Source organism: Egibacter rhizosphaerae (genome assembly GCF_004322855.1).
GTDB classification, from domain to species: Bacteria; Actinomycetota; Nitriliruptoria; order Euzebyales; family Egibacteraceae; genus Egibacter; species Egibacter rhizosphaerae.
This window is the reverse complement of record NZ_CP036402.1, coordinates 3,245,461-3,302,659: the sequence shown is the minus strand read 5'-3', so window position 1 is coordinate 3,302,659 and position 57,199 is coordinate 3,245,461. Positions and strand designations below refer to the sequence as shown.

Sequence of the window (57,199 nt, the reverse complement as noted above, 5' to 3'; positions counted from 1 at the left end):
TCTTCCAGCTCACCGGCTCGGCGTTCGCCGTCGGGCTCGTGAGCGTGGCGCAGTTCGTGCCGCAGATCGCGCTCGCGCCGCTCGCCGGCGCGCAGGCCGATCGCGGGAACCGTCTCCACCAGCTGGCGGCGGCGCGCCTGCTCGTCGCGGTCGGCGCCGGCGCCCTCGCGGTGTGGGCCGCGTTCGTCGGGTTCCGCGGCACCCTCGACGCGGCCCTGGTGATCGCGATGGCCTTCGTCGTTGGCGTCGGGTTCGCGGTGGGCGGGCCCGCCGGCCACGCGATCATTCCGGCGCTCGTCCGGCGGGGGGAGCTCGGCAGCGCCGTCGCGCTCAACCAGACCCCGTTCACGCTCGGCCGCGCCGTGGGCCCGGCCGCGGGCGCGGGGCTGCTCGCGGTCGCCGGGCCGGCGCCGGCGTTCGCCGCGGCCTCGGTCGCGAACCTCGCGTTCGCCGCCGTCGTCCTGCGGCTGCGGATCCAGCCCCGCCCGGCCCGCGGCGACGGCGACGGCTCCGTCCGCGCCGGCTTCCGCTACCTGCGCACCGATCCGGTGGCCGCGGTGCTGCTCGGCGGCGTCGTGGCGATCGGGCTCGGCCTCGATCCGGTGATCACGCTCTCGCCGGCGATCGCGGACGGGCTCGGCGGCGGCGAGCAGCTCGTCGGCGGGCTCGTGTCCGCGTTCGGCGTCGGGGCGGCCGCCCTCGTGCTCCTCGTGCCGGCGCTCCAAGCCATCGTCGCGCTACGGCGCTTGCCCTCGGTGGGGCTCGCGCTCTTTGCGGTCGCGTACGTAGGGCTCGCGTTCGCGCCGTCGGCGGCCCTCGCCGTCGGCGCGATGGCCCTCGCTGGCGCCGGCATGATGATCGCCACGACGGCGCTCACCACCCTGCTCCAGTCCCGCCTGCCGGACGAGTTCCGCGGCCGGATCATGGCGCTCTGGGCGGTGGCGTTCGTCGGTACCCGCCCACTCGCGGCGGCGGTGAACGGCGCGGTCGCTGACACCGTGGGCGTGGAGGTCGCGGTGCTGCTGATGACCGGCGTGCTCGCCGCCGGCGCAGTCCTCACCCGCGGTCGGCGTACGGCCAGCCCACCGCCGCCGCACCCGTAGACGCCCGTGTCCCCTGCCGAAGGACTCGAGGCTCTGTCTCAGCCGTTTGGGGATCGCTGTCGTCCAGCAACCTCGACCGGGTGGAAGCCATCGAGGTGGGTGCGTGGGCCGGGTTGCTAGGGCGGGTCAGCGTCGAGCACTTCCTGTATGTCGTCGCGGGAGACTTGGATGTCGACGTTGGCCCGCTCGACCTGGAGCAACATGGGCACGCGGCTGTCACGCTCGCCCCAGCCGCGGTTGAGCGCCTCGGTCATCTCCTCGAGGACGAGACTGGACAGGCGCATCGGCACGTCGAGCTCGCGCCCCAATTCGGCGGCCAACGACATGTCCTTGTGCGCAAGGTCCAAGGCGAACGAGGGCGGGTCGTATTGCCCGGTTAGAAACTGGTCAGCGAGTCGGTCGAACGTCCGGGCCCTTCCGTTCGCACCTTGACGCAGCGCCGACCAGAGCGTCAACGGATCGACCCCCGCCTTGACGCCCATCGTGAATGCCTCCGCCAGAACCGTCCGAACGGTGTTGCTGCAGCAGTTGTGGACGAGCTTCGCGACGGTCGCCTGACCGACCTCACCGATGTGGCGGACCTCGTCGCCGAGGCTGCGCAGCACCGCCTCGTGCTTCGCCAGCACCTCCCCGTCGCCGCCGACCCAGATCGCGAGCCGTCCCGATGCCGCGCCCCGGGGTCCACCGCTGACCGGGGCGTCGAAGAAGTGCGCGCCGACCCGTGCGAGGCCATCGGCGACCTCAAGCACGACGCGCCGCGAGTTCGTTGACAAGTCGAACACCGCGCTGCCCGGAGAGAGCCCCTCGGCGAGGCCACTTTCGCCGAGGGCGACTGCCGCGACCTGCGGCGGGCCGGGCAGCGAGGTGAGCACCACCTCGCAGCTCGCCGCGACCTCGCGGGGGCTGTCCGCCCAGGCTGCCCCCGCGACGGCCCCAGCAGCATCCTCCCGTACGTCGTGGACGACGAGTTCGAACCCGTCGTCCTGCAGTCGTGAAGCCATCCGTTGCCCCATAACGCCGAGGCCGACGAACCCAACCTTCATCAATCCCTCCTTGGTCGCTGCCCGCCGCGCCCCTGCGCAGCGCTCACGAGTCCCGCTGGTCGCAGGCCTCCTTCGCGATGCGCGCTGCGGTCATCGCGGTCGGCCACCCGGAATAGAACGCGAGGTGGGTGATGACCTCCACGAGCTCGGTCTGCGTGACTCCGTTGTCGAGGGCCCGCTGGATGTGGCGGCGCAATTGATCCTCGCGGTTGAGCGCAACGAGCGCCGCGACGGTGATCAGGCTACGGTCGCGCTGGCCGAGTTCGGCGCGCTCCCAGACGTCACCGAAAACGACGTCGTCGGTGAGCTCCATCAGCTTGGGCGCGAACTCGCGTAGCGCCTGACGGTGGGGGGCCTGCGCCCCGTAGGCGGGTGCCTGCTCGTTCTCCATTTCGGACCCTTCGTTCGCGTCGCGGGTGTGGAATTAGCTGCGCGGGACGACGAGCGCATCAGCCACGACGACGCCTTCGCCGGCCGGCCGGACGAATAGCGGGTTCACCTCCACGGCGTCGATGTCGTCCCGCCCCTCGAGGAGCTTTGTCAGGGTCGCCGCCTCACGCGCCAGCGCGGCGAGGTCGGCGGCGGCGGCCCCACGGAACCCGGTGAGCAGCGAGCCGACACGGGTGCCGCCCACGAGACGGGTGATCGCCCCCTCGCCCAGCGGGCACGGCTCGACGACGACGTCGCGGAGCAACTCCGTCATCGTTCCGCCCCATCCCCAGAGCAGGGTGACGCCGAAGTCGGGGTCCCGGCGGGCGGCAACGACGAGCTCTACAGCGTCGCGGACCATCGGGGCGAGCACGATGCCGTCAAGCGTCCCACCGCGCAGCCGCGCCGCCCGGGCGGAGACCGTCGAGAGCGCCTGCCGGACCTCGTCCGCGTCGTCGAGCCCCTTGACGACGAGTCCGTGATCGCTCTTGTGCGCCACCCCCGGCATCGAGCCCTTCAGCACCAGCGGGTAGCCGACCCGGTCCGCCTCCCCGGCCACGAGGTCTGCGTCGGGTGGGACGACGCGGGCAGTGACACTGCAACCGGCCGCCTTCAGTGTTGCGAGGCTCTCCGCCTCCGACCACGCCACGGGGGGACTCGCGATCGCGACCTCAGTCTCGTGTTCGCTCGGCTCGCCACTCGACGCACCGACCGCGCCGACGGAGGACTCGCCTGGGGCGGGGACGCTCCATCGGGCCACCGCTGCGACGTTGACATCGCAGCCCACCGGCAGGCCACGTAGCCGGTGGATGGCGCTGCGCGCCGCGAGGACCACATCGGCGGTCGTGCCGACCGGGACCGCGGCGGCGCGTAACGCCTCCTCCTCGTCGGGTTCCATGTCACCCCCGCCGACCACGAGAACCGGCAGGTCGGGCTCGGCACGCGCCGCGCTCGCCACGGCGTCGACGACGAACGCCCGCCGATCGACGCTCTGCAGTCTGGTCAGCACGACGAGGAGCAGCCCCGTCTCCTCCGCCGCCGCGAGGGTACGCAGATAGGCCTCCGACTCCTGCACCCGACCGGCCCCGAGGTCGAAAGGGTTCATCGCTTGCGCCCGTGAGCCGGGCCGCCGCATCGCCTCGGCCGTCGCGGGAGAGAGCGACGCGAGCCCGACGCCGAGCTCGTCACACCAATCGGCTACCGAGACCGCGCCCGCACCGGATGTGCTGGCGGCCGTCACACTCGGGCGCCGGGGGGCGCGCCCCTCGGCCACCATGGTTGCGAGGAGCGTGAACGACTCCGGGGTCTGGGCCTGCCACACGCCCTCGTCGGCGAAGAGGCTCTCGTAGGCCGCGTGGGCACCGCCCATCCGTGAGGCGTGCGCAGTCGCCGCCGCCTCGCCACGGTCGGAGGCTCCGAGCTTCAGCGCGACGACTTCCTTGCCGGCGGCTTGAGCCGCGCGGACGAGCTCGCGGAAGCGGCCCGGCTCGGCGACGCTGTCGAGGAGCACACCGATCACCCCCGTGTCGGCGTCGTCGACCAGGAAGGCGACCGCGTCGAGCAGGTCGAGGTCAGCCTCGTTGCCGCACGACACGAAGTGGCTTATACCGCTGCCCTGCTTGGCGACCATCGGCGCGATCGTGCTGACCAGCGCCCCGCTGTGCGAGACGAGCCCGACGCTGCCGGGGGCTTGAGGTCGCGCGTGGACGTAGTTGTAGCCGAGGGGGATGCCGTCGACGTAGTTGTACACGCCGTTGGTGTTCGGGCCGAGCAGGTGCGCTCCGGCCGCACGGACCCGTTCGACGAGGCGGGCCTGGCGATCGCGGTCGTCCTCAGAGCCGGTCTCGGCGAAGCCGTTCGCCGCGATCACGATGATCCCCACGCCGACCTCGAGGAGTTCTGCGACAGCCTCCTCGCTCGCCGCCGCCGGAAGCGTCACGAAGGCCACGTCGATGGGGTGCGGCAGCTCGGCAGGGGAGGCAAGCACGGGAGCGCCGTGCAGTCGCCCGCCCCCGCGCCCCACCGCGTACACGTCACCGTTGAACCCGGCCTGGACGAGGTTCCGCAAGGGCCACCCGCTCAGCTTCTCCTCGTCACGGCTCGCACCGATGAACGCGACGCTGCGCGGACGGAGTAGTGTCCCGACCGCCGCGGTCCTAGCTGACAACGCGTTGCCTCTGCTGCGACACGATCGGTTCCGGCCACGGGCGACGACCCGCCCCGTCGCCGACCACCGACCGATCGCGGAAGTGGGTGGCCTCCTCGAGTGTCTCCACGAGCGGCAGGTCCATCGGGTAGAGCTCGTCGACGGAGGTCGGGCGCGGCCCGGCCTTGGAGACGTGGCCGTACAGTGCGCGACCCACCACTTCCTCGGCCACCTCGACCGCGTCGAGCAGGCGGTCCATGTCGACGCCAGTCGAGATGTCCATGGCCCCGAGGAGGTGGACGAGATCCTCAGTGGGGATCATGCCCGCCGCTCGGCCGTTGCCGCAGTAGGGGCAGCCACCGAAGCCACCGACCGAGGCATCGATCGTGACCTCGTAACGGTCGTCGAGCGCCTCGATCGCTGCGTACGCCGAGGCCAACGCGAGGCCCCGAGTATTGTGCAGATGCAGGTGCAGCCGGCGCACCTCGGGCCAGCGCGCCGCGATCCGCTCCACCGTCTCACGGACCTCGTGTGGCGCGTTCCACCCCATCGGGTCGCCAAGGAAGACGCTGGCCACGTCGATGCCTGCCTCGCGCCAGGCCGCGTCCTGCCGCTCGAGCAGGGCGATGACGTCCCCCGCGCTGAACCCGCCGACCCAGTTCGACCCCCAAGCCGCGTTCGCGCCGATGCCCGCCTCGGTCGCACCCGACTCCCGCGCGCCCTCGATGGTCCGCGACCAGCCGTCGATCTCGTCCTGCTGTGAGCGGTTCGCGTTGCGCCGCGGGAAGACGTCACAGAGGTGGGCCACCGTCTGTGGCCGCTCACTGCGCGCCACCAGCGGCGGCATATGGGCCTGCATCCGCTCCCAGCCCCGCCGGTTCAGCGTGAGCGCGGTGTACTCGACTCCGGGGGCCGGGGTGAAGCCAGCGATCACGTCCTCGATGTCGGCCATCTGCGGCACCCACTTCGGACTCACGAACGATCCGACGATGATGCGACGTAGTCCCGTTGCCGACAGGGCGTCGAGCAAGCGGATCTTGGCCTCGGTGGTGATTTCGACGCTCTCGATCTGCATGCCCTCACGCATGCTTTCCTCGACAAGGTGGACCTGCGGATTGCTCATGCCTCACTCCAGGTCGACGGGGTCAGTAGGCGGGCGAGGTGCTCGGCGGCCGGTCAGCGGCCCGCCCACTGGGGTTCGCGGCCCGCGTTGAAGGCCGCGACGCCCTCCTCGCGGTCGGCGCTCACGTATGGGTTGGGGCCCGCGTCGAGGCGGAGCGCCGCGGAGACCGGGAGCTCCCAGCCCTTCGTGGCCATGTGCTTGTAGCGCCGGAGGCTGAGTGGCGCGTTCGCGGTGAGCCGCTCGGCGAGAGCGAGCGCCGCATCGAGCGCGGCGCCGTCCTCGACGAGGCTGTTCACGAGGCCCCACCGCTCGGCCTCCTCCGCGGATGCGAACCGCCCGGTGTACAGCAGCTCGAGGGCAATTCCGCGAGGAACGAGGCGGGGGAGGACAACGCTGGCGAAGTTGGCCCCGAGTCCCCGCTGCGCCTCGGGCATCCCGAACTGCGAGCCGCGGCCCGCCACCCGCAGGTCGCACGCCATCGCGAGTTCGAACCCACCCGCGATCGCGTAGCCGTCGACCGCGGCGATCGTGGGTTTGTAGACCTCCAGCAGCGACTCGTAGAGGTTGCGCTGCGTGCCTCCCATCGGCACCGGGAACGACGTGCGCTCTCGGCCGTAATCGCTCATCTCCTTGAGGTCGCCGCCGACCGAGAACGCCCGGGTGCCGGCACCGGTTACCACCGCCGCCCAGATCTCCTCGTCGTCGTTGACCCGAGCGAAGTGCGCGATCAGCTCCTCGCGCGCTTGCTGTCCGATTGCGTTCAGCCGCGCCGGGCGGTTCAGGGTCACTGTCGCGATGCGGTTGCGAACCTCGAACGTCGTTGCGTCGTCTTCCACTGGGATGGCCCCCATCGAGTTCGGCCGGTCACGGTGCGTTGGTGCAGGAGGCGGCGGCCCGACAGGACGGGCGGGCGGGGACGGACCCGGGGCGGCCGACCAGTCCCCACCCGCCCGCGCGTCTACTCCCGGGGATCGGGGTGGTCGTGCTCCTCGACGATGAAGTCGAGAACGAAATCCTGGACCTCCGGGTCCCAGTCGATGAGGTTGCTGGCCGCAGCCTCGACCTCGTCGCCGATGAGGATGTCGTAGGCGTGCGTGTCGAGGAACTCCTCAGCCTCCTCCTGGAACTCCTCGTCTTCAACGATGCGTTCGAAGCCCTCGTGGAGCTCGTCCTTGGCCTCCTGTGGCGCGTCCTCGTGTAGCCACATCACCTTGGAGACGGTGAATCCAGCGTTGACCGCCTCGATATAGGCCTCGAACTCCGGGCCGCCGGGAGCCTCGCCATGGATCTCCTCGTACATCTCGTCAAAGGTTGGGACGTCGTACTCCTCGGCGAGCGCTACGTCCTCGACGAGCTCGCCGTCTTCGACCTGGCCCGCGGTGAATACCGGGACCGCCGAGCCATCCTCGATGAGGGGATCGACCTGCTCCGGCAGCGACGCAGTCGTGTCCCAGTTGATGTTGAGCTCGCCCTGCTCGAAGGCTGGGCGAGCGGGCCCACGACCCTCGTAACCCATGATCACGTCGTGGTTGAGGTCGAGCATGTCGTAGGCGAGCATGAAGACGATTCCGAGGCTGTCGGGCGTCTGCTCCCCTGCGATGAACTCGACTTCGCCGCTCTGCGCCTCCTCGATGAAGTCCTCGACGTTCTCGATGCCGGTCTCGTCAGGGTTCACGTAGGCCAGGCCCCCAGTCTGGATCCCCATGAGCCCTTCCATTTGGGCATAGTCCAGTTCGAGGGCCTCCTCCTGGAACACCCACGGGAAGAGTCCCGACGCGAAGCTGAAGTAGATGGAGTCGGCCTCCTCGTGGTCTCGATCCATCCACCACTCGTTGCTGCCGACGATGCCGCCCGCGCCAGGAACGTTCACCGGCTGCACCGACGGATTCCCCGGGATGTGCTCCGCGAAGTACGGCGCGAGGAAACGGCCCTGCGTGTCGGTGCCACCACCAGTGTCGGTCGCGATGAACATCTCCAGCACGGTGTCGTGGTAGAAGGCGCCTTCGTCGACTTCGCCCTCGTCGGCGTCGGGCTCCACCACCTCGTCCTCGTCGTCCTCAGCGGAGTCGTCCTCGTCAGCATCGTCAGCGTCAGCGTCGGCGTCATCGAGCTGCTCGGCTTCCGCGTCCCCGCCATCGTCGCCCCCGTCATCGTCGGCCGCGCAGGCCGCCGTCGCGAAGACCAGCGCCAGGAGTCCGGCCAGCAGAACGAGGCGCCCTCGCGCCGGGGGGTGCGCCCGTCGCAGACCGCCGACGGGCGCTCCAAGGGGCGAGCCGGTGCGGGACGACCGGCCGTGCAGGGGCGCCGAGTCATTCGGCGTCGCCGCCCCGACCACCTGGCTAACGGCCCCCTTGCGACCTCGCGCCGCGTGTCCGTGCGACCGCCCCGGATGGGTGAACTGCGGCCCTGGCTTCTGCTCGCGCATCCTCGACCCTTTCTCCCGTGCGGGGCGCGCGGTCACGCGCCCCGCCACCCGGTCACCCTTCGTCCGGACGCGGTGTACCGAGCGTCGCCTCGTGACGGCGAACTCGAGCATGCGCGACACACACGATCGCGTCAACCATATTGTCAACGATTTCTTAGACTATTGTGACGCCGTGAAGGCGAACAAGTTCATGGGCCAGTACAGTCGCCCCACGGCGGCGGTCCGGGTATCCGCGACCGCCGGGCGGGGGCCCGCAGATGACGAGGTGGCAGGCCATGAGCACGAGTCGCGACCAACGCGCCGACGACCTCGGCACGCAGCTACGAACGGCGATCCTCGAAGGTGAGTTCGCCCCGGGCGAGCGCCTCGTCGAGGCCGAACTCTCCAGGCGCTTCGACGAAACCCGAGCAGCCGTTCGCCAGGCCCTCATCCAGCTCGACGGAGAGGGCCTCGTGGAGCGCGAGCGCAACCGGGGCGCCAAGGTCCGCGCCATCAGCCTGGACGAAGCGATCGAGATCACCGAGGCCCGTGCCGTCCTGGAGGGCCTTGCCGCCGCCAAAGCCGCCCGCAGCGCAACCGACGATGAGCGCGAACGGCTGCGGGAGCTCATCGCCGGGATGCGCGAGGCCGTCGAGGACAGCGACATCGTCCGCTATAGCACCCTGACCCACGCCGTTCATGACGCTGTCCGCGAGATGGCTCGACAGGACACGGTCGCAAAGCTCCTCGAGCGGCTGCGTTACGAGAGCGTCCGATACCACTTCGGCGTGGCGCTGCTGCCCGGGCGTCCCCAAGTCGGACTCCGCGAGCACGACGAGCTCGTTGAGGCGATCGTTGCCGGGGAAGCCGAGCAAGCGGAGAAGATCATGCGCGAGCACCTCATGAGCGTCATCGATGCGTTGCGGCAGTTGTCAAATGAGGATTCCCGGCGGCTCCTGCCAGGCGGTAGGTACTCGTAGCAGACAGACGGCCGCGCCCGTCGTCGCGGCCGCCCGCAGACGCCCATCGGCGACCTCCCCGTGAACCGGCTCGGTTATCCGGCGACGTGCACGGGGGCGGCCGGCTCGTCGGACAGCGGAGGGGTCACGTCTCCCTGGCCGCGGCGCTTCTCGGCACGACGGCGGCGACGAGCGAGCAGCAACATCAACAGGCCAAGGCCCGCGAGCAGACCGGCAAGGGAGAGTTGCCACGGGAACACGAGCACGCTCGTGGTGGCCACGACCTCGCCGCCTTGTCCGTCGTCGGCGGTCACCTCGACGGTGCATCCCAGACACAGGATGGGTGGGTCGCGCCAGACACCCTCGACGAGGCGCGTGCCGTCGCCGAGCACGGTGAAGTTCTCGAACGCGAAGTCGCCCTCGCCCGTGGTGGCGGTCAGGCGCCCCTCCTCCTGGAAGGTGCGGTGGATGTTGCCGCGGTTGTGCACCGCGAGCTCGAACTCCGCGGGTCCGCGATCGATCACGGCCGGACCGCTGAGCTCGCCGAGCTCGAGCTGCTCGATCTGGTCGCCGGGCACCTCGATGTACAGCTTGGCGGCGACCCGGTGGGTCAGCGAGATGTTGCCCTCCCCATCGGCGGAGGGCACCGCGAGGATGACGCTGACGTAGCGTTCGCCGGGCTCCGCGTCCTCGGGCACGTCGACGGTCACGTCGAGGTCGTGTCGCTCGTCGGGCTCGAGGGCGAACTCGGTCTCCTCGAGCGTGACCCAGTCGGCCGCCGACAGCTCGTCGGGGCCGGCGAACTCGGTCGTGCCGTGCTCGGTGACGGTGAACTCGGTGACCTCGGCCACGACCTCCACGGGCTCGCTGCCGGTGTTGTCCACCCGCAGCGGCTCAACGGTGCCGCCCGGTGCGTGGTCCACCTCCATCACCGCGGGACTGACCCGCAACGACATCGCGGGCCGGTCCTCGACATCCTCGGGTTCGGTGTCGGCCGAGGCCGGCGTCGGGATCGCGAAGAGGACGAGCACCAGCCCGAGAACGAGCGCCGACGTGCGACGCTGGGTCCCCAGGCTGGTGTGTGTGGTGGTCAACGTTAGTTCGCCGTGGCCGTGAATGTCAGGTCACCCGAGTAGGTGTCGGCGTTCACGAACGGCATCTCCATCTGGTAGCTGGCGGTGACGGTGTCGCCTCCCTCGGCGGACCTCTCGGTCTGGCCGTGAACCGTGACCGACTCCGTGTCACTCATCGACGCGTACGTCTCCTCACCGTCTTGGACTTCGAGGGTGCCGATCGGAATGTCGTCGGTGTTCTCGGCACTTTCGCCCTCCAACGCGGGGACGTCGGCTTCAACCGCGACGTTGTAGCCACCCTCATTGTTGGTTTGGACCGTCAGACCCGACGTGTTTGACGCCGTCTCGCCAGGAACGTCAGCGAGGGTGAAGGCTGCCTCGTCCGCCGCGATGGAGATGGTGCTCGCCACCTCGGCATTGGCCGTAACGCCGGTGTCCTCGGCGAACGCGGTGGGGCCGGCAACCATCAGCCCGGCCAGACCGGCCGTGACCAACAGGGACCCGCCGACAGCGAGCATGCGTGTGGGAAGAGCAATGGTGCTCATAGAAGTACTCCAGACATAGGCTTCGGTAACCCGGCCGACCCGCGGAGATCTCAGCGGGCCCCGTGGCTTTGCGTCCCCGCCTTGCGACGGGTTTGCCCTTCTCGGAAACGAGGGGCAGCGCCCGCCGGTCGGTGTACCTCCCCCGGTCGACCGGCCACTGCGCCTCATTGGTGTTATCGACCGGTACGGGCTCGAACTTGAGGGGCGACTGGGTTCGCGGGGTTCGATCACGGTCGCGAGATGGGATCGTCGCAATCAGGATGGGATCCGATGCTTGCGACGTGGACCATCGCCGTCGTGCTGCTCGGCTTCGGACTGCTGCAGTGGTCGGGACGGATCCGCCGCCTCGGCCCACTCGACCGGCTCTACGTGCTCGGGCTGGTCGGCGGCAGCGGCACCGCGGTGCTGGCGCTGACCCTCACGCTCGGCGATCCGGGCGGGACCGACGCGGGCAGGTACGCCGGGTTGTTGCTCAGCGTGACGCTGCTCGGCCTTGCGCCGATTCTGATGCTGATCGAGCCGCGCTGGCTGCAACCGGCCTGGCGACGCGAATCGGCGCGGCCTCCCCGCGGGCACGAAGGAAGAGGCCACTCGGCGGGCTGACGCGGCAAAGATCATCCGCGTACCGCAGGTCGACGAGACGCTCACCCCGCTCCACGGCGTCGATCGCCTGCGACTCACCGCGGTGATGAAGAAGGCCAGCCACCCGTCGATGTCGCCGCGCTCCCTCACCCCTTGGAGCAGGTCGTAGTACTGGCACGAAGACCGCGGTTTCCGGCCGGTTGTCGGGCGATCCGATCCAATTCGGCGAGCTGCGGACCTCGCCAGGCTGGCGTTCTTGCCCTCGCACTCCCGACATGAGCTCGCCGTGGAGCTCCTCCATGAACCGCACACTGATCGGTAGCGTGGCGAGTCGCTCGAGGCCGTACTCCATCGCATGGACGTAGTTGCGAACCTCGTCGGTGTCCGCGCCTGCCTCCGCGCCGCCGATCGCAGCGCTGAAGACGTCGGAGAGCGAGGCCTGTGTCCCCTCGATGCGGGAGCTGGCGAGCGCCTCCCGGGTCACATAGGGCGTGACCAAGAGGTGGGGGTTGGGCAGGAGCCGGCCCACTCCCGCCAAGCGGCCCAGCGCTCGGTCGGCACTCGAGAGCATGTTCACGAGGCTGCTGTCGAGGTCGAGCGTACGAGGCAGGGGCTCCGGGTGAAAGCTCAGGAGGTCGTAGGGGCCCAAGCCCTGCTCTAGCCGTCCGAAGCGATTGGACACGAACCGAGTACGGTCCATGACGCCAGCCTACAAGTTTTCGGCCGAAAGTTTGAACCTCAGGGCTCCGTGGTCAAGTGGGTTTGAGGAGGCGACCGCGAGGGGTCCATCGTCCGGTGCCTGGGCCGCTTCATGCTCCAAGCCGTGCCGTAGGACGACACCAGGACGCGATGGAAGGGGTGGTGTGTTGCCGAACCCACCGCTCCGGCCATCAACCCAACACACCTTGCGACCCGCGACAGCCACGAGCAGGTCACGAGGGCTTGACGGCCTCGAGCGTGAACATGAGGGGCAGGCGCTCGCGACCGTCGGGCAGCGCGAACCTCCCCTCGCGGTCGGCCCGCATCCACGGCAGCTGCGGCCACTCCATGTCGCGGTGCTCAGCCAGGCGGGTGAGGCGCAGCCCCGTCGAGCACGGCCTGCACCGTCTCGCCGAGCCCGTGGTGCCACTCGAACGTCACCGGAGCGGCGAGCGGCGCGCTGCCGACATAGCTCGCCTCATCCTCCCACCAGGTCACGCGCCACCGCGAGGGCCGACGGCGAGAAGTCCACGCCGGTCACCTCCCCACCGAGACGGGCGAGCGACAGCGAGTCGGTGCCCAGATGACACTGCAGGTGCACGATGCGCAACCCGATGAGATCGCCGAGGTGGGGCCCGTCGGCGCGCACCGTCGACGACAGCGCGCGGGATCGTCGAGGTAGCGGTCGAGGTCGTAGCCGCCCTCGCCGGTGTGCGCCGCACGCGCGACTCTCAGTTCGCCAGGTTCACGCGGCTGTACTGGTCCATTGCCGACCTTCCTCGGTTGTCGCTGTGCAGCTGGCCCAACTCGGTTTCGCCGGAGACCAGCACTGACCTTACCGAGTGTGCCGGGGGCGAGGGTCAGCGGCGACGCTCGCGATCGTGACGGCCGGAGATGTCCTCGATACGCCCGAGCACCTCGGTGGTTGGTGCCGTGCGCCCTCGCTCGTACTCGCTCATGCGGGAGGACGAGGTCCCGACCAGCCGCGCGAACGCCCGCAGCGACAGCCCGGTTCGGGCCCGCGCGTCGCGGACCACGGCCGCGTAGCGAGCACGGGCCGCGGCGTCGACGTCGCGGCGCGCGCTCGCGATCACCCGCTGCATCAACGCGTCCACGCCGTACAGCTCCCCCCAGCCCGCGATCTCCTCCACGACCCGCGCGACCCTGCCCCACGGGTCGGCTCGGATCGCCGCGGCCAGGCGCCGCCAATCGGACAGTCCGCCACGCTCAAGCGCGGCCTGGATCGCCTCGCCCGGCCACGTCTCGACGGGATCCTCGGGTGAGGCGTCAACATGGCGGAACTCAAGATCCGAGCCGGTCATGCGTCACCCTCGATGGCCAGCATCGCCTCGGCGACGTCGCCCAGCACCCGCGTCACCTCGGACCACTCGCGCCAGCGGCCCGCCAACCCCTTGTAGCGGTCGAGCTCGTCGAGCACGCTCCGGTCACGAGGTCGGGGATCGGCGAGCTGCCGGGCGACCTGGGTTGCCACGGCCTCGGGACGCTCGTTCACATCCGCGTAGTACACGTCGATCCCCGCGAGGACGGTCGCCGCGCGCTCAACGCCGAGCAAATCGGCCAGGGCGGCGACGTCGAGGTAATCACGGACCTGGTTGCGTGAGACCACCAGCCAGGCCTTGATTCGCAGCGTCTCCTCACGGGTCGGCACGACGAGCCGGTGACCCTCGTCCAGGTCGACCCGTAGCGCCTCGAGGCGCCGCGACCGGATCAGCTGGCGAACGCCGGTCTCGATGTCCCCGAGGCGGCCGAGAATGAGCTTGCCCGGGCGCGCGCGCACGAGGGAGAAATCGCCGAGCGCCTCGAGGTGCTCCAGCACCGCATCGAACCGCTCCTCGAGATCCTCGACCACATGTTCATGGTCGACCGAGACGCTATGACCCGCGTGGGACGCCACCGCCCCGCCCCCCACCAGCACGGCGCCGGGCACGACCTCCTGCAACTCCGCCCCCTTGCCCAGCACGCGCACCAGCCGCGGATCACGCGGGGCTTCACTGCGTTCCATACCACGATGTTATCGGTTCCGATAGCACCCCGCGGGGTAGCCGTGTTCGCCGTCTCGAGCCAGTACCAGATCGCCCACCCGTCGGGTCCGCCCTCGACCAACCGCTGCACCAGCGCCGCTGCGTCATCGTCGAGGCCGAACGCGTCGTCGAGTTGCGCGCTCGGCAGCGGCGTGGTCGAGCACCGGCTTGACGACCCGCGGCTGCGCTTGGCCACGAAGGCCCGAAGGTGTGTTGCCGAGAGCACCGATTCGGCCATTAAGTCAACACACCTTGCGGCCGTCCCCGGCGGCCGCAACGGCTCACGCACCGGTCATCGCGAATGAGCGGGTCCTTGGTGATCCGCTTGCTCACACTCCCACTGCTCACGGTGCCGAAGCGCTGGAGTTCGCCCTCGGCAACTGAAAGCGCGAAGCCCCCGTCGCCGGCCGAATCGAGCTACGGCCCGAGCGCGGTGAGCGGTACGACGTTGACGCCGTCAACGCGCTGATAGGCGTAGCCGCCGGGGCAAATGACGGTGAGCCCAGCCGGCGATCCGCTTCGGTCGGTGTCGACGGATTCGCAGAAGCGTCGCAGCGTCGTCGCGCCCTGCTCGATCTGGCCCTGACCGAGCTTGACTTCGAACGCGGCCCATCTGCCGTCGGCCAGCTCGATGATCGCGTCGACTTCGATGCCGGCGTCATCGCGGTAGTGGCGCACTCCGCCGTCGATCGCCTGGGAGAGTACGCGCAGATCGCGCACCACGAGCGACTCGAAGAGGCGCCCGAGCAGCCCCAGGTCCTCGAGGAGCCGCGCCGGCTCCGCCCGCAAGGCGGCAGCCGCGAGCGAGGGATCGACGAAGTGGCGCTTGGCCGATCGGCGCACGCGCCGGCGTGACCGAAGATGCGGCGCCCAAGCCGGCTGGTCCTCCACGAGCATGAGCCGTTCCAGCGCATCGAGGTAGTCCCTGACGGTGTGCCGATTCAACGGCTGGTTCCCGTCACCCGCGTCGTCGGCCAGGCGAGCATCAGGAGCTTCGGTGGCAACGTTTCGAGCGAGAGCGGCCAACAGCCGCTGGACCCGCTGAGGATCCCTTCGCGGGCCAGCGACGTGTCGCACGTCGACGCGACTGACCTGCTCGAGGTAGTCGTGATTCGCCCGAGCCGCACGACCGACGTCGAGATCGAGCGTTGCCGGCCAGCCGCCTACCACGATGCGTTCGGCGATCTGTGCGATCCCGCACTCGGCTTCAGCCGCGCGCGGCATCTCGCCGCGCATCAGTGCGGCAAGCGACACGTCACCGGTGGAATCACCGCTCTCGTACAGACTCATGGGCCGCATGCGCAGGAACGAGAACCGGCCTGCGCCGGTGTGTCGGTCGCCGGAGTCTGCGGGCGTCGCCGAGCCGGTCAGGATGAACTGGCCCGGAGAAGGACGGTCGTCGACCGCTCGCCGAACGTGGTTCCACAGGCGTGGATACTCCTGCCACTCGTCGAGCAGGCGCGGCGTTTGACCGTCGATCACCAAGCTCGGGTCGATCTCGGCTGCCTGGCGGGCGGAATCGTCGATGTCGAGTCGGACCTCGCTGGCGGCGACCCTACGGGCGGTCTCGGTCTTCCCACACGCCTTGGGTCCCTCGATGACCACTGCACCGGCCGAAGTCAGCCGCTTTTGGAGGTCGGCCGACGACCCGTGGGCGGTATGCCATGCCGGCCCTCCGAGATGTCGTCGCCACCAGCCGACGGCCAGCCTATACAGAATGCGGGAACTAGTATAGACAGATTGCGCCCCTTAGCGTAGACGTTCTGCGCCATCGTCCATCGACGCGTTTGCGAATAGCTCCTGCCTGGAAGGCGTGGTGGGGCCGGATCCTGAGGTGTGTTGCCGCAGCCACGGCCCCATCAACGAGTACAAGAACGCGGCATGAAGCCCCACGACCGGGTTTCTGGCACCTACAAGTCTTGACAGGACTCACCCGGGTGACCATTCTGGTCACATGATCTCCGTGTCGGTGTCTGAGTTCAAGGCACGCCTGTCGCGCTACCTCCGCGAGGTCCGCCGCGGCGGTGAGGTGCAGGTGCTCGATCGGGGTCGCCCGGTGGCGCGCCTCACCGCAATGCCCGGAGGCGAGGCGCCCGACTCGGACGCGCACCGCGAGCACCTCATCCGCAGCGGGACCCTCCGCGCAGGGACGGGCGAGCCGTGGTCAGCGGTGGCAGCGCCGCCGATCCAGACGAGCGCGGAGGTCTCTGACGCACTGGCCGAGGATCGCGCCGACCGCTTGTGAGGTACTGGGACGCCTCGGGCCTCGTGCCGCTCCTCGTCGCAGAGCCGGCGTCGAGCCGAATGCGAGCACTGCTCGAGGACGACACGTCGATGGTCACGTGGGCGTGGTCGTCGGTCGAGGTCGCGAGCGCGATCGAGCGCCGCGCCCGCGAGGGTGCCCTCGACCGGGAGCAGCGCCGGGATCTGCTCCACCGACTCGCCCGGCTCGCGGAGAGCTGGCACGAGGTCACCGACACGCTGGCGGTCCGGCGCAGAGCGATTCGATTGCTCGCGCGGCACCCGCTCCGGGCGGCCGACGCCGGCCAGCTCGCCGCGGCGCTCCTCATCGCGCCCGAGAGCGGTCCCCCACTGGCCTTCGTATGCTGCGACCACCGCCTCGCGGACGCGGCCGAGCGCGAGGGTCTGCACCCCCTGCCGCCGCCCGGCCAGGACTGAGGCACGGAAGCTCGGCGAACGTGACCCGCCGCCCACCCTCAAAGAACAGTCGCGCTTGAGCATCCGGTCGACGGCAGTCCGCCCACCGGGTTCTTGACACCCACACCGTTTCGGATATTGCGTCTGAGGGTAGAGCTCGGTAACCCTCACGGACAAGAGCGAGGGGGTGAAGTGCGATGTCAGCGACGTTGAGCGGCCCCGTGGAGGAACCCCTCCGCGAGGACCAGACCGAGCACGCGCAGCAAGCGCTGGCAGGTCTGGAAGACCTGCTCGCGCGGATCGGGGATCGAGACCTGGTCGAGCTGCACTCCAGCGAAGACCCGGCCGAAAGCTTGCAGGTGCCCGCGCCAGCTTTGCGGTTGTTCCGCGATGTGCTCGCGCAGCTCTCCGCCGGGCATGCCGTGCAGATCCTGCCGATCCACGCCGAACTCACGACTCAGCAAGCCGCCGAGCTGCTCAACGTCTCGCGGCCCCACGTCGTCAAGCTCGTCGAGGACGGGACGTTGCCCGCGCGCCGCGTGGGCACTCATCGGCGCATCAGAGTGCAGGATGTGATGGACTACCGGCGGCGGGACGACCAACGCCGACGGGGCGTGCTGGACGACCTCGCCGAGGAAGCCGAGGAGCTGGGGCTGGAGTAGGGGAACGCATGGCCTTCGTCGTGGTGTACCACGCCAGCGTCCTCTACCCCATCCGCTGGTGTGATCTGCAGGTGCGCACCCCGGCGCCCGTCCAGCAGGCGGTTGCGGGGCGCGCAGCCACTGCCGCTGAACCCGTGCCAACCGGCCTCGAGGTTCGAGCCGTCCTTGACGACCCCGAGGCCCTGGCCGCGCAGCATCTCGCCGACCACCAGGACGCCCAGCAGCCGGTGCACGCGTCCGAAGGGCAACTGGGCGTCCTCGCTGGTCTCGTTGGTCTCGGCCTCGGTCGGGGTGCCGTCAAACACCTGGAAGCAACGTCGACGTGGTTACCGGCGTGTGATTCAAGTGCCGGGCGGCGGGCTGGATGTGTGCCGGCGTAGGCGGGCGCAACTCAGTCGAGGAGCTCGACGCGGACGAGGTCGGCGACGAACTCGAAGGGTGCGGGTGGGCTGGGCTCGCGGCGACCGTCGGGGACGTAAACGTGCGTCTCGACCTCGTCGGCGGTGAGGCCGGGCCCCCCGCCGGTGCGCCCAACCCGTTCACGGAACCGACGCCGCAAGACAGACGCCAAGTCCGCTACCGTGGAGCGCATGACGACCCCGCCGCCGCACCGTCGCCGCGAGATCTCCCGCGAGGAACTGCGTGGGGAGCTCGACGCGTTCGAGCGCCGCTACGGCGTGCCCAGTGAGCGGATGGTTGAGGTATTTCGCACCACCGGCGGCGACCTCGACGAGACCGAGGACTTTCACCGCTGGCAACAGCTGCACGCCGCCTGGCAGGCCGAGACCGCCCCGCAGGCGTAGCGGGTGTTCCCGGCCAGCGTGACCGGCCTGGACCAGGCCGACGCCTACGTGTGGGCGTGGCTCGAATCGATGGGCGGGCAGATCGTCCCGCCGGACGCGGTGGTGCTCACACGCCGACGCGACGGCGCGCTGCTGGTCGGCCCGTTCGAACTGGCCTTCCACACCGGACTGCGAGTGGCCGTGCAGATGGTCGTGACGCCGGACTTGTCGGTCCCGCAGTACCGCTTCCACGCGCGCACCGAGGCCGAGCCGCTCATCTGGCGGCACGACCGCCACACCGGCCACGAAGCAAGCGACGGCGGCCCCACCCACCTGCACGTCGGTGACCGTCGCGTCCCGCATGCGCCGGTGACCCTGGAGACCGTACGCGACCTCATCGTCGTCGAGAACCTCCGATGCAGCTGACAGCCACTGGCGGTGCACGACCCCACCGACATCGCCGCCGAGCTCGACCCCGGGGAGATGATCGGTTGCGAGGGACTCAGCGGGTCAGGGCTCGCTGTCGATGGGTGGGTGGGAATGTCAACTCGATTTGGCCCCACTGTGATGGGGCGGGTTCCACCTGTCGAACAAGAGAGCGTGATGTCCTGGGTCCTCTACCGGCTCGCCTTCGGCCTGCTCACACTTGCGACCCGATCCGGTCGCGCGAAGGATCTCGAGATCATCGTCCTCCGTCACCAAATGGCGGTCCTGCGCCGCCAGATCGGCAGGCCAGAGCTCACCGAGCGCGACCGCGGCCTGATGGGCGCGATCGCGGCCGCGCTCCCGCGCCCCCGCCGGCAGGGCTGGCTGGTCACCCCCGACACGCTGCTGCGCTGGCAGCGCCGACGGATCGCACGGCACGGGACGCATCCGCGTCGTCGGCCGGGCCGTCCCAGCATCGCGGCCCAGGCCCGCAGCCTCGCGGTGCGCATGGCGCGTGAGAACCCGACTTGGGGCTATCGCCGCATCCACGGCGAGCTCAGCCGGCTCGGCCACACCGTCGGTGCGTCGACCGTGTGGAAGATCCTCAACGACGCCGGCATCGATCCCGCCCCGACACGGACGTCGACGACGTGGTCGCAGTTGCTTCGCTCCCAAGCAGCCGTGGCCTGCGACTTCGCCACCGTCGACACGGTGCTGATGCGCCGCTTCTACGTGCTGTTCTTCATCGACACGGCCAGCCGCGAGGTCATCTTCGGAGGCATCACGGCCAACCCCACCTCCGCCTGGACTGTGCAGGCAGCCCGCAACCTCTTCCTCACCCACGGCGACAGGCTCGCCAGCGCCAAAGCGCTGGTCCGCGACCGCGGAAGCCAGTTCACCACATCCTTCGACGCCGTATTCCGCAGCGCGGGTATGAAGGTCCTCGCCACTCCGGTGCGCACGCCGGTGGCCAACAGCTTCGCCGAGCGCTGGATCCAGAGCCTGCGCCGCGAGCTCCTCGACCGCACGCTCGTCTGGAACCAGCGCCAGCTTCAGAGGCTGGTCTCCGACTACATCGACCACTACAACGGCCACCGACCCCACCGGTCACTGCAGCAGCGCCCGCCGAATCCACCAGAACCGTCCGAGACATCATCTCCCGCGCCCGCGGCCCCGCGCGTCAGCGAACGTCATCATGCTCCCGCGCTGCGACGGCCTCATCAACGAGTACAAGAACACGGCATGAAGCCCACGACCGGGTTTCTGGCACCCACACGTCTCGGTTATGCCCGGGCGATGCGTGCGACAAGGTCGTTGGCCCAGGCAACGGCGTCTTCAACGTCGGCGCAGACGTCCAGGCCGGCGGACTCCTCAGCGTAGCGCTGTGACCAGCCGTCGCGGACGGTCACCTTCGGGGGCCAGGGGTGGCGCCGGCGCGCGGCGAACAGCCGCTCGCAGGTCGCTCGGATCTCCGCGAGCGTGCCGTCGTAGCTGCGGTGCGCGAGCTGCAGATCCACGAGGTCGTGGGCGCGGTCGTTGACCCATCCGCCCTCGTCGGGGGCGGTGCAAGCGTGCAGTTTCTGGGCGATCTGCTGGTGCTGTGCCAGCGCGGGGAGAGGTCCCGGCAGGGGCAGTCCGACGGCGTCGAAGATGGCCTGGCCGTCCTCGCTAGTCACGGCGTCGACGTGTTCGAGCGCGTCGATCTCCTCGACGGCGACTTCGAGCGTGATCGTCCCGGCTCCCCGCTGGCCTCGGTACTCAAGCTTCACCTCCAAGCGGTGCGGCTGGTAGGCGTCGGGCACGGGCGCGCCGATCGGGCCGCGGTCGACGATGCGGCCGCTGAACCCGTGCCAACCGGCCTCGAGGGCCTCAGCCATCGAGTCGCGGAGCCGTTCGATCGATTGGACCCGCACGATGTCGAGGTCGCTGGAGGCGCGGGTGGCCGCGATGCCCAGCCGCGCCTCCAGGTTCGAGCCGCCCTTGACCACCCCGAGGTCGAGGTCCTGGCCGCGCAGCATCTCACCGACCACCAGGACGCCCAGCAACCGCTGCACGCGTCCGAACGGCAGCTGGGTCTCCCGGGTGTGGTTGCGCAGGCGGTCCTGCAGGGATCGCAGGTTGTGGGGCGGGCCGTCAGCCATCGTGGTGCGCCGGTTCGTGGAGGCCCAGTGCATCGAAGACGGCGTCGAGCTCAGCGTCGCGGAGCAAGCCCTCGCCTCGCGCCTGCTCTGCGCCCTCGACCAGCCGTGAGCGCATGATCAGATCACGGCAGTCCATCAGCGCGCGGGCGACCGTGGTCGAGGGGATCGCAAAGTAGTGAGTGAGCTGGTCCGCCGGAATCGTCCGCTTGATGACCCGCAGCGGGACTGGTGGGCGTTGGCGCCTCCGGACGCGCCGCGGCGTCACGACCCGGATGACCGATGGGTTGGCGGACGCCAGGCCGTGCAGGGCCAGGACGGCGTCGTGCGACAAGGCCGCGTCAGGCCCGGTCCACAGCACCGCCTCCATGTACGGTGTCTGCTCGGTGACCGGCACCTCCGGAACTCGGTACAGGCCGTAGGCGACCTGCTCGAGTGTCCCGCGCTGCGTCATCTGCCGCAGGTAGGCGCCATCCACGCCCACCGCCCTCGCGGCGGTCGTGGTCACGAAGCCGTGGTGGTCCAGAGCGATGTCGTACAGCTGCCGCCATGTCGCACCGGGCATTGCAAACTCCTCGGAGAGGTGGCACTACCGTAGCGTTATGATAACGGTCTTGCCACGATCTTGGGCATCGTCGCGACGAGTGCGCCGATGTGCGTAGTCGTGGGGGTCGGCGACGAGAAGATCGATGTCCTCAGAGATCGACGATGGTTTGCTCGATGCTGGTGACGTGCCCGTCGGCGATCGCGGTGCGGGCGCGCACCAGATCCAGCCGGTCGAGGTCGCGGGAGACGAACACCACTCGACCGTAGACGCCCCCGTCGACGGGGCGGCGGATCACCGGGACCGCGACCCACGCGGTGGCGTGCGCGCGCGGCACCGCGTGAACCGCTCACCGACTCCCAGCTTCACCCTCACGCGCTACCTCACCACCACCCGACCCGCCTCCCCGACAACCTCGCGCTCTTCCCCGCCACCAACGCCGACCCCCGAGACCATCACGGCCTCGCCCCCGACCAAGTCACCCACAATCCTCATCAGCTACGAACAGCTGCCCACATAGCCGCAGACCCGAGAGACCGTCCTCATTGTCCTCCAAAAGGTCCCGCAATGGCGAATACATCGCGCTCTCCACAACTCACCTTCCACGAGCACGACGACAAACTCGACGGAGCCCGAAACGACCGGAGCCCCGGCCCTCCGAGAGGACCGGGGCTCCGCGACGTTCACTAGGCGAAACTAGCCGTCAGAACGACCGTCCTTACAGTCCCTCATCGGAGAGCTCGAAGGTCGTGTTCGCGTCGTCGTTCAGGTACTCGTCGGTGATAAGTGCGTCCTCACTGTTGTCTGGTGTTTCGTCGGGATCGACGATGTCCTGCATAACCGACACCCACTGAGCCTTCGTCGCCGAACCGTCCTCGGTGACGTAGAAGTCGGAGGCGTCGTAGTCGTAGCGCAGCACATCGAACTGATCGAGCGAACCGGCAGCAGCGGTCACCTTCACGATGACGTGCTCGGTGTCGAAGTCCGCGGCGAGAACCTCCGCAGCATCGGCCGCCTCGGGGTCCTGACCCTCTTCGGCGTCCTCCCACCAGTGCTTGTTCGCACTGGCGGTGATGGCAGTGCCGGTGTCGTCGTCCACGGGGTCGTTCGGGTCCTCGGTTTCCTGGAGGGCCGCATCAATGTCGTCCGTACCGGAGGCCGAAGGGCCCTGGTAGCTGAACGATGCCGATCCGTCACCGTCGACCTGGACCACCTGGGTGAAGTCCCCATCGTTGTCGGTGTCGACGGTGAATTCGACCTGCCAGTCCTCTTCCTCGTCGAGCGCGTAGGCCCCTCAAACTGGTCGACCACCTGCACGTTCACCATGTGCGTAGTGCTGACCTCGTTGACGGAGTCCTCCGCATCGAACTCAAGGGCGTCGGCGACCCGCTCGCTGTCGACCCACTCGAGGCGAACCTCGTCGCCATTGTCCAGGGTCTCGGTCTGCCCTTCGTAGTTGCCGTCGCCCTGCCAACGGAAGTAGACGTCCCAGTCGGGGTCGCCGTCCTCCGCCTCAGAACCGTCGATCTCGAACTCGACGACGCCATCCTCGGTCTCGGCCTCCCCCGACTGCACGATGTCATCCGAGGGAATCGCGCCGAACGACAACGTTGCATCGTCTTCGACTACCCGGTACTCGACGGTCTGCCCGTCGGCCGGCACGACGAAGTCATCCGCGCTGTCGTTGACGAGGCCGATCTCGATGTCGACCATGCTGCCCTCAGGCTGCTCAGTCGTCTGCCCAGCCTCAGGGTCGGACTCAAGCGTGGTCACGGCAGCGAAGTACGTCGCACCGCCGATACCGAAGTCGTTCTCCGGATCGCCCTCATCGGTGGGCAGCTCATCGTCATCGTCGGCGACGAACACGACCGGGTGCACCTCAACGGGATCGTTCTCGGCGCTCTGCACGGTGAACTCGATCTCGCCACCGCTAACGCCGTCGAAACGGTCGCTGGTGCCCGGCACCACGGTACCGTCAGTCGACACGCCGGTGATCTCGGCGTCGGTGTCGTCGATGAACTGGACGTGCCGTCACCGTCGAGGTCCTCGAAGGTCACGACGCCGTTGTCAACGTCGACCTCGTCGGCGTCGACCAGCGCGATACTGACCTCGTCGGCGTCGCTGGCGTCGACCTCGAAGTCGCGCGCACCAGCGTCGTCGGCGTCAGTGTCGGTGTGCTGGAACACGTCGCCGTCGGTCGGCTCGACGTTAAACACCTGGGTGTTGGCGATTGCAGAATCATGCCGTTATAGGTACAGTTTCGTCCTCGATGGGGTCGAGCGAGAGGGCGCGTCGTGGAGCTGGTCGCGACCGCGGAGGCGGCGCGTCGTCTGGGGGTGTCCCCGCGGCGGGTGCGCGCCATGATCAGCGATCAGCAGGTCGAGGCGCAGCGCGTGGCGGACCGGTGGCTGGTCGACGCGGACTCGCTCGAGCGGCTGGCTGCCGCGCCGCGGGCCTCGGGGCGGCCGTGGTCGCCGCAGGTGGCGTGGGCCTGTCTGCGGTGGCTCGACGGCGAGCAGAGGGCGGTGGCGGCGCTCGCTGCCGTGGACCGCTCGCGGCTGCGGCGTCGCCTGCAAGCGCCGGTGCGGCTCGAGGCGCTCGCGCCGCGGCTGGTGCGCCGCGCGCGGCCGCTGCGGCTGCACGGGCACCCCTCGGTGCTGCGCGACGTCGAGCATGCCGGCTGTGCTACGGGCCTGTCGGCGGCGGCGGCGTTGAAGGTGGGCTTGGCGGTGCGCGAGGGCGAGCAGGCCGACGTCTACGTGCCCGAGGGGACCGTCGACGGTCTCGTGGCCGCGCTCGCGCTGCGTCCAGTCGAGGCGTCGGGCGGGGCGAACGTGACGCTGCGCCGGGTGCCCGACGCGGCGTGGCAGCTCGAAGGGCGCACGGTCGCGCCGGTCGCCGCGGCGGCGCTGGACCTCGCCGAGCACGCCGACACCCGCAGCCACGCGGCCGCGCGCGAGCTGGCCGCCCGCGTGGAAAGCCGGGATGCGTGAGCGCCTCGGTGGTCGCCGATGTCGCCGTCCCGCCCGCGGTCGGGGTGCTCGCTGCTCGAGGAGCACTACCGTCTGCCTCGTCGAGAGAGCGACGGCAGGCCGCTCGGTCGAGGTCGGACCGGGGCAGTCACGACCGAGCGTTGGGGTAGTCTCGGCGTATGAGCACGACGATCGATGCCCAAGAGTTGCGCGCGCACTTGTCCGACTATCTCGAGCGGGCGGCGCACGGGGAGGAGATCCTCGTGCTCCAGGTCGATGCCGGTGGCCGGAAGCTGCCGGTCCGCTTGATGGCCGTTCGGCCGGAGCATGGGTCCTCCTCACCGCCGCGGCGGCGTTTCCGCAGCGACCGCAGCGTGGCCGAAGTCCTGGCCGAGGATCGTGGCGCGTGACGCTGTACGTGGACACCAGCGCGCTGCTCAAGCTGTACGTCGAGGAAGCCGAGAGCGTGGCGTGCGAGGCCCTGCTCGACGCCGAGCCCGATGTCGTGACCGCGCGACACACCGCGGTTGAGGCCCGGCGAGCCCTCACGGTGCTCCTGGACGGTGGTGAGCTGGCCGCAGCGCGGGAGCAGTTCGCGCAGGACTGGACGCAGTTGCGAGTAGTCGAGGTCGACGCGGCTCTGTGTGAGACCGCCGCCGCGATCGCCGAGCGAACCTGGGTCCGTACGTTGGATGCGCTGCACATTGCCGCGGCCGCGGGTGCGCAGACGCCGGTGGTGAGCTACGACGGACGACTCGCCAAGGCCGCGGAAGCCGAGAGCCTTGAGGTCATCGCCCCGGGAATCCAGCAAGGGTAAGGTCCCGTCGGGGTGCCAGGCGGCGCGGGCGTGCTGCTCGCGGCCAGCCGACCAGGTCACCGCGGTCTCCGGGGGGCGACCGCGGCGGGCTCGGAAGCGGCTATGGCCGACGTTCGGCACGATCTCGGAGTGTCTCTGCGGCGGGATCGCCACTCGATGCTCGAGCGGTGGTGGCCACCCCGCCCGCAGTCGCGCGGCGCTTCCCCCACACAGCGACGGGCCGTCGGGCATGTGTCATCGCAGTCGTAGGTCGATCGAACGCGTGGCTGGCCTCGTCAGTGCTGCGAGGTCGCGCCGTACAGCACCCCGATGATTGCGCGGGGCGACGGGCGAGGTCGATGATGGTCTGCTCGATGCCGGTGACCTGCCCGGCGACGATGGCGGTGCGGGCACGCACGAGATCCAGCCGATCGAGGTCGCGGGAAACGAACCCCACCCGACCGTCAGCGGCCTCGCGGTCCTGGCTGGCGCCCACACCTCGTACAGCGCCGACCAGCGGCCCCGCTCGTCGCTCTCGCACGACTCGATGTCAGCGAACGCCTCCGCGCGCGTTCGCGTAACGCGTCGGCGGCGTAGTGCAGCGCATCAGCGACGTCCTCGCGTTCCAGGTCGGGGTAGGCGGCGACGAGCTCGTCGGCGGTCATACCGTCAGCGACCGTGGCGACCACGCTCGCCACGGGAACGCGCAGCCCGCGGATGCACGGTGCCGACCCGTCTGCTGCTTGCGAGCACGCACCGCCATCACACTCGCGACCCGCTCCGGTCGCGCGAAGGACCTCGAGATCATCGTCCTCCGTCACCAGGTGGCGGTCCTGCGCCGCCAGCTCGGCAGGCCGGAGCTCACCGAGCGCGACCGCGGCCTGATGGGCGCGATCGCGACCGCGCTCCCGCGCCCCCGCCGGCAGGGCTGGCTGGTCACCCCCGACACGCTGCTGCGCTGGCACCGCCGACGAATCGCACGGCACGGGGGGCATCCGCGTCGCCGGCCGGGCCGTCCCAGCACCGCGGCCCAGGCCCGCAGCCTCGCGATGCGCATGGCGCGTGAGAACCCGACCTGGGGCTACCGCCGCACCCACGGCGAGCTCAGCCGGCTCGGCCACACCATCGAGGCATCGACGGTGTGGAAGATCCTCAACGACGCCGGCATCGATCCCGCCCCCACACGCACGTCGACGACGTGGCCGCAATTGCTTCGCTCCCAAGCCGCCGTGGCCTGCGACTTCGCCACCGTCGACACGGTCCTGCTGCGCCGCGTCTACGTGCTGTTCTTCATCGACACGGCCAGCCGCGAAGTCATCCTCGGAGGCATCACAGCCAACCCCACCGCCGCCTGGACCACGCAGGCAGCCCGCAACCTCTTCCTCACCCACGGCGACAGGCTCGCCAGCGCCAAAGCGCTGGTCCGCGACCGCGGAAGCCAGTTCACCACATCCTTCGACGCCGTATTCCGCAGCGCGGGTATGAAGGTCCTCGCCACTCCGGTGCGCACGCCGGTGGCCAACAGCTTCGCCGAGCGCTGGATCCAGAGCCTGCGCCGCGAGCTCCTCGACCGCACGCTCGTCTGGAACCAGCGCCACCTCCGGAGGACGGCCTCATCAACGAGTACAAAAACGCGGCATGAAGCCACGACCGGGTTTCTGGCACCCACAGGCCTATGCAGACCATCAACCGAACCGTGATCACGGTCGAGACCACACCACTGATGCTTCGTCACGGCAAGACGACCGTGCACGAGGCGCAGCTCGACGGCGACGAGAACCTCGCGCCCGGCGACGAAGTGCTGCTCAGCGACGGCGCGGGCACCTACCGAGCTGCGACGCTCACCGCCCACGACGGCGAGCTGTACGAGTTCACGTGCTGAGAGGCGCCCAGCGGCGCGCCCCGTGACGGGGGGCGCGCCGCTGCGGCATGCCGCGGCCTCCGCGCTGACGTGCTGGCGCGCCCGCGCGGTGGTGGCGCGCTCATCGCCGGCGTCCCCGCCCAGGCCACGGATCCTACCTGCGCCTGCCCGCCTGTTTGCCGGGTCGCGGTATCGGCTCGCGTCCCGCGTGGCTGCGTTGGGATGAACCCCACTGGATCCCTCGCCTATGGCGGGCTGCGCGCCAAGGTCCGGGAGGGTCGCTGACCACAGGCTCCGGTCCGTGGTTGCCGGTTGAAGGGGCGCGGTTTGAGCGCGACGAAGGACTCGGCGGTGGGCACGCGCCAGTCGACCGAGGTGGGCAGGTCGTGGTAGCGCAGGGACACGGCGCGTTGCTCGTACTCGAGCTGCTGCTCGGCGGGTTCGCGGCGCAGCAGCTGGACTTCCACGCTGGGGACCGCGTTGGCGGTGAGGTGCAGGGTGAGGTCGCGTGGGGCGCGGGCGGCGGAGCCGATCTCCAGCTCGGGGTAGGCGCGGCGGAGAAGGCGGCCGAGCTCACTCTGCAGCCGTGGTGCGTAGTCGTGCGGGTCGTCGACGAGCAGGTCGATGTCCTCGGAGACCCGAAGCCCGTCGAGGTGGGTGCGCGCGAGCGCGGTGCCACCGACGAACGCGGCGTCGGGGCCGTCGAGTCGCGGCAGCGCGGCGAGGAGGTGGGAGACGAGGTGGTCGCGTTCGATCTGCTCGCGCGTCACGCCGAGCCGCTCGGCCCAGCGGGCGGCCTCGGGCGCGGTGATCATCCCGCCGCCCCCTGCTCGACGCGGACCCGGTTGAGCGCGGCGCGGGCGCGCTGCTCGCGGGCGAGCTGGTCGAGCCGGTCGGTCTCGGCGCGGGGCCACAGCCGCGCGATGGCCTCCCGCGCGGTGTCCTCCCCGCCGCCGTGAGCCGGGCGGCGGGCGAGATCGACGATGGTCTGCTCGATGCCGGTGACGTACCCGTCGGCGATCGCGGTGCGCGCGCGCACCAGATCCAGCCGCTCGAGGTCGCGGGGCACGAACACCACCCGCCCGTAGACGCCCCCGTCGATGGGACGGCGGTTCACCCCGACCGCGACCCACGCGGTGGCGTGCGCGCGGGGCACCGCGCCGTGGTAGCGCGCCGCGGACAAGCCCATCAGGGCCGCCCGCTCGCCGTGGTCGGCCACCGCGATCCCCAACGCGAGATCCTCAACCGGCGGCCGCCAGCGCGCGTCGCCCAGCGCCTCCTGCGGGGGATGAGGTAGTAGCCGTGCGCCACCCGCCGCAACGCGCCCGCGTCGGCCAGACGGCGAAACTCCGCCCGCGGGTTGCGGTACAACCCTTCGGCGTCGCGCGGGCGCACCACGCGACGTCCGAGCCGGTACAGGTCCAGTGGGAGCCCGCGTATGCTCATGACTTTGTCCACTGTAGCTTATGGAGCTACTTTTAACAAAGTAATGCTGTGGTATCGGTGGCCCGCTCGGGAGGGACGCTGCCCGGGTGTGCGGCTGCGACCTCGGCCCGGGCGCACTCACCCCTGCATGTCCGCGGCGCGGGCGCGCGGTTCGCCGCGCGCGTTCGTCGAGCCGTTCGGTCCGAGCGCAGGGCCACAGCCGCGATACCTCTCCCGGAGTGGCTCGACGTCGCCGTGAGCGGCGGCGGGCGAGATCGACGATGGCGTGCTCGATGCTTGGGGGCGGTGCCGCAGGGGGATCGCGTGTGTGGCTGGCTCCGTCAGCCCGGCGAAGTCGCGCCGTACAGCGCACCGATGATCGCGCCCAGAGCGATCGGCCACGCCGGGGGATCGAACGACGAGAAGAGCATGGCGCTGGTGAGCGCGCCCCCGGTCGCGCCGAACCCGCCGAAGGTCAGCCCGTGCATCACCCGATTCAGCCGCTCGTCGGCGCGAGCCTTTGTGTCCTCGCGTTCCTTCGCGTGTCTGGCGTGTTCGGTTTCGGCCACCGGGTAGCGGTGCTTGGGATAGCACTCGATGTCGTCGCTGTCGCGGTGCCGCAGCCGGTTGTCGGTCTCGCCCCTCGAGGCACGGACCAGGGGCTCGTACACCGGTCGGTCACAGTGGATGCAGGTGCGGTGGTCCATCACGTGCCCCTCGGAGCTGGACATGCAGCAGTGCGAGCTGCCTACGAGGAAGGGTCGGCTCCTTGGCCCGCTGACTGGAGCCCGGGCAGCGCGCCCCGGCGAGCTGCCGAGCGCACGTGGGTGCTGCGCCAGCGGCGAGACGCAGCCGCTTCCCCGCGCGCCGACGTCCCCGCCCTCGACGCCCACCCCCGCAGCAGGCTAGACGTAGCTGCCCGCGTCGAAGGCGTCCGCGGCCTCGCGCACCGCGTCGGCATCGCCCTCGGCCAGCGCGTCCAGCGGCCGGCGTCCGTCCAGCAGTCGGTTGCGGGCACGCAGCCACTGCGCTGGCTCACACCGCCGGACTCGGAGATGTAGGCGTCGGTGTCGCTGAAGTCGGCGTTGCCGTCGCCGTCGTCGCCGAAGCTCACGGTGTTGTCCTCGACGGTGACGTCGTCGGCGTCGGCGAGCGCGACCTCGACGTCGCTGTCGGCATCGATGCCGCTCGCGGCGTAGTCACGATCGTCGCTGGTCGGGTTGGTGGCCTCGTCGTCGGGGGTGACGTCAAACGTCTGGGTGCTGGTGAGACCCTCGGCGGGCGGGTGTGCTCACGGTTGGCAGCGTCGCCTGCAGCTACGTCCTGCTTGCCAGCTCGACGTTGCGAACGACGATGCCGAGCTCCGTCTCAGGGTCCAACGGTCGCCAGCCGTCCTCGGTGGGCACCTGCGAGTCGTAGTCGAGGTCGCCCGCGCCGATCACTCCCGCCACCGTGGTGAGGAGGTCGGAACCCGGCCATCCCGGCACCTGTGCGGCGTCGGGTTGCAGGGGCAGGTGAACGATGAGCCAGACGTCGCCAACCGCTTCGCCGCCGTCATGCACTACCGCCACCGAAAGCTCCACGCGGAGAAGACCTCCGACTGTGCCGCGGTGGGGCACCATCGGCGCGGCGACAGCCCGGCGCACCAGTTCCAGCACCCCCGGACGAATGCGGCTTTCGAAGTCGAGCTGCTCCCGTTCGAGTTCGAGTTGGACTTCGTCGTCCTCGTCTGGAAGCAGGTGGCCCACCTCGGCGCGTCTCTCGAAGAGGGTGTAGTCGTGCTCGGGCGTGAATCCGAGGAACCACACGAAAGAGGTAGGCAGAAAGCGGGACCGGTGGAGGGGCGCCGACTGATCGGGCCTCGCCGCGTCGGCGCTCACCTTCCTGCACCGTTGCCTACTGACGCGACCAGACGGTGAACGGGGAGCGCGCCCTCAACCGCGCCGCGCGCCGCTTGGGGAACCAGGCGAGCTCTCGGCCGCGCCCGTCTCGGGTGGCGGCCGACCGCGCGTACACCCCGTCGAACTCGTCGGCCGCAGCGGCCGCGCCCACCGGCCGACAGTCGGTGTGGCCGACCACGTCACCATCCACCCCGTCCAGCGGGTACGACGTCGGCAGCCCGGCCGCGACCAGCCCTTCGTTGCTCGCCGCGTCGATCGCGGTCACCGGTGGCGCCAGTTCCACGTCGACCAGGTCGGGGCCCGCTTCGTCGCGTACGTCCTCAACATTGACTGGCGACGACGCGAGCCGCGCGGTCACAATGCGCCACGCCGTCGGCGCGTCGGCGCACAGGTACAGCGTGGGCTCGCCGCCCACCGGCGTCCACCGGCCGCCGAAGCGGGCAGCGAACGTCGCGTCCAACGGGTCGTCCCACGACGGGTCCGCCAGCCGCAGCCACCGCGAGCCCGGTGGCCATGACACGCTTCTCACGATTGCCAGCGGGCGATGTCGAACAAGTCTCGCGCGTACCGCAGCGCCTCGTCGGCCCGGCCGTCCACCGCGAGCTGCAGCAGGCTCTCACCGCCGAGGTCCTCGGCGGGTCGGCGCACCACGGCCGGGATCCGGTCGACCTTCACGTAATGCTCGAGCAGATCGGTGGCGGCCGACAGGGTCGCCAGCCGGTCGGCGCGGTCGGCGGGCACGTCACCGTGGTCCACCCACTGGCTCAACGCTTGCCGCGACACGCCGAACATCGCGGCAGCCTCCGCCCGTGAGACGTCCCACACCGACAGCAGTCGCCGCAGCGCGTCGACGCGCGGCTGGCTGGACGTGCGGTCGAGGACGCGGGCGGCGATGTCACGCGCCCCGTCGGGGTACGACTCGATTAGTTCGCGGGCGACTTCGTCCGGGTCGTAGGTGGCGTTCGCGCTCATGGGGCACCTCCTGGCCAGCACAGTACCGCAAGCAAAACGCAAGTGCAATGGTCCAAGCGCGGCGGACCAGTAGGCGCCCTTCCACCGGTCCCGCCTTCTGCCTACCCCTTCCAGACGACTGCGGTCGCGCGGTCGTACCACGTGGCAGCTCGCCCGCCCGCGGCGCTGTGCAGGCTGATGATGTCGGGCCGGCCGAGACCGTGCAGCGGATCGCCGGGCGCCTGTGGGTGCTCCGCGCGCTTTTGGACGAAGTCGTCGATGACGCGCTGGTAGGTCGCGACTCTGCGCACCGCCTGAATGTCGCCGGGATGCTGACGCGCGGCCGGCGCACCGACGTCTGACAGGGCCCGTCGGGTGAACCGCAGCTCCCAGGGTGCGTCGCCGACCGCTGGGAACGGTTCGGTCACGCGTCGCGGTCGGCGCGACGAGCGCGAGCACGCGCTCGGGCCGCCGCGACCCGGGGGTGATCGGGGTCGTCGCGCAGCAGTTGGGCGCTGCGCTCGGCTGCGCCGCGCCGCTGCTCTGCGAGCTCGTGTACCGACGCCGCAGGGATGCGGTGGTAGGTGTTGACGGGCCGGTCCTCGAGGAGACCGTCCTTGATGTAGCGGTACACCATCGGTCGCGACACGCCCAGCACCTGTGCCGCCTCGGCGGGCGACATCGTGTCGTCCTCACTGAACAGCAGCGCGTTCCCGCTGGAGGCGGCAACGACCGCCGCACGCAAGAAGCCTGCGACGTGCGGCGAGAGCACCGCCTCGTGGCCGTGAGCATCGACGAGCCGGACCTCTGGCGAGGTGAGGATCTCCTCGAACAGCTCTGTGGTCTGCCCGACCTCCTCTGCCTTCAACGTCACTGCCATACCAGCACCTTCCACCATCGATGCCTATCCACGGGCCCCCACCATGGATGTAACACCTGTAACCCACAACATACTCAGCGGTCGCTGACGGCGCAATCCCTGCGCGAGCCCACCAACTGCTCGGCAAGGACGAGTGGCGTGCCAAGGAGGGTGTCAGGACGCGCGACCGCGCTCGTCCCGAGCGGCCGCCTGCTCGCCCACCACCATGCGCATGACCTCGTCCTCGGGACGCTCCCGCCATGAGCTGCCGTCCTGCAGGCGACCCAACGCACGAATCGCGAGCGTCCGACGCAGCGCCTCCTCCACCAGCTCCGAGGCGTCGACGCCATCCTCGGCAGCCGCGAGCGCCGCACGCTCATACAGCGCCGAGTCGATCGGTATCGGTGTGCGCGTCTCGCTCATACCCACAGACTACCGCTGACCCGTCGCGGCACCGCAGCCGCCGCCTCGGGCTAGGCCGCAGATCTCGTATCCGCCGGTGCGGGTGCACGTGTTCGACGCGGACACGTTCGGGGTCGGGCAGGAGTCCCTCGAGGTCGCGCCGGGGGAGTTCGTGGCTGTCTACGGGGCGGTGCGCTCAGTGGTGGATGCGCTGCGGCTGCGTCACCAGATCGGCACCGACCTCGCCTACGGAGCGTTGCGACACTTGCTGGGACACCGCCGCGCCGCCGCGGGCGAGGTCATGAGCACCGCTCGGGCGTTGCGGTGTGCGACCCCGGCCGCGGAGGCCCTGGAGGTGTTGCAGGCGTGAGTCCGCAGCCGCGCCGCGATACCACCGCCGGCCGCGTGTACAACGACCTGCGCAACCTGGCCCGCCGGGAGGGACGCGCGACCGATGAGCTGTTCCAGCTGTACGTGTTGGAGCGGTTCCTGTACCGGCTGGCGCATGCCGGGTCGGGGGTGCCAACGACCTCGACGCCGTCGCGGGATTGGGTACGCAACGTCTGCGAGGTCGACGCTGACGACGGCGTGGCCTTCGAGCCCTCTGGGCTGGGGCTGGAGCACATCCGCGAGGGCGCGGCCTACGAGGGCGTACACGGTGAGGTCGAACGCGAGGTCACCGCGGCGGAAGATGTAGCCGACCTGGTTGATGTCCACGTCGGCGTCGTAGAGTTGCCAGCCCTGGCCGAGCAGGGTCTCGGCGAGGGTTCGCGGACCGCTGGTGGCCCCGCGCACGTCGACGACCGCGTCGGCGTCGGCCGTGAGCCGTGCGCTTGGCTGTCGGGCCTCGTGCTCGTGGAGACTGACCATCAACGCGCCGATGAGCGTCCACCCGTCCGGTCGGGCATCGGCGAGGTCGACCAGGGCCTCCCAAAGCGCTGTGGTGGGCCCGTCGGCCGGCAGGCACACGGGGGCGTGGGCGTACAACAGCTCAGCGCTCACGGAAGGCTGCCACCGCGTCGGCGAACATGCCGTGCCCGGCCTGCCGCCCACGAGGGTCTCCGGACTCGAGAAGATCGAGCCCGACGACCGGCGCCGTCGCGGTGCCCTGCTGCTGTGGGATCACCAGCCGGTCGGCGACCACCTGCAGCACGACGTTGGCGACCTCCACGGCGTCGGCGACGGCGTAGTCGACCAGCAGGGCCTCGAGGTCGGGCTGATGGACATAGACCTCGGTCGGCTCGGACTGGGTCGAGCGCAGCGGCGCGCCCACTTGCTCGGCGCCGGCCCAACCGGTGACCACCGTACGCGGATCGCTGGCCAGGGCGTCGAGCTTGGAGGGGTGGACGAACCCCGGCCGTCGGCTGGCTCGTCGGCGCAGCCGTCCGGCCAGCTCATCGATACCGCGCTCACGAAGATGGCGGCGCAGCTGCGACCGGCGAGGGGGCGCCAGCGCAACCGGATGGCCGGAAAGCATCGTCAGCATCGCCCAGGCTGCCTCAGGCGAGTAGGGCCGCCCCTCGGGGCGTGGCAGCCCTTCGAGGCGCCGCACTTCGCTGACCGGCACCATCCACCGGCCGGCCTGGCGCCGTGCGGCCAACTCGCCGGCGCGGATGCGGCCCCGCAGCTTGGCCGCAGGCATGGCCAGCCGGCCGGCGGCATCAGCAAGCGGCATCACGTCGCGAAGGTCCTGCATGCCATCATCCGCTCGATATTACAGGAACCGCATCTATAGACGACCGGTTTCCGAAACCGTACCCCCAAGGGTCCGGTTCGGGCAACCATCACCGCTGGGAGGCCTGTGGCCGTCGGGTGACGGCCACAGGGGCTTGGGTGGTGCTGCCCGTCGGGTCAGCCGCTGTCAGATGGCGTCGGCTCAGCCGGGCGGCATGCGGGTCGGGCCAGATGGGATCGCCGACGTTGACGTCGACCTTGAGTTTGAGCTGCGCGGTCGCCAGTCCGGCGTCGAGGGAGACACGCACGCCGGCGTAGACGTCGTCCTCGCGGATGGCTTGGGCTACAGCTGCAGCAACTCGGCGGTGGGCCGGCCGCTGGCGCGGGCGTGGCGCTGCAGCGCACGGTACTGGCGCAGGGCGCCGCTGGGATCGTGGCGGCTCACAACAGCACCTCAAGGTCAGCGCGCAGCTGCCCGCCGGCGGCGGGGAAGGCACCGGCGAGCTCGAGCAACGCGGCGGGCTGCGCACCGGGGCGCCGCAGCCACGCTCGCAGCGCCTCGCGAGCGAGTTCGAGGCCTTCGAGGTGGCGCAGCCGGTAGAGATCGACAATCGACCGTTCGGAACGCGCCGGTGCGCTGCTCGCCACGCAGCTGGTAGAGCACGCTCTCGTCGTCCAGCCAGCGGCCGGTGTGGGTCTTGATGACGCCGTGCACGCGCGGATCGGGCGGGTGGCTGGTGATGCTGCCGTCGACGACCACGGGGCCGCGAGTGTGGGCCAGCAGCTCGGCGCAGGCCCGGTGCTCGGTGGAGCCTCAGCGCCGGCGGCATCCGGCGAGGAAGGGCCCGCCGTCGAGGCGAACGGCTACTACGGACGGTCGGGCCGCAAGGCATCGACGAGTTCGGGTGCCACGGCAGTGGGGCCGCCCACGACGTGAACAGCCTGGGGTTCCTCGTCGAGTAGCCACTGGCGGGTCGCGCCGGTCCAGCTCGGCTCGTCGCCCTGGACGAGCGCCACCACGCCGCCGGTCTGGGCCGCAGCAGCGCCCGCGGCGAGGCCGTCGGCGAATCCGTTGCCACTGGCCAGCCACACGACGTCCCCGTCAGCGCCAGCGGCGATCGCAGCCTCGACGAGGTGGCGGTTGGTCTCGTAGCGGTCCGCGCCCGCCAGGCGCGTCACGTCGGCGCCCAGAGCGGTGAGCTCGGCAGCAACGCCCTCGTCGACGACGCCGGTGCCCCCGACGACCTCGACCGTGCCGCGATCGGCCACGGCCTCGCGTGTGGCGTCGGGTAGGCGCTCAGGCGCGGTGAGCAGGATCGGCGTGGGCTCGTCGAGCGCCGCGTAGGGACCCGCGCCGAGCACGTCTGGCCAGCCCGCGTCCGGGTCGCCGGGGTCGCTGGCGGCGAGGAGCGCGTCGTCGGTCGAGCCGCCGCGGTCGGCGACCTCGTCGGCGACCAGGGCGGCCGTCGCGAACCGGTCGGAGCCCGCGAGTCGGGCGACGTCGAGCCCGGCCGCGTCGAGGTTGTCGACCACGGACGGCCCGACGACCGCATCGCCCCCGACCACCAGCGCCTCATCAGCGCCGAGCGCTTCGACCGCATCGCGCACCGCCGGCTCGAGGGTCCCGTCGGAGCCCGCGCGGGTCAGCAGCAGCGGCGCGTCCACCGCGGCCGCCAACGGCGTAGCAGCGAGCGCGTCCGCAGCGTCCTCACCACTGACGAGCACGACCGTGTCGGCACCGTCGGGGAACGCCTCGTCGGCAACCTCGAGGGCGGTCCCGACCCGCTCCTCGGCGGCGTGCCGGTGCGTCTCCGGCTCGGGCGGCGTCGTCACGCTGCCGGCGGGACCGGGCACCGGGCTGCCGTCCTCGGCCAGCGCGACCAGCTCGATGTGGTGCTCGGTATCGGGTTCGAGCCCGCTGATCGAGATATCGTCAAGGACGAAGGGAGCGCGCCGCGCCTCTCCGTCGACGACGACCTCGAGGCCGCGAAGGCCCTCGACGTCCGGGCGCTCGACCACGACGGCGTCCGGTTCACGCTCGCGCACCTCGAGCTCGGCTTCGGGCTCGGCCCACTTCGGCTTGGGGAACGGCGCCGGGTAGCCGTCCACCTCGGAGGGCCACGCGATCTCGAACGTTGAGGACAGCTCCTCCCCCGATTCGAGCCGGACCTCGAGCTCGTACTCGCGACCGAACTCGAGCGGCTCCTCGGTGCCGACGAACGCCGCGCTCGGCCACTCCCCGCGAGGCCCGCCGTCGATATCGAGCAGGTCGCGGGTGGCGCAGTGCGCCACCTCCTCGCCGTCCGCATCGACCCACGAGGTGGAGGCGACGTCGGCCTCACCGTCGCCGGACGGGTACACCACCGCGAAGAAGCCCTCGCTCTCGCAGCCATCGAGCTTCCACGAGTCCCCCGAGTCGCGCAGCGGCACCCGAGCCTCGTCGGCCGGCCACAGCAGCGGCTCGCCCGGCGGCGAGCCGTCGCGACCGCGCATGACGTCGAGCAGCGCCACGCTCGTGATGTCGGCGCTGTCCTCGTCCTTGTACCCCAGGTAGGCGACCCGCTCCAAGGTCGGGTGCAGGGCGTTCGCGGCGTGCCCCGGCGAGCCGATCCACCCTTCGATGCTCGTCGCCGGCGAGCGCGCCGGCGTGATGAGGTTGCTGTGAAGCCCCTCGGCGGCCGCCTCCGAGTAGTACTCGCTGTCCTCGTCGGGGTAGTGGGTGAAGTGGTTCTCCTCCACCACGTAGCGCCCGCCCGCCTCGAGGGAATCCAACCAGGCAGGCTCCTCCTCGACCGGGTCGAGACCCCCGGCCGCCCGGAAGGCGTTCAAGGCGCCGAGCCAATCGTTCCGGTCGCCGGGCGTCTCGTCGTCCGCGCGCACCTCGTCGGGCACGCCTACCAACGTCAGGGCGATCGCTCCGATGAGGACCCCCAGCGCCCGCGTTCCCCGCTGCCTCGTTCGCATTGGCCTCCCCCGAGTACGTGTCTCGACCACCTTCGGGATCCCGCCCGTCACCATCGACCGTGCCCAGATCGAGTTAACCGCAGTGTCTAGCAGCCGAGCCCGAGGTCGCCGTTGTCCGGCTCGAGCGCCCTGCGTGGACCGGTAACGACCGCTGCCCCACCGGCCGACGGTGTTGCCGAGTTACCCCGCTCTTCACCGCCCTTGCGGCTAGTGAGTCGGAATCGGGTGGCGTGGGGGCGCGGTGATCATGCTCCGGCGGCCTCCAGCTCTCGGCGGACGCGCTCGACCGCGGCGCGGGCGCGCTGCTCGGCGGCCAGACGGTCGAGCCGGTCGCCCTCGGCGACGACCGGCTCCCCGAACTGGACGGTCAGGGTCCCTCGAAGCCGACGAACGCACCGTCTGCCAGGTCGCGGTCGAGCGTTGGGAGATTCTCGAGCAGCCTATCCGAGCTCGCTTCGTCGGTGCGACAACGAGGTCGTCGGCGGCCTGGACGTCGGCCGCTGCCACGTCGATCCCGTCGCCCGGGGCAAGGACCCGGTCACCGTCAGCGGGGCGGGCGCCTCGCCGAGGTAGGGCGCGCTCGCGAGCGCGGCGGCCCCGCCGAGGATCCCGTACTACCCCCCATGCGCGCCCTCCTGGCCGTCACGACGATCGCTTGGTCGCGGGGCTCGTCGATCGCAGCGCCGAGCCCTCGTGTCATCGACGCGACACCGTGACGGCCCACCGTCCGTTAGCGGAACAGGAGTTCGAATGGCGCAGGGGAACACGCGGCGACGGCTCAGCGCGGCGGCAGGGTTGGCGGCCGGCGCGCTGCTCACCGCGGGGATGAGCAGCGCGAGCGCCGACGAGGTCACGCTCTCGGGCACGCTGGTCGATCGCGATGGCGAGACACCGGCGCACTCGCAGATCCGCGTGGTCCAAGAGATCGACCACGGGGACGGTAGCGACCGGCGCAGCGACACGATCCACGACGTCGCGGACGGGACGTTCGACGTCGAGGTGGATCTCGAGGCCGACGCCGACTGGACCGTCGTCGGCGAAGGCGGGGGCCCGGGGGAATTGCTGCGCTCCGCTGCGACCACGTTCAGCGTCGCCGAAGGGGACCTCGTCGACGCCCCCGCGACGATCGAACTCCAGCTGCAGGCACCGAACGTCACGCTCTCGGTGAGCGGGACCGCCAGCGACGCTGCCGGGACCGTCCGGGCACTGCCGGTCGACACCGCCGATCCAACGTTCTCCCGTGTGCACCACGACCTAACATCGTTCCAGGACGTCGAACTGAGGCTGCCCGACGGCACGCATCTGCTCTACGCCAAGGAGCGGCTCGCCGACGAGGACGGCTTCGTGTGGGGGGATGCGACCCGCTGGGTGACGGTCACCGTCGAGGACGGCGAGGCGACCCCCGCGGACGTCGAGGAGCCAGTCGACGAGCCCTTGCTCCACGGCACCGTCGAGACCCCCGATGGCGATGTTGCCGGAGACCACGTAAGCGTACAGCTCCACGAGGAGGGCCTTGACCCCCAACTCCACACCGACCTCGACGTCGACCGCACGGGGCGCTTCGTCGCGTCGCCACCGGACGCCGACTACGTGCTACAGGCCATGCCCTACAGCGACCTCGCGGAGAACGCCGTCCCCAGTGCACCCGTGGCCGTCTCGGTCGAGGGGGACGGGGTGGACCCACCCGCGCCGCACGACCTCGCGCTCCTCGACGAGGCTCCGGTTCGCGGCACGGTCGTCGACACGGGCGGCGCGCCGCTCGAAGGTTTCTTCGTCGAGCTCATCAGGGCCGGGGAGGACGACCCGGTCATGGGGGTCTCCACCGAGGACGACGGCGCGTTCGCGTTCACCCCACGCGACGGTGACTACCAGCTGCAGGCCTTCGCCCCGTTCGACTCGCCGATGGGCGACAGCGACCCCGTGACCGTCGAGGTGGACGGGGCCGACGTTGAGCCGGAGATGCCCGTCGAGCTCGAGATCCCCGACGCGAACGTCCACGGCCTGGTGCGCAGCAGCGACCGGGAGCCGCTCGCCGATGTCGAGGTCGAGGCCGAGGTGTACAACGAGCAGACCGAGAGCTTCGAGCCGCATCCCGACGGCCACGGGAGGACCGACGACGAAGGCCACTTCGGGCTGGCGCTGCCCGATGGCACTTACCGCCTGCAGCCGTGGGTCAGCGAGTTCGAGCACGAAGACGTCGTTGGCGAGGACACGAGCGTCGAGATCGAGGTCGACGGTGGCGAGGTGACGCCCGCGCCACCGATCCACCTCGACCTCGTGCCCGCGAACGTCCACGGGCAGTTGCACGCCGTCGATGGTGCCGACGGGGACGAGCTGTCGAACATGACCGTGCGGGTCCACGACGACGAGGGCTCGCAGCTCGAACAGGGCTCCGTCGACGACGAGGGCTACTTCGCACTCCTCGTCGACGAAGCGGCCGTCGAGCTGGTCGCGACGCCGACCAGTGGCACACCCCTCGCACCCACAGATCCGGTCGAGCTCGAGGTCGACGGCACCGACGTCATCGCCCCCGAGATGCCGCTCACGATCGGGGTGGGCCCGGCGACGGTGACCGGAACCGTCAGCGACCCGTTCGACGCGCATCTCGTTGGCGACGCTCCGCGAGTGCTCGCCCACGACGCCGACACCGGCGCGGAGGTCGCACAGACCCAGGCGCACCCCAGCACCGGCGACTACGCGCTCACGCTGCCGGACGGGGAGTACGAGGTGCGAGCCGAGTACATCGACCCGCTGTGGGGAGCCTCCGCGGGGATCGACGTCACCGTCGAGGCCGGCGAGGCCGAGCCAGTGACGGTCGACCTCGAGATCGCCGAGCGCAACCTTGTGGTCGAGGTCCTCGACACCGATGGAACGCCCATCGACCACGCCGACGTCACGATCGTGGACGACGGCGACGCCTACGTCACCAACCGGATGCTGGCTCCCCCCGACGACGGCGTCGCCGGCTTCGACCTCCCCGAGGGCGCCTTCGCGGTCGAGGTCGACGGCCAGGCCGAGCCGGTGACGATCGACACGGACGGCGAGGCCGACGTCGACCTGCCCATCGTCTTCACCCTGGCCGGTGAGCCCGGCCCGCTGGTCGACGTGGAGGCCGCTCCCGACGAGGGCGTCGCACCGCTCGACAGCGAGCTGACCATCGAGCTCGCCCACACCGACCAGCCCGAGGCCGATCTCGACTGGGAGATCGAGGTGTTGGGGACGAACGGCGACGCGCCGGCACCCACCGTCACGCCGAGCTCGGGCGAGGTCAGCCTGCCCGCCGATCCGATCACCGCGACCGTCACCTTCGACGAGCCCGACGTCGCCACCGCGACGGTGACCGCGACCGACCCGGACGGGCAGGAGGCGAGCGCCGTCGTCGAGATCTCGGCCCACGAGCAGCCACCTACCGCGACCACCACGACGCTCGAGGCGCCGTCGCAGGTGGTGACCGGCGAGCCGTTCACGCTCACTGCAGTGGTCACCGACGACGAGGTCGAAGCGACGATACCCGAGGGCGACGTCACGTTCTCGGCTGCGGGATTGGAGGACCCGGTGCTCGGCGGGGCACCGGTCGACGCCGACGACGGCGCGGCCACGCTCGAGGTCGATCGGGTGCTGCCCACCGGGGCGCACGAGATCACAGCCGCGTTCTCGGGGGGCGAGGGATTCAGCGACAGCGAGGACTCGACGACCATCGACGTCGGCGCAGCAGAGACCGAGGTCACGGTGACCACCGACGATCACGTCGTCGACGCGGGACAGGAAGCGGTGCTCGATGCGGCCGTCAGCGCGGCGCCGCCCGGCGCCGGCACCCCGGCGGGCGAAGTCGCAGTGGTCGAGGTCGACGACGAGCAGGCGCTCGTCACCGGAACCCTCGAGGGGGACGGGACCGCAACGCTCGCCCCCGAGCTCGAGCCGGGGGGCTACGACCTCGCGGTGGAGTACCAGGGCAGCGACGCCTACGCCCCCGCGGTCAGCGAGCCGGTGGCCGTGCAGGTGCGGGCACCGACCGAGACCGCGCTGGCGTCGAGCCCGGACGCTCCGGTGGCCGGCGAGACGGTGACGCTGTCGGTGACTGTCGGGGCCGACGGGGAGCCGGTCATCAGCGGGACGGTGACGTTCACCGCCGACCTCGGCGACGGCCCTACGACCCTGGACACCTCCGGCCTCAACTCCCAGGGCGTCGCGGAGATCACCGTCGATGAGCTGCCGGTCGACACCGTTGAGGTCACCGCGAGCTACGAGGGCACCGACACGTTCATGCCGAGCGAGGCCTCCGACCCGGTGACCGTCGAGCCGGCCTCGACGAGCGTCAACCTCGACGCGGACGCCAGCACGATCGAGGCCGGCGACGACCTCGCCCTCGACGCCGACGTCACCGTCGACGACCCCGGCGCCGGCACACCCGCCGGCGAGGTGACGATCACTCGCGGCGACGGCGCGACCGACGTCACGAGCGTCGAGCTCGACGGCGGCACCGCCTCGGTGACCGTCGACGACCTGCCGGTGGGTGAGCATGAGCTCGTCGCGAGCTACCCGGGCAGCGACCGGCTCCTCGGTGGCGACAGTGATCCCGTCGCCGTGACCGTCCGCGCGCCCACCACGACCGGGCTGACGCTCGAGCCGGCCGACGAGGCGCCCTTCGGGCGATCGGTGACCGCGACGGCGGCCGTGGAGGTCGACGCCAGCGAGCCGATCGAGCCCGCCGGGTCCGTGGTGTTCGAGTGGGACGGCGACGCGACCACGGTCGCCCCGGAGGACGGCGTCGCGACCGCCGAGATCGACGGCCTCGACCTCGGTCAGCACGACATCGAGGCCGCGTACGCGGGTGACGACCTCACCGGCCCCAGTGACGACACCGCGTCGATCGACGTCGTCCCGGCTACGACCCAGACGGAGCTGACCGTCGAGCCCATCGAGCCCGTCACCGGCGAGGAGGTCGAGCTCACCGCCGCCATCGGCGCGGAACGCACCGCCGTCACCGAGGGTTCGGTCACGTTCGAGCGCGTCGACGCGAACGTGACCGACCCGCTCGGTGAGGCGGACGTTGACTCGCAAGGCGAGGCGAGCGTGACGACGTCGGAGCTCCCGCCGGGCACCCCGACGGTGGTCGCACGCTACGAGGGTCCCGCCGAGTTCGTCGACAGCGAGGACGACCGGACACTGACCGTCGAGCCCGCGGCTACCGCGACCACCCTGAGCGCGACGCCGCGCACCGTCGGGGAGGGTGACCCCATCGACCTCGACGCGGTGGTCGAGGTCGATGCACCCGGCGGCGGCACCGCGGAGGGCGAGCTCGAGATCGTCGCCGTCCCGGACGAACCGGTCGCGACGGGCGACCTCGATGGCGGCGCGCTCAGCGTCGAGACCACCGAGTTGGCGGTCGGCACCCACGAGCTCGTCGCCGAGTACGCCGGGAGCAGCGCGTACGAGCCGAGCGAGAGCGACCCCGTCGAGGTGACGGTCGAGGCCGTGGACACGGATCCCCCGGAGCCGAGCCTCACGGCCTCCCCCACCGGCGGGTTGGCGCCCCACGAGGTCGAGTTCGACATCACGATCGAGGGCTCCACCGCGGAAGCCCCGTGGGTGCTCGACACCAGCGACGGGAGCGACCCCACGGAGGGGCAGGATTCCGAGCAGGTGACCCACACCTTCGAGGAGGCGGGCAGCTACCCCGTGCGCCTGACCGCCGAGGACGACGACGGCAACGCCGCGAGCACCGTCGTGACCGTCGAGGTCGCCGACCCCGATTCGCTGGTCGCTCGCGGGGGTGACGACCGGGCAGTCGACGCCGGAGCCGAGCTCACACTCGATGGCTCGGCGTCGACGCCGGGCCCCACCATCGCCGACTACGCCTGGGAGTTCGGCGACGGCCACTCCGCCGAGGGGGAGACCGTCACCCACACGTTCGACGAGCCCGGAACATACGACGTCGTCCTCACGGTCGAGACCGCCGTCGGAGTCGACACCGACGAGATCACCGTCGAGGCCCTCGATCCCGCGCCCGAGGGGCTCGTCGTGGAGGTGCTCGGCGAGGGGCAGGCGCTCGAGGGCGCTCCGGTCGTCGTCGAGGAGGCCGACGGCACCCAACGCAACGCGACCACGGACGACGACGGCGAGGCCGTGCTGCGCGGGCTGCCGCCAGGGGAGGTCGTCGTCTACACCGGCACCGACGAGTTCCTGCCCGACGTCGCCGAGGCCGAGGTCGCCGACGACGGCCGCGGTGAGGTCACCATCGATCTCGAGGCGGGCGAGCCCCTCGAGGGCGAGGTCGACGCCGAGCGCCTCGACGAGAGCGAGATCGAGGAGCACGGTCTCGACCCGAACGACCCGGAGAACCAGCACGTCTGGCAGGCCGACATCAACCTGCGCGTCCGAGGGTTCGACGTCGGCGGCAACGTGGTCTTCGGCGGGGCCGGCGGGGTTTTCGACTGGGATCTCCCCGACTGGACGTGCGAGCAGGACCGCTGCTCGAGGACCATCGGGGGCTACCAGCACGTCATGCGGTTCGGCAGCACCGGCAGCGGCCAACCCGGCAGCTCGCGCGAGCCCCACCTGACCTACATCGTCATCCCGATCGAGGGCCGCTTCCTCAAGGAGTTCTTCGACGTCGAGTTCACCGTCCTGAACCTCGCGCCCGCGGGCTTCGAGGCCAAGGACATGACCGCGCGGCTGCCGCTGCCGGAAGGCCTGAGCCTCGCGCCGATCGCAGGCGGGCAGTCGTCGACGGTCGAGATGGGCGACATCCCTGGGGGCGAGCAGCGCACCGCCAACTGGGTCGTGCGCGGTGACGCCTCGGGTCACTACGACCTCGAGGCGACCGCGACCGGGGTGCTCGATCCGCTGGGGGCCACGGTCGACGTCGTCGCCCGCGCCGAGGAGCCGTTGCACGTGTGGGGCGCCGACGCGCTCCAACTGCTCGTGGAGCCCGACGAGGCCGTCTGGACCCGCAACCCGATGGGCCTGCGGCTCGGCTTCGAGAACGTCGCCGACATCGACGTCTACAACACGCAGATCACCCTGCTCGAGGAGACCGAGAACGCGGTCTACCAGCCGCGGCAGCCCCGCGAGTTGCGGCTCGGCACGATCCCGGCCGGCGAGCAGGTGTGGGCACCGACCGCGACGCTCGTGCCGGCCGTGAGCGGCGAGATCGTGGAGCACGAGTCGTACGTGAGCGAGGTGGCCGGTTCCGAGATCCCAGATGCCGACATCTCGACGGTGGAACCCATGCGTCCACCTGCCGAGACGTACGACCTGCGGACGTTCTCCCGCCGCGAGCACGTCGTCCTCGCCTGGGACGAGGTCCGGGGCGCCGACGACTACGAGCTGTACTCGACCGAAGACCTCAACACCCAGTTCCCCGACGAGCGGATCGACGGTGAAGAGGTCCGCGAACGAGTCGTCGCGATCCCGAGGGAGGAGGACAAGGGCGCGTCCGAGTGGGCCGTTTCGACATCGATCGACGGGGACCGTGAGCTCTTCCACCCCGTGTCCCGCGCCGGCGCGACGAGCACGCCCACCTCGCCGTCGGCGAGCCTGGTCTTCACCGACGGGCAGCGCCACCTGTGCGGTGGGTCGGCGACACTCGAGGCGGCGTTCAGCGATGAGATCCTCGACCTCACCGGCTACGAGATCGAGATCGCCGAGTGGGAGGAACAGAGCGGGGACCTCAGCGGCCGCTCGGACACGGTCCAGCTCGACACCTTCCAGGCCGATGATCTGCCCGACGCGGGCCTCGAGGTTCGTGCGCGAGCGCAGGACGAACTGGGGACTTGGGGGGAATGGGGCTCGGTGACGTTGCGCCCGGATTGCCCGGGTGAGGACGTGGTGGTGCTCGCCGCTGGCCTGTTCTCCCGGGTGGAGGAAGGCGACGAGCGCTGGCGCGAGCGTTTCGGGCGTCCCAACGACACCCACTTCGAGAGTGTCGTCGGGCAACTCACCGAGTTCGGCTACGAGCTCGGCCACCTCGGAGCGGGACCGTACGAGGAGCCGAACCGCACCATCCTCGAGTTCTCCTACAACGGCGCGAACGTCCGCCAAACCGACGAGGGCCCGATCTTCGAGCCCGTGCCCTACAGTCGCCGGGACACCGTCTCTGAGCTCCAGCGCACCGCAAGCGAGGCGGCGAGGCTACTCGACATGGTCGACCCCTCGGAGTGGATCGGCGGTGCCATCAGGAGCACGGGTGAGGAGTACCTCGACGCCCTCATCGAGTACGACCGCGCCTGGTACGAGGCGCACGGCGAATGGCTGCGCTTCCACTTCGTCGGCCATTCGCTCGGTGGCCGCCAGGTCCTGAACATCGCCTCGGCGGCCGCGAGCCGGGCGGACGACTGTGAGGGCGAGACGACCCCGGACGGGTACCCGTGCGAACGCTTCGAGGATCTCGTCGGCTCGGTCATCACCGTCAACGGCGCGGTGTACCCCGCCACGACCGTCCAGGAGATCGACGTCGTGTCGTGCCTGACGAGCTTCAATCAGTGGTGGGTCGACCGGGCCTTCGACGAGCTCGATCGGCAGACCGTCCAGGTACGCGCGAACGCCGAGCGCGTCGCCGATCCGCTGGCCAAGGTCGAGAAGCCCGTCGTCGAGCGCGACCTCGGGCGCATCGGGGATTCAGCGACTCGGGTGAACACGTTGGGCACCCCGCAGGACTCGTGTATGCCGCCCGATGTAACCGTAGCCGACCACGTGCACCCGCATGTCGAAGGCAGCACGCACACCGTTTCTGGCCACGGGCTCGACGCCCACCACGTCCTGCTCGACGGCGGAACCCCCGAGCGGCCCACCGACTGGATGCCGGTACGCAGCCTCATTCGCGACCGACTGGGTCCGGCGGGTGGCACGGCACCAGTGGAACTCGACACCGCCCCACGTCAGGGCCTGCTCCGGCCGCAGGCACTGACGGGTGGCCCGGCCGAGATCGCCGGCACCCTGACCGATCCCGGTGGAGCTCCGCTGGACGGTGGCGAGGTCGTCGTGCTCGACGACGCAGACGGCGTGGACCTCGCACCGGTCGAATCCGACGGCTCGTTCGTCGTCGAGGGGCTGGCCCCCGGGCAGTACCGCGTGTTCTCGAACCCGCTCGTTCCCGGACAGACCGGGGGCTGGCTTGGCGGTCCCGAGCTGGCGTCGGCCGAGCGATTCGAGCTGGAGGCAGGCGAGACGCTGGACCTGGGCGAGATCGCGGGCGAGCCCACCCACGAGTTGCACGTCTCCGTCGAAGACCCTGACGGACAGGCACCCACCGGGCTACAGGTGAGCCTGCGTGATACCGCGACGGACACGGCAGCTGGCCGGGCCGGCGTGGATGCCGACGGCGATTTGACATTCAACGGCGTGGTCGCCGGCACGTACGAGGTCACGACCTCGGCACCTGGCTGGGCGGAGAGCTCCACGACCGTGGAGGTCCCCGCGACCAACTCGGTAGATCTCGTCGTCGAGCCGGCACCCTTCACGGCCGTTCGCGTGGTGGACGGCGAGGGCGACCCTCTGCCCTTCGTGGACGCGGAGCTGCGCGACGACCAGGACGTCGTCGCGCGAACCGTGACCGGGGTCGATGGGGTCGCGGTGTTCCCCGACGTCGAGGAGGAAACGTACGTGGCCGTCCTCTCCGACGAGGAAGGGCTCTACGAGGGTGTGACGTCGAGCAGCGTCGAGGTCGAGGGCCGTCATGGGCTCACCCGGGACGCCATCGTCGAGGTCGAGGCCGAGGAGCCGGAGTCCTCGCCGGGGCCGAGCCCGCCCCCCGGGCCGGACGACGACCCGGAGCCCGAGGAGGACCCCGAGGGGGAACCCGAGACGGACCTCGGGCAACTCACGGTCTCCCGCCTATCGGGTGACGATCGCTACGAGACCGCAGCGACCATCGCCCGAGACGCGTACGAGGGCAGCACCGACACCGTCTACGTCGCCACGGGCGAGGAGTTCGCCGACGCCCTCACTGGCGGGCCGGCGGCCCACGCCGACCGTGCGCCGGTCCTGCTCACCCGACCGGACCGGCTGCCCGAAGCGACCGTGGACGCCATCGACGACCTCGCGCCCGACCGCATCGCCGTGCTGGGCGGAGAGCAAGCGGTGAGCGGCGACGTCACCGACGAACTGGAGGCCGAAGCCGAGGTCGAGCGCGTCGCCGGCGCGGATCGGTTCGAGACCGCTGCCGAGATCGCCACGACGACGTTCGAGGAGACCGCGGAACACGCCTACATCGCCACGGGCCGGGAGTTCGCCGACGCCCTCGCCGGTGGCGTGCCCGCGGCCGTGGAGGGGGCTCCGGTGCTGCTCGTCGAGCCGGACGCGCTGCCCGAAGCCACCGTCGAGGCGCTCGAGTCGCTCGAGGTCGAAACGGTGACCGTGCTCGGCGGCCCGTCCGCGGTGGATCCCGACGTCATTGAGGAGGTCGAGCTCGTCGTGCCCGGGGAGGTCGACCGCCGAGCGGGGGACGACCGGTTCGAGACCGCCGTCGAGATCGCCGACGCCCTCGATGAGTCCACCGAGGCCTTCGTCACCACCGGCCGGGTATTTGCCGACGCGCTGGCCGGGGTGCCGGCGGCCGCAGCCATCGGCGCGCCGGTGCTGCTCGTCGAACCCGACGGCGCGCCGCCTGCCGCCGTCCGCGACGCCGTCGCGGGATGGCCGCTCGACGCCGTGACGGTGCTCGGCGGCAAGGCGGCCGTCGCGTCAGAGACCGTCGACGCGCTCGAGGAGATCGTGGAGCGACGACGCCTCGACGCCTCCCCCGTCCGTTAGCCGACGGCCAGGGCCGCGGCTGCCCTGACCATCAAGTCCCGGCATGTCTGGTCACGTCCCTCAGGGCTCACGACCGGACAACGCCTCGACGACGGTCGGGGTGACGATCTCGCTGCCCCCGGTGATGCGCAGCCGGTCGGGAGCGTGGTCGGTCAGCCACTCGCGGGTGGCCGCCGAGGCATCGAGATCGCCACCGTCCACGAGCACGAGCACCCCGCCGGTGGCCGCGGCTGCCGCACCGGCGGTGAGCCCGTCGGGCCAGTCGCGTCCGGTGGCGATCCACGCCTGGTCGGGGTCCGCCCCGACCGCGATGGCTGCGTCCAGCACCGCCACGGTGGTCCCCCACCGGTCGGCGCCGGCCAAGCGGCGAGCCACATCCAGCCCCGCGGTCGCGTCATCGGAAACGACGGTCGGGCCGCCGACGACCTCGACCGTGCGGCCATCGGCTGCCTCCCGGGTCGCGTCCGGCACGTCATCGGCCCTGGTCAGCAGGATCGGCGTCGCGTCGATCCCGGCGTAGCTCGCTGCCGCGAGGGCATCGGGCCACCCACGCTCGGGTGCGGCCGGGTCGCTCGCCGCGAGCAGCGCCCGACCGGTGGCGCCACCGCGGGCCGTGACCTCCTCGGCGACCCGCGCCGCGGTGTCGAACCGGTCCTGTCCCGCGATCCGATCGACGGTCACGCCGCCCCCACCCAGGGCAGCCTCGACGCTGCCCGCCACGGCGTCGGGACCGCCGACGACCAGGACCTGCGTGACCCCCAGCGCCTCGAGGGCCTCGCTCGTGGCCGCCGGCAGCTCGTCGCCGCGAGTGAGCAGCAACGGGGCATCGGCTGCGGCGGCGAGCGGACCTGCTGCGAGGCTATCGGCCGGCTCGGCGCCGGTGGCCACCACCGCGGTATCGGACCCGTCGGGATGCGCTTCCAGTGCGACCTCGGCAGCGGTCTCCACACGGTCGCCCCCGGCGATCCGCTCCGTGCCGGCGGGATCCAACGCGACCTCGACCGCGGTGGTCGCCCGAGCCTCGACGGCCTCGGTCACGGTCGCGTCCCGGTGGCCGTCCGCGGTGACCGCGATCTCGACAACGTCGCCGGTCGGCACGTCCTCATCGCTGCTCGACCAGGCCACGAGCCCTTCCTCGTCGGTCGTCCCGGCCAGCGCCCCGTCATCGACGACGACCTCCGCGCCCGCGACGAGTGCCTCCCCGGCGTCGGTGACTGTCACCTGCAACTCGGTCGGGCTCGGGCGGGTGGGGCGCGAGAGCTGCGCCTCAGTGCTCGTCGTTCCACCGCCACTGGGCACCACGGCGCTGTCGCGGGACGAGGCCAGGCCATCGGCCTGGAGGCGCAGATCCACTTCCCCGGGAGGCAGCTCCGCGGTCACCGAGGGAGGCACCGACGCCGGCGCGACCGACAGCGTCGAGATGAGCGGGTGGTCAGCCCCCGGCTCCGCATGGTGCGTGACGCGGTGGTCACCCGACCCCGTGTCGGTGAAGGTGACCGAGGCGCCGTCCGCGGACTCTCCCGACGGATCGAGGACGGTCACCTCGACGGTGCCGGCGTCCTGTCCGCGGTCGGCGAGACCGGTTTCCACCGCGCCGCTGTCACAGTCCCATCCCGCCGGTGGGTTCCCGAGCTGGTCGCGGTTCGGGCACGTTTCGCTGTCGGCTCGGTCGAACAGGTCGTCGAACGAGCCGTGGTCAACGGCGTCGGGGTCCGGGGCCAGCGCCTCGCCACGGCGGAACAGGCCGTCAGCGGCGTTGGCCTCCGCATCGACGGGCACGAGGTTGCCAATGTCCACGGTGGGTCCGTCGAGACCGTCAGCGCAGTTGCCGCCCAACCGCGCGTTGCCGCCCTCGTCGGTCACCTCCGCGGCGCCGCATCCGGTCAACGCGACGATGGACCCGGCAATCGCGACGGTCGCGTTGGGATCGTCGGGCAGTTCCCACCCGTCCAACGTCGTCCCGGACACGATGGTCTGCTCGGCGTGCACGGCTCCCCCGCGCACCGTGCTCGCGGCCACGGTCACCCGTTCGGCAGAGACGTCCGCATCCACGACCGCCGAGCCGGTCAGGTCCACGTGGGTGCCCGTCACTGACCCGTCGGTGGCGCTCGAGCGCTCGAGGGTGAGGTCCTCGTCGGCCATGAGGTGCGTGTTGGTGAGCACGACGCCGGTCGTGGCGACCGCACCGCCGCTGGTGATCACGCCGTCGGTGACGTCGAGCCGGTCGAGGGTGACCCCCGCGGCCGCCGTGAGGTCGCCGTCGGCGAGGACGACCTCCGCCACGTCGCGCTCGTCGCCGGTGACCGTGACCTCCTGTTCCACGTCGAGCTCGAGCGCCTCGTCGGGGACGATGGTTGCCCCGGCCGGCAAGACGATCTCCTGCACCGGATCGAGGTCGGCGTCGGCGGTGGCGTTGGCGAATTCGATGGCCGCGCGCAAGGTGCACTCGGGCTGGCCGTCCGAGGTCTCCGCGCCGGTCCAGCAGCCCGCAGCTGCGGGCACGTCGGCGCGGGGCTCGTCACCGTCGGCGTTGACCTCGATGGTGGGCCCGACATTCGCCGACCGCTCGACCACGTTGGTGCCGGCGGGCTCGCTGTCGACCGTGTCGCCGGCGGCGGGGTCGGTCCAGACCGCGACCGCCTGTGCCTCCAGCTGCTCGGGATCGACCTCGCCGGTGTCCAGTGCCACGGTCTCCGGCGCCTCGACCGCGTCGAGGACCGCTTCGTCGACCGGGTCCTCGTCGTCGGGATGCTCCAGGGTCACGAGCACCGCCACGGGGTCAACGGCGTCGGCGACCGCATCGGCGTAGTAGTGGGTCGGCGCGTCGACGGTGACGTGGTACCGCGGCGAGGCCGGCTCGTTCACCGCGGCCTCGATCTCGGGTTCGGGTGGCGTTCCCGTCAGCCCCACCACCGTGGTGGAGGTCGTCTGTCCCGCCGCGGTCTCCACGGTCACCTCGAGCTCCCACAGCGCCCCCTCTCCGGCGAGGTCGAAGACCGCCTCGTCCCCCGGGTCCGTGGCGACCTCGTCGATCGTGGCGTCCCCGTCGAGCGCTTCACCAACGACCGTCACCTCGTCGAGGATCACGGCGCTGGTGGCGGCGGCGTCGACCACCAGCTGCGAGGCGGTTCGATCGATCTCCGCGACGATGTCGGGCCCCTCGAGCTCCTGTGCCTGCACCACCGCGACAGCCCCCTCGACCGCGCCGGTGGCGACCAGCCGGACCTCGACCGCGGGACGGTCGGCCAGCTGCGCGTCCCGGAAGGCGGTCGCGTCGGCGGTCAGGGTCGCGGTGACCAGGCCGGCCTCTCCCGCGTCGCCGGCCGGGTCGTCGTGCACGGCGAGCACGGCTCCGTCGTCGCTGTCGACGACCTCCAAGGCGTCGACGGGCGCCTGCTGACCGTCCCAGGACAGCTCGACGGTGGCCTGCACCTGCTCGCCATCGTCGACGACCTCCTGGTCGGTGACGACGACGTCGGGGGCCTCGGGCGCGTCGGGGTCGGACAGGTGCGCCGTCGCCGGGGCGCTCTCGGCCGACGGGTTGACCGCGCGCAGCTCGACCTCTTCGCTCTCCAGCGGATCGCTCGGCAGGACCGCGGTCGCCCCCGTGTCGTCCTCGCCAGCGCGGGCCACCTCCTCGCCGTCGCTGGTAGCCACCAGCTCGGTGCCCGTCGGCAGGTCCTGCGGAGGCTCGTAGGCGTCCCACGCGAGGGGGACGGTGTAGGCGTCCGCATCGACGTCCCAGGCCGGTGCGTCCGTGACCGCCAGCCCAGTCGGCGCGTCCGGGGCGCCGCCGAACGACGCGTCAGTGGGCACGGCCGCGCCGTCGTCGCCCTGGATCCCGACCGCGAAGACCTCGACTGGATGGGTGTCGCCGAGGTCGGTCTCGCCGATCTCCACGGTCGTGGCGGTCGCGTCGACGTCGTCGGCCAGCGTCTGCCCGTCGCGCTCGACCCGGTAGTGCCCGGCCGGCGCGCTTTCGCCGTCGCCCCAGTCGCTCGGTTCGGACCAGTCGAGGTGCACATCGACCGCGCCGTCGGTGGGCTCCGGGGTCGCGTCGATCGGGTCGAGATCGCTGCCGGGAGCGTCCAGCGCGTCCACCGTCGTCGCGGCTGCCTCACCGGTGACCACGTCGTTCACCGCCTCGATCTCGACGGTGTCGCCGCCTGCGGCCACCGCAACGGTTGCCGCGTGTGTGCCGGCACCGACGGTCGTGCTGGCCTCGCCGCTGGTGACCACGTACTCGAGGAGGTCGTCGCCGCCGTCGGACTCGGGAGGCTCCCAGCTCACCGTCGCCTCGCGCTGCTCCTGGTCCCAGGCGACGTCGTCCACGGCAGGGTCGACCGGCGCGGTGGGGCACAGGGCGACGTCACCGACCGCTGCGCTATCCCAGTCGCCCGGCGCGATCCCGCTCTCGGCGCGCACGAAGGCTTCCAGCTCCCCGGCCTCCTCGACGGTGAGCGACGCCGAGTCCGCGTCCTCGTCGGGCTGGGTCTCGGCGAGCGGCTCGGCGTCACCGGGAGCGTCGCCGGCGTGATGGATCTCGACGCGGTAGCTGGTCACGCCCTCGTCGCCGGTGTCACTGGGCTCGGTCCACGCCACGTCGATCGTCGCCTCGTCGGTGGTGACCTCGCCGAGACCCGCGTCGTCGATTGTGGGAGCGTCCGGGGCCTCCCCCAGGGCGACCGTGTGCTCGCCTTGCCCGAACGTCTCGGTCTGCTCGGCCCCGCCGGGGTAGACGAGCGTCACCGTCGCGCTGCCGTCGCTCGCCGCGCCGGCACCGCCGCCAGTCTCCATGCTCCCGTCAGAGATCACGTCGTCATCGATGTGCCCGGAGCCACCCCCGCCGGCGACGCCGTAGTCGTCGCTGGGGTACTGCTCGCCGGCGCCCCCGCCGCCGTGCCAGCCACCCCCGCCGCCGGCGGCGTAGCTGCCACCGGTCTGCACGTCGACGTCGCCCCCCTGGCCAGGGTCGCCGTCGTCGAACACGCCGTCGGGCGGACCATCGGGGCAGTACTCGCCGCAGCTGGCCTCTCCCTCGCCGCCGTCCCCCTGGGTGCCGCCGCCACCCGTGGCGTAGCTGGCGCTGCCGCCCTCTCCTTCCTCGCCGCCCCCGTCCCCGCCGCTGGCGCTGGTGTTCCAGTCGCTCGCGCCGCCTCCCCCGCCGCCGGCGACAAGCACGCGCTCGTCTAGGCCGTCGCCGTCGAGGCGCACGTCGGTCGCGCCGCCGCCTGTGCCGATCGGCCCGCCCGCATAGTCGCCCTGCAGCCTCGCATCTCCGCCGCCGTTGAAGCCGCTATCACCAGGACTCTGGGCCTGCTGGTCACCGGCGCCACCGACCACGACGGTGAACTCGTCGCCGATGTCGAGCTCGGCGGTACCTGCGGCCCAACCACCGGAGCCACCCTCGTTGCCGCCTCCGGCTCCCTCGAGTCCGAAGGTGACGCCGACGGTGTCCGCGGCAGTCGCGGGCGTGGACGGCGGGACCGCGACAAGGCTGGCGACGAGGACCAGGACGAGCAGGACGGCGAGCGCGCGACGCGGCAGCAACGCACGAGCAGCCAGGCGTGGGTATGACAACGACAGACCTCCGAGGATGACCCGCGGGCAGGGAGCGACTACACAGAGTCGCTACTCTACCAACTACCAATACCAAATTCAATAGAGTCGTGCGGGGACGATCCAGCCGACTGTCCGGCAACGACCACGTAGCCGGTCCTCGCTACAGGCACTCAACCTCGGGGCGGGCCGGCACTCCGCCGACGCGAACGCAGTAGCCACGCCGTCCGGCCGATGCGGCCGCCAGCATCGACCCTGCCGCCGGCTATCGGTATTGCGTGCGGATCTCCTCGGCGCGGTGGCGCACCGCCCGCCACGATCGGCGGGGCATGTGCTTGCGCCAATCGAGCATGTCGGTGAGCAGTCGACTCTCCGCGCGCTCGTACAACGTCCCGAGATGTTCGTCCCAGGCCGGATCGAAGCGGTCGGCCTTGCCCGGGAGCGGTGTCAGTTCCCCCACCACCAGCCCCCGGGAACTGTCGTACAGGTCGACGCGCATGAACGGGATCGGCAATGCCGACGAGATGTCAGCCGCCAGGCGGAGCGCACCTTCGGGATCCTGAGGCGCGAGTGTCTCGTCGATGCGGTCTCGGTACTTGCCGACATCGACCGGCGTCCAGTCCGCGTCGAACCAGCGGTAGCGCCGAGGGGCCGCTCGCTGCAGCAACACGCATCCGATCTCGCCCCGGAACGCGTAGACCTTCACGTCGTTGGCGGGCCGAGGGTCCTCGTCCGGGTGCAGGAGGAGCTCCTCGACCAGCCACTGTTCGCCGACGCGACGCTTCCGCGCGATCCCCTCGAGACGCGCGATGAGCTCCTCGAAGGTCTCCGACGTCCCGGCCAGCACGTCGTGCCAGCCCCGACCGCTCCCGTCGGGCACCAACGCCGCGACGCCGTGGGAACTCGACCCGCTGACGGGCTTGAGAACCCGCGGCTCGGTGAGATGGCTGGGCGTCACCTCACGAAGCGAACCGAGCACGTCGTGGTGGCGCGGCACGGGCGCGCCGAGCGACTCGAGGACGCGACGAGCCGCCTGCTTGCCGATCACTGCGACGAGCGGGTTGTCCTTGCGCCGATTCGCCGCCGCGATCTCGTAGCCGAACGAAGGCCGGGTCAGTGATTCACCCATCCCGGTCGAGCGTAGCGGGGCCGCCACACCGACGTGTCGGTCATTCGTGCACGGACGGCGGTGAGCACCGTCTCAGGGGCGGAGCGCTTCAAGCTCCGGAGTGAGCACCCCCAAGCGCGCCGATCGATCGAGCAGCGCGTTCGCACGCTCGTCGTCGCCCCGGTCGAGCCAGTGCTCCACGGCTTCGCCCACCAGATCGGGCTGGGCTCGCTCGATCTCCATGATCCGGCGCCACATCTCGTCCGCGAGCTCGTGCTCGCCGAGTTCGTCGGCGATCCGCGCGGAGCCCACGAGCGAGGGGAAGCGGCGCGGGTCGGCGTCGAGGGCGTCGCTGTGCGCGTCTAGGGCGGCGTCGAGTTCGCCCACCGTCGCGAGCGCGTCGGCTCGTTCCTGTTGGTAGCGTCCCGAACTTCCGATGAGCTGCTCAGCGTGCTCGAGGCGTTCGCCACCACGATCGAGGTCGCCGGTCTGGATGCGCGCGACGCCTTCCGCGGCCGCCCGCTCCGCGCGCAAGGGCACGGTGGCCGCCCAGGCGCCGACCAGCACGATCGCCGCAGTCACAGCGACCGTGATGACTTCGCGGGGGCGGGATCGCTGCCGGCGTCGCGGTCGTCCGCCCCCCTCGCTGCTGCCGAACTCGCGCGTTCGAACCGTGCCGCTGAGGGCGAGCACCATGCCGGCGAGCACCCAGTGCCACACCGCTAGCGCGGGCACATCGATCGACACGAGCGACTGCACCTGGTACGCCGCCCAGGCGCCACCGACGCCGCCCAGCAGCAAGCGTTGAGGACCCTGCGTGCGGCGAAGCCCGACCACGAGCGCCACACCGACCCCCACGACGAAGGCGACATAGGGCACGAGCCCGAGTAGTCCGGCCTGGGCGGCGATGTCGAGCGGAACACTGTGCGCGGAATCGGCGATGAGCGTCGACTCGTACTCGGTCGCGCCCTCGGGTGGGCGGAACTCGCGGTAATGGGCCGAGAAGCGGCCGACACCCACCCCTGTGAGTGGCTCGGCACGGAACATGGCCCACGCCGTCTCCCAGTACAGGAGGCGGGGCCCGACCGCCGCGAGATTGGAAAGGCCCGACAACGGTCCGACTCCACCCAGCCCCGTCAGCCCGAGCGTGAGCCCGACCGCCCCGCCACCGGCGGCGGCGGCGAGCCCGATGCGCTGGACCCTGCCGCCGTGCTCCAGCAGCCAGGCGACGAGCAGCACACCGAGCCCCACCACGCCGACGATGGGGCCCTGCACCGAGCCCGACAGGCTCGCGACGACGAGCAGTCCGAGTGCGAGGGCGCCGACGGTCGAACGCCACTGGAGCTGTCGTCGCTCGAGTGCGAGTGACGCCACGAGCGGCACGGCGATCCCCAGGATCGCCGATGCGAAGTTCGGGTTGCCCATCGTCGCGACGACCGGGCCGAAGGCACTTGGCATGTCCAACGGGTCGGCGCCCGCGTACTGCAGCAACCCGTGCAGGGCGACCACCCCTCCGACGGCAACCAGCGCCGTGCGCAGGGCTCGAACCTCCTGGACCGGCGCACCCGCCACGATGGCAAGCAGTGCCGCGGCGGCGCCCAGATACAGCAGCGCGCCGTTCGCGCGTGCCTCCTCACCCCACCAACCGGCCCAGCCGACGCCGTTGGCGAGTACGCCGAGCGCGATCCCGAGGGCTGCGGCAACACCAAGCCACACCGCCAGGTTGGTCGGCGGCCGTACCGACCGATCTTTGATCGTGCCATGCGCCCACAGCGCCAGAAGGGCCACCGCTCCTGCCATCACGATCGGCCACTTCGCTGCGGTGACGCCACCGATGAGTGCTCGTGAGAAGGCCAGTGGGGCCAGCACGGCCACGGCCCCCACCACGAGCACCTCGGTTCGGGGGTGACGCGTCATAGGGCGCGCAGCCTAGATCCGGGCTCCGCCATCTCGCGAACTCAGCGCAGGGACACGAAGGCGGCGTCCGAAAACGCCGAAGGGGCCCGGTCCGAAGACCGGGCCCCTCGGGCTTACTTCGGTTCTGTCGTCCGAATTGGAGAAACCGGACTCAGTACCGACGCTTTGGGCTAGAAGCCCGCCGCGCCCTCGAAGTTGGACTCCTCGATGAACCAGTCGATCGAGTCATCGTTGTCCACCGCTCCGGAAAGGACCGTCGCGAGGACCGGATCGTCGAGGTCGTCGAGGTCACCATCGCCGTCATCGATCTCGAACTCGACAACGACCTCGTTGCCGTCGACCTCGTCCTCCGAACCATCGTCGGCGAACTCGACCGACTCGTCATAGATGCGGAACGAACCCACATCGGCGACGTCGACGTCCTTGTCGAAGGTGTAGGTCACCTCGACGGACTCGAGGTCACCGTCGATGTCGGTGAACTCCTCGATCGACGCCTCGGTCAAGACCGGAGCGAACGACTCGCCCGCGTCCAAGCCGATGTCGAACCGCACCTCACCGGCGAAGTTCTCTTCGCCAGCAGCGGTATCGGCCGCAACAGCCTCGTCGGCGACGGTCGCACCGATGACGCCCTCAGCGAGAACACCGTCCTCGTATTCCTCGCTGAAGTCGACCTCGACGGTCGAGCCGTCGTAGTCAACAG

The 57,199-nt window shown here is 70.9% G+C and carries 53 protein-coding genes, 1 pseudogene and 1 riboswitch (2 of these 55 running past the window's edge); of the genes and pseudogenes, 17 read left to right on the top strand and 37 right to left on the bottom strand.

Features of this window, described 5'->3' with window-relative positions; translation table 11 throughout:
• A protein-coding gene (locus ER308_RS15260) for an MFS transporter (protein WP_165492135.1) crosses the window boundary here: on the top strand, positions 1-1,103 show its 3' portion. Its footprint begins 214 nt before the window's first position; the window shows 1,103 of its 1,317 coding nt (coding positions 215-1,317); the start codon falls outside the window, past its left edge; the stop codon is at positions 1,101-1,103.
• A gap of 116 nt (positions 1,104-1,219) precedes the next feature.
• On the opposite strand, the gene ER308_RS15255 is transcribed toward ER308_RS15260, so the two are convergent.
• The 6 genes from ER308_RS15255 to ER308_RS15230 all read right to left on the bottom strand — a co-directional run bounded on the left by ER308_RS15255 (position 1,220) and on the right by ER308_RS15230 (position 8,269).
• Entirely contained in the window at positions 1,220-2,146 is a 927-nt protein-coding gene (locus tag ER308_RS15255) for an NAD(P)-dependent oxidoreductase (RefSeq protein WP_131155781.1), read from the bottom strand.
• A gap of 43 nt (positions 2,147-2,189) precedes the next feature.
• Positions 2,190-2,537: a carboxymuconolactone decarboxylase family protein gene (locus tag ER308_RS15250; protein WP_131155780.1), complete on the bottom strand. Its 348-nt coding sequence runs from the start codon at positions 2,535-2,537 to the stop codon at positions 2,190-2,192.
• Between the two features lie 33 nt (positions 2,538-2,570).
• Positions 2,571-4,742, bottom strand: a complete 2,172-nt coding sequence (locus tag ER308_RS15245) for an acetate--CoA ligase family protein (RefSeq protein WP_131155779.1) — start codon at positions 4,740-4,742, stop codon at positions 2,571-2,573.
• A complete protein-coding gene (locus ER308_RS15240) occupies positions 4,732-5,844 on the bottom strand; it encodes a beta/alpha barrel domain-containing protein (protein WP_131155778.1) in 1,113 nt (370 codons plus the stop codon). The genes ER308_RS15245 and ER308_RS15240 overlap by 11 nt, the downstream gene beginning before the upstream one ends.
• Positions 5,845-5,897: 53 nt before the next feature.
• Complete coding sequence (locus ER308_RS15235; RefSeq protein WP_205745649.1) at positions 5,898-6,680, bottom strand: enoyl-CoA hydratase/isomerase family protein; 783 nt, start codon at positions 6,678-6,680, stop codon at positions 5,898-5,900.
• Positions 6,681-6,802: 122 nt separating this feature from the next.
• The gene (locus tag ER308_RS15230; protein ID WP_131155776.1) at positions 6,803-8,269 is read right to left on the bottom strand and encodes a hypothetical protein; all 1,467 of its coding nucleotides are present in this window, start codon (positions 8,267-8,269) and stop codon (positions 6,803-6,805) included.
• A gap of 275 nt (positions 8,270-8,544) precedes the next feature.
• Between ER308_RS15230 and ER308_RS15225 the strand changes: the two genes are divergently transcribed.
• The gene (locus ER308_RS15225; protein WP_205745648.1) at positions 8,545-9,228 is read left to right on the top strand and encodes a GntR family transcriptional regulator; all 684 of its coding nucleotides are present in this window, start codon (positions 8,545-8,547) and stop codon (positions 9,226-9,228) included.
• A gap of 74 nt (positions 9,229-9,302) precedes the next feature.
• On the opposite strand, the gene ER308_RS15220 is transcribed toward ER308_RS15225, so the two are convergent.
• Positions 9,303-10,301: a hypothetical protein gene (locus ER308_RS15220; RefSeq protein ID WP_131155774.1), complete on the bottom strand. Its 999-nt coding sequence runs from the start codon at positions 10,299-10,301 to the stop codon at positions 9,303-9,305.
• 2 nt (positions 10,302-10,303) lie between these two features.
• The gene (locus ER308_RS15215) at positions 10,304-10,798 is read right to left on the bottom strand and encodes a hypothetical protein (RefSeq protein ID WP_131155773.1); all 495 of its coding nucleotides are present in this window, start codon (positions 10,796-10,798) and stop codon (positions 10,304-10,306) included.
• 48 nt (positions 10,799-10,846) lie between these two features.
• Positions 10,847-10,932, bottom strand: a riboswitch (cyclic di-GMP riboswitch).
• 163 nt (positions 10,933-11,095) lie between these two features.
• Here ER308_RS15215 and ER308_RS22560 point away from each other — a divergent pair.
• Positions 11,096-11,428 (top strand): hypothetical protein, encoded by a 333-nt coding sequence (locus ER308_RS22560; protein ID WP_240731824.1) that lies wholly within the window; start codon positions 11,096-11,098, stop codon positions 11,426-11,428.
• Between the two features lie 325 nt (positions 11,429-11,753).
• On the opposite strand, the pseudogene ER308_RS23280 reads toward ER308_RS22560, so the two are convergent.
• The 5 genes and pseudogenes from ER308_RS23280 to ER308_RS15190 form a co-directional block, all read right to left on the bottom strand.
• Positions 11,754-11,978, bottom strand: a pseudogene (locus ER308_RS23280) (Fic/DOC family N-terminal domain-containing protein); the annotation flags it as partial.
• 606 nt (positions 11,979-12,584) lie between these two features.
• Positions 12,585-12,755 carry a class I SAM-dependent methyltransferase gene (locus tag ER308_RS22095; RefSeq protein WP_205745647.1) on the bottom strand — a complete coding sequence of 57 codons (171 nt, stop codon included), beginning with the start codon at positions 12,753-12,755 and terminating at the stop codon, positions 12,585-12,587.
• A 211-nt stretch (positions 12,756-12,966) separates the two neighbouring features.
• Entirely contained in the window at positions 12,967-13,428 is a 462-nt protein-coding gene (locus ER308_RS15200) for a helix-turn-helix domain-containing protein (protein WP_131155771.1), read from the bottom strand.
• Positions 13,425-14,129, bottom strand: a complete 705-nt coding sequence (locus tag ER308_RS15195) for a hypothetical protein (protein ID WP_131155770.1) — start codon at positions 14,127-14,129, stop codon at positions 13,425-13,427. Before ER308_RS15195 ends, ER308_RS15200 begins: the two co-directional genes overlap by 4 nt.
• A 436-nt stretch (positions 14,130-14,565) precedes the next feature.
• The gene (locus ER308_RS15190; RefSeq protein WP_205745646.1) at positions 14,566-15,753 is read right to left on the bottom strand and encodes an ATP-binding protein; all 1,188 of its coding nucleotides are present in this window, start codon (positions 15,751-15,753) and stop codon (positions 14,566-14,568) included.
• Positions 15,754-16,102: 349 nt separating this feature from the next.
• Here ER308_RS15190 and ER308_RS15185 point away from each other — a divergent pair, with 349 nt between their 5' ends.
• The 4 genes from ER308_RS15185 (at position 16,103) to ER308_RS15170 (ending at position 17,848) form a co-directional block, all read left to right on the top strand.
• Positions 16,103-16,393, top strand: coding sequence for a type II toxin-antitoxin system Phd/YefM family antitoxin (locus ER308_RS15185; protein WP_131155768.1), 291 nt, complete (start codon positions 16,103-16,105; stop codon positions 16,391-16,393).
• A 59-nt stretch (positions 16,394-16,452) separates the two neighbouring features.
• Positions 16,453-16,827 (top strand): PIN domain-containing protein, encoded by a 375-nt coding sequence (locus ER308_RS15180; protein WP_205745644.1) that lies wholly within the window; start codon positions 16,453-16,455, stop codon positions 16,825-16,827.
• Between the two features lie 176 nt (positions 16,828-17,003).
• Positions 17,004-17,468 (top strand): helix-turn-helix domain-containing protein, encoded by a 465-nt coding sequence (locus tag ER308_RS15175; RefSeq protein ID WP_131155766.1) that lies wholly within the window; start codon positions 17,004-17,006, stop codon positions 17,466-17,468.
• An 8-nt stretch (positions 17,469-17,476) separates the two neighbouring features.
• The gene (locus ER308_RS15170) at positions 17,477-17,848 is read left to right on the top strand and encodes a hypothetical protein (protein ID WP_131155765.1); all 372 of its coding nucleotides are present in this window, start codon (positions 17,477-17,479) and stop codon (positions 17,846-17,848) included.
• Between the two features lie 11 nt (positions 17,849-17,859).
• Here ER308_RS15170 and ER308_RS15165 read toward each other — a convergent pair whose 3' ends face one another.
• The gene (locus tag ER308_RS15165; RefSeq protein ID WP_131155764.1) at positions 17,860-18,039 is read right to left on the bottom strand and encodes a hypothetical protein; all 180 of its coding nucleotides are present in this window, start codon (positions 18,037-18,039) and stop codon (positions 17,860-17,862) included.
• A 19-nt stretch (positions 18,040-18,058) separates the two neighbouring features.
• Between ER308_RS15165 and ER308_RS15160 the strand changes: the two genes are divergently transcribed.
• From ER308_RS15160 to ER308_RS15150, 3 genes are read left to right on the top strand one after another with little or no spacing between them, the layout of a single operon-like run.
• Positions 18,059-18,271: a hypothetical protein gene (locus tag ER308_RS15160; protein ID WP_131155763.1), complete on the top strand. Its 213-nt coding sequence runs from the start codon at positions 18,059-18,061 to the stop codon at positions 18,269-18,271.
• A 3-nt stretch (positions 18,272-18,274) separates the two neighbouring features.
• The gene (locus ER308_RS15155) at positions 18,275-18,676 is read left to right on the top strand and encodes a toxin-antitoxin system TumE family protein (protein WP_131155762.1); all 402 of its coding nucleotides are present in this window, start codon (positions 18,275-18,277) and stop codon (positions 18,674-18,676) included.
• Positions 18,677-18,688: 12 nt separating this feature from the next.
• A complete protein-coding gene (locus ER308_RS15150; RefSeq protein WP_131155761.1) occupies positions 18,689-20,056 on the top strand; it encodes an integrase core domain-containing protein in 1,368 nt (455 codons plus the stop codon).
• Here ER308_RS15150 and ER308_RS15145 read toward each other — a convergent pair.
• From ER308_RS15145 to ER308_RS15130, 4 genes are all read right to left on the bottom strand, one after another.
• Positions 19,960-20,817, bottom strand: coding sequence for a nucleotidyl transferase AbiEii/AbiGii toxin family protein (locus ER308_RS15145; RefSeq protein WP_165492133.1), 858 nt, complete (start codon positions 20,815-20,817; stop codon positions 19,960-19,962). The two genes, ER308_RS15150 and ER308_RS15145, sit on opposite strands and share 97 nt — an antisense overlap.
• Positions 20,810-21,379 (bottom strand): type IV toxin-antitoxin system AbiEi family antitoxin domain-containing protein, encoded by a 570-nt coding sequence (locus ER308_RS15140; protein WP_131155759.1) that lies wholly within the window; start codon positions 21,377-21,379, stop codon positions 20,810-20,812. Before ER308_RS15140 ends, ER308_RS15145 begins: the two co-directional genes overlap by 8 nt.
• A 130-nt stretch (positions 21,380-21,509) precedes the next feature.
• Positions 21,510-21,695 (bottom strand): hypothetical protein, encoded by a 186-nt coding sequence (locus tag ER308_RS15135; protein ID WP_131155758.1) that lies wholly within the window; start codon positions 21,693-21,695, stop codon positions 21,510-21,512.
• A 381-nt stretch (positions 21,696-22,076) separates the two neighbouring features.
• The gene (locus ER308_RS15130; protein ID WP_131155757.1) at positions 22,077-22,571 is read right to left on the bottom strand and encodes a hypothetical protein; all 495 of its coding nucleotides are present in this window, start codon (positions 22,569-22,571) and stop codon (positions 22,077-22,079) included.
• A gap of 113 nt (positions 22,572-22,684) precedes the next feature.
• Between ER308_RS15130 and ER308_RS15125 the strand changes: the two genes are divergently transcribed.
• The 4 genes from ER308_RS15125 (at position 22,685) to ER308_RS15110 (ending at position 25,147) form a co-directional block, all read left to right on the top strand.
• On the top strand, positions 22,685-23,722 hold the full coding sequence (locus ER308_RS15125; protein WP_131155756.1) for a hypothetical protein: 1,038 nt from the start codon (positions 22,685-22,687) through the stop codon (positions 23,720-23,722).
• Positions 23,719-24,351: a hypothetical protein gene (locus ER308_RS15120; RefSeq protein ID WP_131155755.1), complete on the top strand. Its 633-nt coding sequence runs from the start codon at positions 23,719-23,721 to the stop codon at positions 24,349-24,351. The genes ER308_RS15125 and ER308_RS15120 overlap by 4 nt, the downstream gene beginning before the upstream one ends.
• Before the next feature lie 158 nt (positions 24,352-24,509).
• Entirely contained in the window at positions 24,510-24,740 is a 231-nt protein-coding gene (locus tag ER308_RS15115; RefSeq protein ID WP_131155754.1) for a type II toxin-antitoxin system Phd/YefM family antitoxin, read from the top strand.
• Positions 24,737-25,147, top strand: a complete 411-nt coding sequence (locus tag ER308_RS15110; protein WP_131155753.1) for a type II toxin-antitoxin system VapC family toxin — start codon at positions 24,737-24,739, stop codon at positions 25,145-25,147. The genes ER308_RS15115 and ER308_RS15110 overlap by 4 nt, the downstream gene beginning before the upstream one ends.
• A gap of 443 nt (positions 25,148-25,590) precedes the next feature.
• On the opposite strand, the gene ER308_RS23275 is transcribed toward ER308_RS15110, so the two are convergent.
• Positions 25,591-26,121, bottom strand: a complete 531-nt coding sequence (locus ER308_RS23275; protein WP_420826166.1) for a DUF433 domain-containing protein — start codon at positions 26,119-26,121, stop codon at positions 25,591-25,593.
• On the opposite strand from ER308_RS23275, the gene ER308_RS15100 reads away from it, so the two are divergent.
• Positions 26,011-26,826 carry an integrase gene (locus ER308_RS15100; protein WP_420826165.1) on the top strand — a complete coding sequence of 272 codons (816 nt, stop codon included), beginning with the start codon at positions 26,011-26,013 and terminating at the stop codon, positions 26,824-26,826. The two genes, ER308_RS23275 and ER308_RS15100, sit on opposite strands and share 111 nt — an antisense overlap.
• Complete coding sequence (locus tag ER308_RS15095) at positions 26,802-27,008, top strand: hypothetical protein (RefSeq protein ID WP_131155750.1); 207 nt, start codon at positions 26,802-26,804, stop codon at positions 27,006-27,008. Before ER308_RS15100 ends, ER308_RS15095 begins: the two co-directional genes overlap by 25 nt.
• A gap of 224 nt (positions 27,009-27,232) precedes the next feature.
• Here ER308_RS15095 and ER308_RS15090 read toward each other — a convergent pair whose 3' ends face one another.
• The 14 genes from ER308_RS15090 to ER308_RS15020 form a co-directional block, all read right to left on the bottom strand.
• Positions 27,233-27,802 carry a nucleotidyl transferase AbiEii/AbiGii toxin family protein gene (locus ER308_RS15090; RefSeq protein WP_131155749.1) on the bottom strand — a complete coding sequence of 190 codons (570 nt, stop codon included), beginning with the start codon at positions 27,800-27,802 and terminating at the stop codon, positions 27,233-27,235.
• Positions 27,799-28,218 (bottom strand): type IV toxin-antitoxin system AbiEi family antitoxin domain-containing protein, encoded by a 420-nt coding sequence (locus ER308_RS15085; RefSeq protein ID WP_131155748.1) that lies wholly within the window; start codon positions 28,216-28,218, stop codon positions 27,799-27,801. Before ER308_RS15085 ends, ER308_RS15090 begins: the two co-directional genes overlap by 4 nt.
• A gap of 535 nt (positions 28,219-28,753) precedes the next feature.
• Positions 28,754-29,119 carry a hypothetical protein gene (locus tag ER308_RS15075; RefSeq protein ID WP_131155746.1) on the bottom strand — a complete coding sequence of 122 codons (366 nt, stop codon included), beginning with the start codon at positions 29,117-29,119 and terminating at the stop codon, positions 28,754-28,756.
• Positions 29,120-29,317: 198 nt separating this feature from the next.
• On the bottom strand, positions 29,318-29,434 hold the full coding sequence (locus ER308_RS23270; protein WP_131157050.1) for an antitoxin Xre/MbcA/ParS toxin-binding domain-containing protein: 117 nt from the start codon (positions 29,432-29,434) through the stop codon (positions 29,318-29,320).
• A 294-nt stretch (positions 29,435-29,728) separates the two neighbouring features.
• Positions 29,729-30,292, bottom strand: coding sequence for a hypothetical protein (locus ER308_RS15065; protein WP_131155745.1), 564 nt, complete (start codon positions 30,290-30,292; stop codon positions 29,729-29,731).
• Positions 30,293-30,308: 16 nt separating this feature from the next.
• The gene (locus ER308_RS15060) at positions 30,309-30,833 is read right to left on the bottom strand and encodes an RES domain-containing protein (protein WP_165492132.1); all 525 of its coding nucleotides are present in this window, start codon (positions 30,831-30,833) and stop codon (positions 30,309-30,311) included.
• Between the two features lie 5 nt (positions 30,834-30,838).
• On the bottom strand, positions 30,839-31,285 hold the full coding sequence (locus ER308_RS15055; protein WP_131155743.1) for a hypothetical protein: 447 nt from the start codon (positions 31,283-31,285) through the stop codon (positions 30,839-30,841).
• A 101-nt stretch (positions 31,286-31,386) separates the two neighbouring features.
• Positions 31,387-31,692, bottom strand: a complete 306-nt coding sequence (locus ER308_RS15050; protein ID WP_131155742.1) for a hypothetical protein — start codon at positions 31,690-31,692, stop codon at positions 31,387-31,389.
• A complete protein-coding gene (locus ER308_RS15045) occupies positions 31,689-32,144 on the bottom strand; it encodes a helix-turn-helix domain-containing protein (RefSeq protein ID WP_165492131.1) in 456 nt (151 codons plus the stop codon). The genes ER308_RS15050 and ER308_RS15045 overlap by 4 nt, the downstream gene beginning before the upstream one ends.
• Before the next feature lie 153 nt (positions 32,145-32,297).
• The gene (locus tag ER308_RS15040) at positions 32,298-32,546 is read right to left on the bottom strand and encodes a hypothetical protein (protein ID WP_131155740.1); all 249 of its coding nucleotides are present in this window, start codon (positions 32,544-32,546) and stop codon (positions 32,298-32,300) included.
• Positions 32,547-32,771: 225 nt separating this feature from the next.
• Positions 32,772-33,527 carry a hypothetical protein gene (locus ER308_RS21745; RefSeq protein ID WP_165492130.1) on the bottom strand — a complete coding sequence of 252 codons (756 nt, stop codon included), beginning with the start codon at positions 33,525-33,527 and terminating at the stop codon, positions 32,772-32,774.
• Complete coding sequence (locus ER308_RS21740) at positions 33,517-34,221, bottom strand: hypothetical protein (RefSeq protein WP_165492129.1); 705 nt, start codon at positions 34,219-34,221, stop codon at positions 33,517-33,519. The genes ER308_RS21745 and ER308_RS21740 overlap by 11 nt, the downstream gene beginning before the upstream one ends.
• Positions 34,222-34,640: 419 nt before the next feature.
• Positions 34,641-34,847, bottom strand: a complete 207-nt coding sequence (locus ER308_RS15025; protein WP_131155738.1) for a hypothetical protein — start codon at positions 34,845-34,847, stop codon at positions 34,641-34,643.
• Between the two features lie 219 nt (positions 34,848-35,066).
• Positions 35,067-37,163 carry a cell wall-binding repeat-containing protein gene (locus ER308_RS15020; RefSeq protein WP_165492128.1) on the bottom strand — a complete coding sequence of 699 codons (2,097 nt, stop codon included), beginning with the start codon at positions 37,161-37,163 and terminating at the stop codon, positions 35,067-35,069.
• A 750-nt stretch (positions 37,164-37,913) separates the two neighbouring features.
• On the opposite strand from ER308_RS15020, the gene ER308_RS15015 reads away from it, so the two are divergent.
• Positions 37,914-47,915, top strand: coding sequence for an Ig-like domain repeat protein (locus tag ER308_RS15015; RefSeq protein WP_131155736.1), 10,002 nt, complete (start codon positions 37,914-37,916; stop codon positions 47,913-47,915).
• Between the two features lie 60 nt (positions 47,916-47,975).
• Here ER308_RS15015 and ER308_RS15010 read toward each other — a convergent pair whose 3' ends face one another.
• The 4 genes from ER308_RS15010 to ER308_RS14995 form a co-directional block, all read right to left on the bottom strand.
• Positions 47,976-53,495, bottom strand: a complete 5,520-nt coding sequence (locus ER308_RS15010; protein WP_131155735.1) for a cell wall-binding repeat-containing protein — start codon at positions 53,493-53,495, stop codon at positions 47,976-47,978.
• 244 nt (positions 53,496-53,739) lie between these two features.
• On the bottom strand, positions 53,740-54,603 hold the full coding sequence (locus ER308_RS15005; RefSeq protein WP_131155734.1) for an ATP-grasp fold amidoligase family protein: 864 nt from the start codon (positions 54,601-54,603) through the stop codon (positions 53,740-53,742).
• 72 nt (positions 54,604-54,675) lie between these two features.
• Positions 54,676-56,499 (bottom strand): O-antigen ligase family protein, encoded by a 1,824-nt coding sequence (locus tag ER308_RS15000; protein WP_131155733.1) that lies wholly within the window; start codon positions 56,497-56,499, stop codon positions 54,676-54,678.
• 170 nt (positions 56,500-56,669) lie between these two features.
• Positions 56,670-57,199 carry the final stretch of a cell wall-binding repeat-containing protein gene (locus ER308_RS14995; RefSeq protein WP_131155732.1) on the bottom strand. The gene runs 1,873 nt beyond the window's last position, so 530 of the gene's 2,403 nt are visible here — the last part of the coding sequence; its start codon lies off the right edge, out of view; the stop codon is at positions 56,670-56,672.

Bases quoted from the DNA above. Each gene is read 5' to 3' on its own strand.
- ER308_RS15255 (WP_131155781.1), bottom strand. From the start codon at position 2,146: ATGAAGGTTGGGTTCGTCGGCCTCGGCGTTATGGGGCAACGGATGGCT.
- ER308_RS15250 (WP_131155780.1), bottom strand. From the start codon at position 2,537: ATGGAGAACGAGCAGGCACCCGCCTACGGGGCGCAGGCCCCCCACCGT.
- ER308_RS15240 (WP_131155778.1), bottom strand. From the start codon at position 5,844: ATGAGCAATCCGCAGGTCCACCTTGTCGAGGAAAGCATGCGTGAGGGC.
- ER308_RS15230 (WP_131155776.1), bottom strand. From the start codon at position 8,269: ATGCGCGAGCAGAAGCCAGGGCCGCAGTTCACCCATCCGGGGCGGTCG.
- ER308_RS15225 (WP_205745648.1), top strand. From the start codon at position 8,545: ATGAGCACGAGTCGCGACCAACGCGCCGACGACCTCGGCACGCAGCTA.
- ER308_RS15215 (WP_131155773.1), bottom strand. From the start codon at position 10,798: ATGCTCGCTGTCGGCGGGTCCCTGTTGGTCACGGCCGGTCTGGCCGGG.
- ER308_RS22560 (WP_240731824.1), top strand. From the start codon at position 11,096: ATGCTTGCGACGTGGACCATCGCCGTCGTGCTGCTCGGCTTCGGACTG.
- ER308_RS15200 (WP_131155771.1), bottom strand. From the start codon at position 13,428: ATGACCGGCTCGGATCTTGAGTTCCGCCATGTTGACGCCTCACCCGAG.
- ER308_RS15195 (WP_131155770.1), bottom strand. From the start codon at position 14,129: ATGGAACGCAGTGAAGCCCCGCGTGATCCGCGGCTGGTGCGCGTGCTG.
- ER308_RS15185 (WP_131155768.1), top strand. From the start codon at position 16,103: ATGATCTCCGTGTCGGTGTCTGAGTTCAAGGCACGCCTGTCGCGCTAC.
- ER308_RS15180 (WP_205745644.1), top strand. From the start codon at position 16,453: ATGCGAGCACTGCTCGAGGACGACACGTCGATGGTCACGTGGGCGTGG.
- ER308_RS15175 (WP_131155766.1), top strand. From the start codon at position 17,004: ATGTCAGCGACGTTGAGCGGCCCCGTGGAGGAACCCCTCCGCGAGGAC.
- ER308_RS15170 (WP_131155765.1), top strand. From the start codon at position 17,477: ATGGCCTTCGTCGTGGTGTACCACGCCAGCGTCCTCTACCCCATCCGC.
- ER308_RS15160 (WP_131155763.1), top strand. From the start codon at position 18,059: ATGACGACCCCGCCGCCGCACCGTCGCCGCGAGATCTCCCGCGAGGAA.
- ER308_RS15145 (WP_165492133.1), bottom strand. From the start codon at position 20,817: ATGGCTGACGGCCCGCCCCACAACCTGCGATCCCTGCAGGACCGCCTG.
- ER308_RS15140 (WP_131155759.1), bottom strand. From the start codon at position 21,379: ATGCCCGGTGCGACATGGCGGCAGCTGTACGACATCGCTCTGGACCAC.
- ER308_RS15120 (WP_131155755.1), top strand. From the start codon at position 23,719: ATGATCAGCGATCAGCAGGTCGAGGCGCAGCGCGTGGCGGACCGGTGG.
- ER308_RS15115 (WP_131155754.1), top strand. From the start codon at position 24,510: ATGAGCACGACGATCGATGCCCAAGAGTTGCGCGCGCACTTGTCCGAC.
- ER308_RS15100 (WP_420826165.1), top strand. From the start codon at position 26,011: ATGGGCGCGATCGCGACCGCGCTCCCGCGCCCCCGCCGGCAGGGCTGG.
- ER308_RS23275 (WP_420826166.1), bottom strand. From the start codon at position 26,121: ATGCCCCCCGTGCCGTGCGATTCGTCGGCGGTGCCAGCGCAGCAGCGT.
- ER308_RS15095 (WP_131155750.1), top strand. From the start codon at position 26,802: ATGCAGACCATCAACCGAACCGTGATCACGGTCGAGACCACACCACTG.
- ER308_RS15090 (WP_131155749.1), bottom strand. From the start codon at position 27,802: ATGATCACCGCGCCCGAGGCCGCCCGCTGGGCCGAGCGGCTCGGCGTG.
- ER308_RS15075 (WP_131155746.1), bottom strand. From the start codon at position 29,119: ATGGACCACCGCACCTGCATCCACTGTGACCGACCGGTGTACGAGCCC.
- ER308_RS15055 (WP_131155743.1), bottom strand. From the start codon at position 31,285: ATGAGCGCGAACGCCACCTACGACCCGGACGAAGTCGCCCGCGAACTA.
- ER308_RS15045 (WP_165492131.1), bottom strand. From the start codon at position 32,144: ATGGCAGTGACGTTGAAGGCAGAGGAGGTCGGGCAGACCACAGAGCTG.
- ER308_RS15040 (WP_131155740.1), bottom strand. From the start codon at position 32,546: ATGAGCGAGACGCGCACACCGATACCGATCGACTCGGCGCTGTATGAG.
- ER308_RS21740 (WP_165492129.1), bottom strand. From the start codon at position 34,221: ATGCAGGACCTTCGCGACGTGATGCCGCTTGCTGATGCCGCCGGCCGG.
- ER308_RS15020 (WP_165492128.1), bottom strand. From the start codon at position 37,163: ATGCGAACGAGGCAGCGGGGAACGCGGGCGCTGGGGGTCCTCATCGGA.
- ER308_RS15015 (WP_131155736.1), top strand. From the start codon at position 37,914: ATGGCGCAGGGGAACACGCGGCGACGGCTCAGCGCGGCGGCAGGGTTG.
- ER308_RS15005 (WP_131155734.1), bottom strand. From the start codon at position 54,603: ATGGGTGAATCACTGACCCGGCCTTCGTTCGGCTACGAGATCGCGGCG.
- ER308_RS15000 (WP_131155733.1), bottom strand. From the start codon at position 56,499: ATGACGCGTCACCCCCGAACCGAGGTGCTCGTGGTGGGGGCCGTGGCC.